55 protein-coding genes and 1 tRNA gene (2 of these 56 cut by a window edge) are annotated in these 55,787 nt (G+C 61.8%); 39 read left to right on the top strand and 17 right to left on the bottom strand.

Annotated elements, in window-relative coordinates:
- Nucleotides 1-596 carry the 5' portion of an HD domain-containing protein gene (locus DNK59_RS09175; RefSeq protein WP_110723162.1) on the bottom strand. Its footprint begins 46 nt before the window's first position, so the window shows 596 of its 642 coding nt (coding positions 1-596); it begins with the start codon at nt 594-596; the stop codon falls past the left edge of the window.
- Between the two features lie 128 nt (nt 597-724).
- Here DNK59_RS09175 and DNK59_RS09180 point away from each other — a divergent pair, with 128 nt between their 5' ends.
- On the top strand, nt 725-1,204 hold the full coding sequence (locus DNK59_RS09180) for a GNAT family N-acetyltransferase (protein ID WP_016964463.1): 480 nt from the start codon (nt 725-727) through the stop codon (nt 1,202-1,204).
- 106 nt (nt 1,205-1,310) lie between these two features.
- Here the strand turns inward: DNK59_RS09180 and DNK59_RS09185 are convergent, their stop codons facing one another.
- A complete protein-coding gene (locus DNK59_RS09185) occupies nt 1,311-2,363 on the bottom strand; it encodes an NAD(P)-dependent alcohol dehydrogenase (RefSeq protein WP_110723012.1) in 1,053 nt (350 codons plus the stop codon).
- Nucleotides 2,364-2,543: 180 nt separating this feature from the next.
- Between DNK59_RS09185 and DNK59_RS09190 the strand changes: the two genes are divergently transcribed.
- Nucleotides 2,544-3,434 (top strand): AraC family transcriptional regulator, encoded by an 891-nt coding sequence (locus tag DNK59_RS09190; protein ID WP_092316762.1) that lies wholly within the window; start codon nt 2,544-2,546, stop codon nt 3,432-3,434.
- 167 nt (nt 3,435-3,601) lie between these two features.
- Here DNK59_RS09190 and DNK59_RS09195 read toward each other — a convergent pair whose 3' ends face one another.
- Nucleotides 3,602-5,266, bottom strand: coding sequence for an electron transfer flavoprotein-ubiquinone oxidoreductase (locus DNK59_RS09195; RefSeq protein WP_110723013.1), 1,665 nt, complete (start codon nt 5,264-5,266; stop codon nt 3,602-3,604).
- 98 nt (nt 5,267-5,364) lie between these two features.
- Between DNK59_RS09195 and DNK59_RS09200 the strand changes: the two genes are divergently transcribed.
- From DNK59_RS09200 to DNK59_RS09255, 12 genes are all read left to right on the top strand, one after another.
- On the top strand, nt 5,365-5,556 hold the full coding sequence (locus tag DNK59_RS09200) for a hypothetical protein (protein ID WP_016964459.1): 192 nt from the start codon (nt 5,365-5,367) through the stop codon (nt 5,554-5,556).
- Between the two features lie 259 nt (nt 5,557-5,815).
- Complete coding sequence (locus tag DNK59_RS09205) at nt 5,816-6,565, top strand: electron transfer flavoprotein subunit beta/FixA family protein (RefSeq protein ID WP_110723014.1); 750 nt, start codon at nt 5,816-5,818, stop codon at nt 6,563-6,565.
- 2 nt (nt 6,566-6,567) lie between these two features.
- The gene (locus DNK59_RS09210; RefSeq protein ID WP_047302861.1) at nt 6,568-7,497 is read left to right on the top strand and encodes an electron transfer flavoprotein subunit alpha/FixB family protein; all 930 of its coding nucleotides are present in this window, start codon (nt 6,568-6,570) and stop codon (nt 7,495-7,497) included.
- Between the two features lie 81 nt (nt 7,498-7,578).
- On the top strand, nt 7,579-8,403 hold the full coding sequence (locus tag DNK59_RS09215; RefSeq protein ID WP_110723015.1) for an ABC transporter substrate-binding protein: 825 nt from the start codon (nt 7,579-7,581) through the stop codon (nt 8,401-8,403).
- Nucleotides 8,404-8,412: 9 nt separating this feature from the next.
- The gene (locus DNK59_RS09220) at nt 8,413-8,769 is read left to right on the top strand and encodes a DUF4398 domain-containing protein (RefSeq protein ID WP_016964456.1); all 357 of its coding nucleotides are present in this window, start codon (nt 8,413-8,415) and stop codon (nt 8,767-8,769) included.
- Complete coding sequence (locus DNK59_RS09225) at nt 8,766-9,578, top strand: OmpA family protein (RefSeq protein ID WP_092316756.1); 813 nt, start codon at nt 8,766-8,768, stop codon at nt 9,576-9,578. Before DNK59_RS09220 ends, DNK59_RS09225 begins: the two co-directional genes overlap by 4 nt.
- A gap of 203 nt (nt 9,579-9,781) precedes the next feature.
- Nucleotides 9,782-11,221, top strand: coding sequence for a PLP-dependent aminotransferase family protein (locus DNK59_RS09230; RefSeq protein ID WP_011060145.1), 1,440 nt, complete (start codon nt 9,782-9,784; stop codon nt 11,219-11,221).
- 76 nt (nt 11,222-11,297) lie between these two features.
- Nucleotides 11,298-11,798 carry a hypothetical protein gene (locus DNK59_RS09235; protein ID WP_016964985.1) on the top strand — a complete coding sequence of 167 codons (501 nt, stop codon included), beginning with the start codon at nt 11,298-11,300 and terminating at the stop codon, nt 11,796-11,798.
- Between the two features lie 168 nt (nt 11,799-11,966).
- Complete coding sequence (locus DNK59_RS09240; RefSeq protein ID WP_082729197.1) at nt 11,967-12,221, top strand: YkgJ family cysteine cluster protein; 255 nt, start codon at nt 11,967-11,969, stop codon at nt 12,219-12,221.
- A 43-nt stretch (nt 12,222-12,264) separates the two neighbouring features.
- Nucleotides 12,265-12,873 carry an START domain-containing protein gene (locus tag DNK59_RS09245; protein WP_110723016.1) on the top strand — a complete coding sequence of 203 codons (609 nt, stop codon included), beginning with the start codon at nt 12,265-12,267 and terminating at the stop codon, nt 12,871-12,873.
- Between the two features lie 143 nt (nt 12,874-13,016).
- Nucleotides 13,017-13,250: a hypothetical protein gene (locus DNK59_RS09250; protein ID WP_092316752.1), complete on the top strand. Its 234-nt coding sequence runs from the start codon at nt 13,017-13,019 to the stop codon at nt 13,248-13,250.
- Between the two features lie 214 nt (nt 13,251-13,464).
- Nucleotides 13,465-13,806 (top strand): ribonuclease E inhibitor RraB, encoded by a 342-nt coding sequence (locus DNK59_RS09255; RefSeq protein WP_016964989.1) that lies wholly within the window; start codon nt 13,465-13,467, stop codon nt 13,804-13,806.
- A gap of 300 nt (nt 13,807-14,106) precedes the next feature.
- On the opposite strand, the gene DNK59_RS09260 is transcribed toward DNK59_RS09255, so the two are convergent.
- Nucleotides 14,107-14,913 (bottom strand): cytochrome c, encoded by an 807-nt coding sequence (locus tag DNK59_RS09260; RefSeq protein WP_110723017.1) that lies wholly within the window; start codon nt 14,911-14,913, stop codon nt 14,107-14,109.
- Nucleotides 14,914-15,696: 783 nt separating this feature from the next.
- Here DNK59_RS09260 and DNK59_RS09265 point away from each other — a divergent pair.
- From DNK59_RS09265 to DNK59_RS09275, 3 genes are all read left to right on the top strand, one after another.
- Nucleotides 15,697-16,902, top strand: a complete 1,206-nt coding sequence (locus tag DNK59_RS09265; RefSeq protein WP_110723018.1) for an acetyl-CoA C-acetyltransferase — start codon at nt 15,697-15,699, stop codon at nt 16,900-16,902.
- A gap of 25 nt (nt 16,903-16,927) precedes the next feature.
- Nucleotides 16,928-19,072, top strand: a complete 2,145-nt coding sequence (locus DNK59_RS09270) for a 3-hydroxyacyl-CoA dehydrogenase NAD-binding domain-containing protein (protein ID WP_110723019.1) — start codon at nt 16,928-16,930, stop codon at nt 19,070-19,072.
- A 104-nt stretch (nt 19,073-19,176) separates the two neighbouring features.
- Nucleotides 19,177-19,899 carry an amidotransferase gene (locus tag DNK59_RS09275; RefSeq protein WP_110723020.1) on the top strand — a complete coding sequence of 241 codons (723 nt, stop codon included), beginning with the start codon at nt 19,177-19,179 and terminating at the stop codon, nt 19,897-19,899.
- Nucleotides 19,900-19,939: 40 nt separating this feature from the next.
- On the opposite strand, the gene DNK59_RS09280 is transcribed toward DNK59_RS09275, so the two are convergent.
- From DNK59_RS09280 to DNK59_RS09290, 3 genes are all read right to left on the bottom strand, one after another.
- Nucleotides 19,940-20,911: a magnesium and cobalt transport protein CorA gene (locus DNK59_RS09280; protein WP_110723021.1), complete on the bottom strand. Its 972-nt coding sequence runs from the start codon at nt 20,909-20,911 to the stop codon at nt 19,940-19,942.
- Between the two features lie 153 nt (nt 20,912-21,064).
- Nucleotides 21,065-21,787, bottom strand: coding sequence for a 1-acyl-sn-glycerol-3-phosphate acyltransferase (locus tag DNK59_RS09285; protein WP_060842876.1), 723 nt, complete (start codon nt 21,785-21,787; stop codon nt 21,065-21,067).
- Nucleotides 21,788-22,000: 213 nt separating this feature from the next.
- Nucleotides 22,001-22,690 (bottom strand): crotonase/enoyl-CoA hydratase family protein, encoded by a 690-nt coding sequence (locus DNK59_RS09290; RefSeq protein WP_060838269.1) that lies wholly within the window; start codon nt 22,688-22,690, stop codon nt 22,001-22,003.
- Nucleotides 22,691-23,008: 318 nt separating this feature from the next.
- Between DNK59_RS09290 and DNK59_RS09295 the strand changes: the two genes are divergently transcribed.
- The 6 genes from DNK59_RS09295 (at nt 23,009) to DNK59_RS09320 (ending at nt 26,433) form a co-directional block, all read left to right on the top strand.
- Nucleotides 23,009-23,098, top strand: a tRNA-Ser gene (locus tag DNK59_RS09295).
- Nucleotides 23,099-23,447: 349 nt separating this feature from the next.
- A complete protein-coding gene (locus DNK59_RS09300) occupies nt 23,448-23,639 on the top strand; it encodes a hypothetical protein (RefSeq protein WP_016964335.1) in 192 nt (63 codons plus the stop codon).
- Nucleotides 23,640-24,086: 447 nt separating this feature from the next.
- The gene (locus DNK59_RS09305; RefSeq protein WP_371920271.1) at nt 24,087-24,551 is read left to right on the top strand and encodes a hypothetical protein; all 465 of its coding nucleotides are present in this window, start codon (nt 24,087-24,089) and stop codon (nt 24,549-24,551) included.
- Nucleotides 24,552-24,949: 398 nt separating this feature from the next.
- Nucleotides 24,950-25,315, top strand: coding sequence for a bacteriocin (locus tag DNK59_RS09310; protein WP_110723022.1), 366 nt, complete (start codon nt 24,950-24,952; stop codon nt 25,313-25,315).
- A gap of 108 nt (nt 25,316-25,423) precedes the next feature.
- Nucleotides 25,424-25,585, top strand: a complete 162-nt coding sequence (locus DNK59_RS09315; RefSeq protein WP_177431224.1) for a hypothetical protein — start codon at nt 25,424-25,426, stop codon at nt 25,583-25,585.
- A gap of 152 nt (nt 25,586-25,737) precedes the next feature.
- Nucleotides 25,738-26,433 carry an HAD-IA family hydrolase gene (locus DNK59_RS09320; protein WP_092316736.1) on the top strand — a complete coding sequence of 232 codons (696 nt, stop codon included), beginning with the start codon at nt 25,738-25,740 and terminating at the stop codon, nt 26,431-26,433.
- Between the two features lie 121 nt (nt 26,434-26,554).
- Here the strand turns inward: DNK59_RS09320 and DNK59_RS09325 are convergent, their stop codons facing one another.
- A complete protein-coding gene (locus tag DNK59_RS09325) occupies nt 26,555-27,301 on the bottom strand; it encodes a 3-oxoacyl-ACP reductase family protein (protein ID WP_092316734.1) in 747 nt (248 codons plus the stop codon).
- 126 nt (nt 27,302-27,427) lie between these two features.
- On the opposite strand from DNK59_RS09325, the gene DNK59_RS09330 reads away from it, so the two are divergent.
- The gene (locus tag DNK59_RS09330; protein WP_110723023.1) at nt 27,428-28,351 is read left to right on the top strand and encodes a LysR family transcriptional regulator; all 924 of its coding nucleotides are present in this window, start codon (nt 27,428-27,430) and stop codon (nt 28,349-28,351) included.
- A gap of 36 nt (nt 28,352-28,387) precedes the next feature.
- On the opposite strand, the gene DNK59_RS09335 is transcribed toward DNK59_RS09330, so the two are convergent.
- The 3 genes from DNK59_RS09335 to DNK59_RS09345 all read right to left on the bottom strand — a co-directional run bounded on the left by DNK59_RS09335 (nt 28,388) and on the right by DNK59_RS09345 (nt 31,980).
- Nucleotides 28,388-29,116, bottom strand: coding sequence for an aspartate/glutamate racemase family protein (locus DNK59_RS09335; protein WP_092316730.1), 729 nt, complete (start codon nt 29,114-29,116; stop codon nt 28,388-28,390).
- Between the two features lie 55 nt (nt 29,117-29,171).
- Nucleotides 29,172-30,719, bottom strand: a complete 1,548-nt coding sequence (locus DNK59_RS09340) for an NCS1 family nucleobase:cation symporter-1 (protein WP_110723024.1) — start codon at nt 30,717-30,719, stop codon at nt 29,172-29,174.
- 523 nt (nt 30,720-31,242) lie between these two features.
- Nucleotides 31,243-31,980, bottom strand: coding sequence for a phosphoadenylyl-sulfate reductase (locus tag DNK59_RS09345; RefSeq protein ID WP_256596330.1), 738 nt, complete (start codon nt 31,978-31,980; stop codon nt 31,243-31,245).
- 172 nt (nt 31,981-32,152) lie between these two features.
- Here DNK59_RS09345 and thrH point away from each other — a divergent pair, with 172 nt between their 5' ends.
- Complete coding sequence (thrH, locus tag DNK59_RS09350; protein ID WP_110723025.1) at nt 32,153-32,770, top strand: bifunctional phosphoserine phosphatase/homoserine phosphotransferase ThrH; 618 nt, start codon at nt 32,153-32,155, stop codon at nt 32,768-32,770.
- Nucleotides 32,771-32,885: 115 nt separating this feature from the next.
- Here the strand turns inward: thrH and pabB are convergent, their stop codons facing one another.
- The 4 genes from pabB to DNK59_RS09370 form a co-directional block, all read right to left on the bottom strand.
- On the bottom strand, nt 32,886-34,229 hold the full coding sequence (gene pabB, locus DNK59_RS09355; RefSeq protein WP_110723164.1) for an aminodeoxychorismate synthase component I: 1,344 nt from the start codon (nt 34,227-34,229) through the stop codon (nt 32,886-32,888).
- Nucleotides 34,230-34,428: 199 nt separating this feature from the next.
- Nucleotides 34,429-35,415 carry an alpha-L-glutamate ligase-like protein gene (locus DNK59_RS09360; protein WP_092316722.1) on the bottom strand — a complete coding sequence of 329 codons (987 nt, stop codon included), beginning with the start codon at nt 35,413-35,415 and terminating at the stop codon, nt 34,429-34,431.
- The gene (locus DNK59_RS09365) at nt 35,415-36,947 is read right to left on the bottom strand and encodes an inactive transglutaminase family protein (protein WP_092316720.1); all 1,533 of its coding nucleotides are present in this window, start codon (nt 36,945-36,947) and stop codon (nt 35,415-35,417) included. The genes DNK59_RS09360 and DNK59_RS09365 overlap by 1 nt, the downstream gene beginning before the upstream one ends.
- Before the next feature lie 5 nt (nt 36,948-36,952).
- Entirely contained in the window at nt 36,953-37,489 is a 537-nt protein-coding gene (locus DNK59_RS09370) for an ATP-dependent zinc protease (RefSeq protein ID WP_092316718.1), read from the bottom strand.
- Nucleotides 37,490-37,756: 267 nt separating this feature from the next.
- Between DNK59_RS09370 and DNK59_RS09375 the strand changes: the two genes are divergently transcribed.
- From DNK59_RS09375 to prpF, 5 genes are all read left to right on the top strand, one after another.
- Entirely contained in the window at nt 37,757-38,479 is a 723-nt protein-coding gene (locus DNK59_RS09375; RefSeq protein ID WP_092316716.1) for a GntR family transcriptional regulator, read from the top strand.
- On the top strand, nt 38,476-39,369 hold the full coding sequence (gene prpB / locus DNK59_RS09380; RefSeq protein WP_011060181.1) for a methylisocitrate lyase: 894 nt from the start codon (nt 38,476-38,478) through the stop codon (nt 39,367-39,369). The genes DNK59_RS09375 and prpB overlap by 4 nt, the downstream gene beginning before the upstream one ends.
- A 151-nt stretch (nt 39,370-39,520) precedes the next feature.
- The gene (gene prpC / locus DNK59_RS09385) at nt 39,521-40,648 is read left to right on the top strand and encodes a 2-methylcitrate synthase (protein WP_110723026.1); all 1,128 of its coding nucleotides are present in this window, start codon (nt 39,521-39,523) and stop codon (nt 40,646-40,648) included.
- Between the two features lie 201 nt (nt 40,649-40,849).
- Complete coding sequence (acnD, locus tag DNK59_RS09390) at nt 40,850-43,444, top strand: Fe/S-dependent 2-methylisocitrate dehydratase AcnD (RefSeq protein ID WP_092316710.1); 2,595 nt, start codon at nt 40,850-40,852, stop codon at nt 43,442-43,444.
- A gap of 61 nt (nt 43,445-43,505) precedes the next feature.
- Complete coding sequence (gene prpF / locus DNK59_RS09395) at nt 43,506-44,696, top strand: 2-methylaconitate cis-trans isomerase PrpF (RefSeq protein ID WP_110723027.1); 1,191 nt, start codon at nt 43,506-43,508, stop codon at nt 44,694-44,696.
- Between the two features lie 168 nt (nt 44,697-44,864).
- Here prpF and DNK59_RS09400 read toward each other — a convergent pair whose 3' ends face one another.
- Nucleotides 44,865-45,827, bottom strand: coding sequence for a DMT family transporter (locus DNK59_RS09400; protein WP_256596321.1), 963 nt, complete (start codon nt 45,825-45,827; stop codon nt 44,865-44,867).
- A 93-nt stretch (nt 45,828-45,920) separates the two neighbouring features.
- Here DNK59_RS09400 and DNK59_RS09405 point away from each other — a divergent pair, with 93 nt between their 5' ends.
- On the top strand, nt 45,921-47,345 hold the full coding sequence (locus DNK59_RS09405; protein WP_110723028.1) for a PLP-dependent aminotransferase family protein: 1,425 nt from the start codon (nt 45,921-45,923) through the stop codon (nt 47,343-47,345).
- A 74-nt stretch (nt 47,346-47,419) separates the two neighbouring features.
- Here DNK59_RS09405 and DNK59_RS09410 read toward each other — a convergent pair whose 3' ends face one another.
- Complete coding sequence (locus DNK59_RS09410; protein WP_110723029.1) at nt 47,420-48,238, bottom strand: pyruvate, water dikinase regulatory protein; 819 nt, start codon at nt 48,236-48,238, stop codon at nt 47,420-47,422.
- 174 nt (nt 48,239-48,412) lie between these two features.
- On the opposite strand from DNK59_RS09410, the gene ppsA reads away from it, so the two are divergent.
- From ppsA to DNK59_RS09450, 8 genes are all read left to right on the top strand, one after another.
- Complete coding sequence (ppsA, locus tag DNK59_RS09415; RefSeq protein WP_110723030.1) at nt 48,413-50,788, top strand: phosphoenolpyruvate synthase; 2,376 nt, start codon at nt 48,413-48,415, stop codon at nt 50,786-50,788.
- 101 nt (nt 50,789-50,889) lie between these two features.
- Nucleotides 50,890-51,879 carry an alpha/beta fold hydrolase gene (locus DNK59_RS09420; RefSeq protein WP_110723031.1) on the top strand — a complete coding sequence of 330 codons (990 nt, stop codon included), beginning with the start codon at nt 50,890-50,892 and terminating at the stop codon, nt 51,877-51,879.
- A gap of 252 nt (nt 51,880-52,131) precedes the next feature.
- On the top strand, nt 52,132-52,623 hold the full coding sequence (gene rraA, locus DNK59_RS09425; RefSeq protein WP_009042919.1) for a ribonuclease E activity regulator RraA: 492 nt from the start codon (nt 52,132-52,134) through the stop codon (nt 52,621-52,623).
- A 25-nt stretch (nt 52,624-52,648) separates the two neighbouring features.
- Nucleotides 52,649-53,644 carry a zinc transporter ZntB gene (locus tag DNK59_RS09430; RefSeq protein ID WP_110723032.1) on the top strand — a complete coding sequence of 332 codons (996 nt, stop codon included), beginning with the start codon at nt 52,649-52,651 and terminating at the stop codon, nt 53,642-53,644.
- A gap of 63 nt (nt 53,645-53,707) precedes the next feature.
- On the top strand, nt 53,708-53,953 hold the full coding sequence (locus tag DNK59_RS09435) for a hypothetical protein (protein WP_011060193.1): 246 nt from the start codon (nt 53,708-53,710) through the stop codon (nt 53,951-53,953).
- A 2-nt stretch (nt 53,954-53,955) separates the two neighbouring features.
- A complete protein-coding gene (locus DNK59_RS09440; protein WP_016964357.1) occupies nt 53,956-54,780 on the top strand; it encodes a mechanosensitive ion channel domain-containing protein in 825 nt (274 codons plus the stop codon).
- Nucleotides 54,781-54,867: 87 nt separating this feature from the next.
- Nucleotides 54,868-55,458, top strand: a complete 591-nt coding sequence (gene sigX, locus DNK59_RS09445; RefSeq protein ID WP_011060195.1) for an RNA polymerase sigma factor SigX — start codon at nt 54,868-54,870, stop codon at nt 55,456-55,458.
- A 107-nt stretch (nt 55,459-55,565) separates the two neighbouring features.
- Nucleotides 55,566-55,787, top strand: the beginning of a protein-coding gene (locus DNK59_RS09450; protein WP_092316698.1) for an OmpA family protein. Its footprint extends 759 nt past the window's final position; 222 of the gene's 981 nt are visible here — the first part of the coding sequence; its start codon is at nt 55,566-55,568; the stop codon falls past the right edge of the window.

Genomic DNA, 55,787 nt, shown 5'->3' on the forward strand with positions numbered 1-55,787 from the left:
CGCGCATGGCGGATCTGCGCCAGGCGGGCGCCGCAGGACGTTTGGAAACCTTCGGCCAAATGCAGCAGCTTGGTCTGGAAGTGATCCAGGGTGAAGCGGGCATCATCGAGTTCGCGCTGCCGGGCCGTGGGATCGGCGGGGTCGTAGAGGGCCAGGCCCAGGCGGCCGGAAACGTAGAAGGTGCGCGCCACGCCCAGGGCGCCGAGGGCATCGAGGCGGTCGGCGTCCTGCAGGATCCTGGCTTCCAGGGTGGCCGGGGCGAGGGCGGCGGAAAAGCTGTGGGCGGCGATGGCGTGAGCGACCGCTTCGATCTCGGCGTCGCTCCAGCCCAGCTGGGCGAGAATTCCTCGGGCCTTGTCCGCCGACAAGCGTGAGGCCTGGGCGCGCAAGGGCGAGTTTTTTTTCACGCTCACGCAATCGTGGAGCAGGGTGGCGGCCAGCAGCACTCTGAGGTCGCCGCCTTCTTCGTCGACAATGCGTCGCACGTTGTGCCAGACCCGTTGCAGGTGGGACAGGTCATGGGAGCCGTCTTTGGCAGGTTCGAGGGCGTGGGGCAGCAAGGTTTCTGCCAGGTTGTGCAGGGGGGCAAAGTGCATTCGGCGGTCCAGTTTATCCAGTTCGGCGTGCTGCATGATCGGTGATTGGCCGATTCCCATAAATGCCCGTGCAAGTCTTTCGGCTGTCGTTCTAATATGGCCGCCTGATTCCGCCATGAGAACCGTCGATGTCCGTCGAAATCCGTCCTGCACTGCCCAGCGATGCCCCGCAGATTCTTGCCTTTATCACCGAGCTTGCCGACTACGAGCGAGCACGTCATGAGGTGATTGCCAGTGTTGCCGACATCGAGCGCAGCCTGTTCAGCGAGGGCGCCACGGCCCACGGCCTGATTTGCCTGCGGGACGGGCAGCCGATCGGCTTCGCGGTGTTTTTCTTCAGTTACTCGACATGGTTGGGCAGCAACTGCCTGTACCTGGAGGATCTCTACATCACTCCGGAACAGCGCGGCGGCGGCGCGGGCAAGCAACTGCTGCGGCACTTGGCGCAGATCGCCTGTGACAACGATTGCGGGCGCTTCGAATGGAGCGTGCTGGAGTGGAACGAACCGGCCATCCAGTTCTACAAGTCCCTGGGGGCCCAGCCCCAGGAAGAGTGGGTCAAGTACCGCATGGACGGTGAAGTACTGCGCGCCTTTGCCCGCGGCTGACACAGCCGCTGTTCGCGGATACCTGCGCGCAGGAGCCGGCTTGCCGGCCAAGGCCGCTCCATGGAGCGCCTGCCACCGCCAAGCCGGGTCTGCATGACGCCGGGATTCAGCTCTTCAGGCTCGCCATGTCGATCACGAAGCGGTACTTCACATCGCCCTTGATCATGCGCTCAAAGGCTTCATTGATCTGGCGGATGTCGAGCATTTCGATATCGCAGCTGATGCCGTGTTCGGCGCAGAAGTCCAGCACCTCCTGGGTTTCGGCGATGCCGCCGATCAGCGAGCCGGCCAGTACCCTGCGGCTCATCACCAGCTTGCCCGCGTGCAGCGCCGGGTCCACCGGCTCGATCAGGCCCACCAGAATGTGCACGCCATCAAAGCGCAGGGTATCGAGGTAGGGGTTGAGGTCGTGGGGCACCGGAATGGTGTCCAGCAGGAAGTCGAAATGCCCGGCCACCGACTGCATCTGCGCCGCGTCGGTGGACACGATCACGTGATCGGCGCCCTGGCGCCGCGCTTCTTCGGCCTTGCTCGCCGAGCGGGTGAACAGGGTCACTTCGGCGCCCAGGGCCTTGGCGAACTTGATGCCCATGTGGCCCAGGCCGCCCATGCCGAGAATTCCCACCTTGTCGCCGGGTTTGACCCCGTAGTGCTTGAGCGGCGAGTAGGTGGTGATGCCGGCGCAGAGAATCGGCGCGGCGCTGGCCAGGTCGAGTTTCTCGGGGATGCGCACGACAAAGTGCTCGCTGACCACGATGCTGTCGGAGTAGCCGCCCATGGTGTTGCTGCCGTCGACCCGGTCCGGGGTGGAGTAGGTCATGGTCGGGCCTTGCAGGCAGTACTGCTCCAGATCCGCGGCGCAGGCTTCGCAGTGGCGGCAGGAATCCACCATGCAGCCTACGCCCACCAGGTCGCCGACCTTGTGCTTGCTGACGTTGGCGCCGACCGCGGTGACCTTGCCGACGATCTCGTGGCCCGGCATCAGCGGGTACACGGCGATGCCCCATTCGTTGCGGGCCTGGTGGATGTCGGAGTGACAGACGCCGCAGTAGAGGATCTCGATGGCAACGTCGTCCGGGCGCGGGCTGCGGCGCTGGAAGCGCATGGGGGCGAGGGGAGTGGTGGCCGACTGGGCGGCATAACCGATGGCGGTGTACATGATGGACCTCGCGAAAACGCTGACGATTGAGGCGGGGCATTCTCGGCGTCGAGCCCGGGGCCAACCATGGCGATTCCTCGGCATGTCATGCCTATTCCTCCGTCGTTGGCGGTTTTCACGCGGCATTGGCGGACAGACCTGCGATGATGTTTTCATCCCTTTTTCCGTGAAGTTTTTCCCATGCTGCTGACCCGTCATCTGGACGCCAATGCCACCCTGGTTTCGCTGATCCGGCCTCTTGCCAGCCGAGATGGTTTCGTGGCTACCGACTTGCCTGGGGTCCAGGTGCTGAGGGCCAGCTGCGATGTGGCGCGCGGCCCGCAGATCTATGAGCCGAGCCTGATGATCATTGTCCAGGGCAGCAAACTGGCCTATCTGGGCACGCGGACCCTGGAGTACGGCGCCGGGCACTACCTGATCCAGGCCCTGTCGGTGCCCTTCGAGTGTGAAACCTTCGCTATGCCCGATGCGCCGCTGCTGGGCATTTCCATCGCCATCGACCGGGCGGTCCTCAGCGAGTTGGTGCTGGCCATGGGCATCACCGAAGGCCGGGCCGCTTCGGCGCAGACCCTGGAGTCCATGACCTCGGCGGTGCTCGATGACAGCATGCGTGGTTGTGTGGAACGGCTACTGCGCTGTCTGCACGATCCTCTGGAGTGCAAAGTCATGGGCGCGTCCAGAGTGCGCGAGCTGCTCTTTGCTGCCCTGCGTGGGCCCCAGGCCGATGCCCTGCGGGCGCTGGTGGAGCAGCAGGGGCATTTCGCCCGGGTCGCGGCATCGCTCAATCATCTGCACGAGCATTACACCGAGCCCCTGAGCGTCGAGACCCTGGCCCGTTGCGCCAATATGAGCACTTCGACCTTCCACGAGCATTTCAAGCGCAGCACCTTGCTGTCGCCGGTGCAGTACCTCAAGCGCCTGCGCCTGCTCAAGGCCCAGCAGTTGCTGCTGGGTGAAGGACTGGGCGTGGCCCAGGTAGCGCATCGGGTGGGCTACCAGAGCACCTCGCAGTTCAGTCGCGAGTACAAGCGCTACTTCGAACGCAACCCCGGCGAAGAGCGCGCGGCCTGAGTGCCAATCCCCTTGGCGCTAGCTTGGCAGCGACGGCGCCCGTGAGCCGTTACCAGGCTTGAGGGTGCGTTTTTGCCGGCAAGCCGGCTTTCACAGGCTGCAGGGTCGGCGAATGCCGGGCATGAAAAAGGCCCCCATATCGGGGGCCTCTTTCATGGCGTGGCGACTTACATGTTCGGGTAGGTCGGGCCGCCGGCACCTTCCGGCGTGACCCAGGTGATGTTCTGGGCCGGGTCCTTGATGTCGCAGGTCTTGCAGTGCACGCAGTTCTGCGCGTTGATCTGGAAGCGCTTCTCGCCATCTTCCTGTGTGATCACCTCATACACGCCGGCCGGGCAGTAGCGTTGGGCCGGTTCATCGTACAGCGGCAGGTTGCGGCCCAGCGGGATGCTCGGGTCGGTCAGCTTCAGGTGGCACGGCTGTTCTTCTTCATGGTTGGTACCGGAGATGAACACCGAGCTCAATTTGTCGAAGCTGAGTTTGCCGTCGGGTTTCGGGTAGTCGATCTTCGCGCAGTCCTTGGCCAGCTTCAGGCAGGCGTAGTCCGGCTTGGTGTCGTGCAGGGTGAAGGGCAGCTTGCCGCCAAAGAGGTTCTGGTCCATCCAGTTGAAGCCGGCACCGATGATCGGGCCGAACTTGTGCATGGCCGGGCCGAAGTTGCGGCTGGCGAACAGTTCTTCATACAGCCAGCTGGACTTGAACGAGTCGACGTAGCTCTTGAGCTCGTCGGCGCCTTCGGAGCCGGCGAACAGCGAGTCGGCCACGGCGTCGGCGGCGAGCATGCCGGACTTCATGGCGGTGTGGCTGCCCTTGATCTTGGCCACGTTCATGGTGCCCAGGTCGCAGCCGATCAGCGCACCGCCCTTGAACACCATCTTCGGCAGCGAATTGATGCCGCCCTTGGCCAGTGCGCGTGCGCCATAGCTGATGCGCTTGCCGCCTTCCAGGTACTGCTTGAGCACCGGGTGATGCTTGAGGCGCTGGAACTCGTCGAACGGCGACAGGTAGGTGTTGGCGTAGGACAGGTCGACGATCAGGCCCACCACCACCTGGTTGTTCTCCAGGTGATAGAGGAAGGAGCCGCCGGTGTTCTCGTTGCTCATGATGTCCAGCGGCCAGCCGGCGGTGTGCACCACCAGGCCTGGTTGGTGCTTGGCCGGATCGATTTCCCAGATTTCCTTGAGGCCGATGCCGTAGTGCTGGGCGTCGGCGTCGCTGTCCAGGTTGAAGCGCTTGATCAGCTGCTTGCCGATATGGCCGCGGCAGCCTTCGGCGAACAGGGTGTATTTGCCGCGCAGTTCCATGCCGGGGGTGTACATGCCGTCTTTTGGATGACCTTCACGGTCGACGCCCATGTCGCCGGTAAGAATCCCGCGGACCACGCCGTTTTCGTCGATCAGGGCTTCCTGGGCGGCGAAGCCCGGGTAGATTTCCACGCCCAGGTTCTCGGCTTGCTGGGCCAGCCAGCGGCACAGGTTGCCCAGGGAGATGATGTAGTTGCCTTCGTTGTGCATGGTCTTGGGCACAAAGAAGTCGGGAACCTTGGTGGAGGTTTCGCCGCTGCGCAGGACATAGATGTCGTCGCGGGTCACCGGAGTGTTGAGCGGAGCGCCCAGTTCCTTCCAGTCCGGGAACAGTTCATTCAGGGCCCGTGGTTCGAACACGGCACCGGAAAGGATGTGAGCACCGACTTCGGAGCCTTTCTCGACCACGCAGACGCTGATTTCCTTGCCGGCTTCAGCGGCCTTCTGCTTAAGGCGGCAAGCGGCGGACAAGCCTGCGGGGCCGGCACCGACGATGACCACGTCGAATTCCATGTATTCGCGTTCCACTAGGCTATCTCCTACTCAAGGCTCAACGGTTTTTTCTAATTGGAGGTTTGGCATTGCATCCGCGCTTTCTCCCGTCGCAAATGGCGGGAGGAGAGGGGATGGCCGACCTTTCTCTCTGGGCGGCGCATTATATCTACACCACTCTCAGCGTCCAATACAAACGTTTGTTTGAAATTGCTGCAGCCCAGATAAATCAAAGAAGCGCGGCTTATAAACGGCTATTTTGCCGTATTGACCAGAAAAGGCGTTCCGGTCAAGATACGGTCGGTTTTGCGCTCGCCGTAGGCTGACTGTTGGTTTCAAGAGCACCTCTAAAGACAGGGCAAAGGCAGTAAAGGTGATGCGCCGCGCAGCTTGAAAGTGCGCAGTTTACACGCCGCGATAATGAATGACTCGCCGGTCACCACTGACCAACGGTCATCACTCCCGTGAGCAAGGTCATCCTTTATCTACGCCAGCGTTTTTGGAGGTGCCCTTGTGCCGATGAGCATCAACCGCCAGGTTCTCGCCTAGGCGACTTTCTTTTCACCGGAGAGTAACGAGGAATCCATGAAGGTTCTTGTAGCTGTCAAACGAGTGGTCGACTATAACGTCAAGGTTCGCGTCAAAGCGGACAACTCCGGCGTCGACCTCGCCAACGTCAAGATGTCGATGAACCCTTTCTGCGAAATCGCAGTGGAAGAAGCGGTACGCCTGAAAGAGAAAGGTGTAGCGACTGAAATCGTCGTCGTCTCCATCGGTCCTGCTACTGCTCAAGAGCAACTGCGTACCGCCCTGGCACTGGGTGCCGATCGCGCAATCCTCGTCGAGTCCGCTGAAGAGTTGAACTCCCTGGCCGTGGCCAAGCTGCTCAAGGCGGTGGTCGACAAGGAACAGCCACAGCTGGTGATCCTTGGCAAACAGGCCATCGATAGCGACAACAACCAGACCGGCCAGATGCTGGCGGCCCTGAGCGGTTACGCTCAAGGCACCTTCGCCTCCAAGGTCGAAGTGTCCGGCGACAAGGTCGATGTCACTCGCGAAATCGATGGCGGCCTGCAGACCGTTGCACTGAACCTGCCAGCCATCGTCACCACCGACCTGCGTCTGAACGAGCCGCGCTACGCGTCTCTGCCAAACATCATGAAAGCCAAGAAGAAGCCGCTTGAAACGCTGACTCCTGATGCTTTGGGCGTTTCCACCGCCTCCACCAACAAGACCCTGAAAGTCGAAGCGCCGGCTGCACGCAGCGCGGGTATCAAGGTCAAGTCGGTGGCTGAACTGGTCGAGAAACTGAAAAACGAAGCGAAGGTAATCTGATCATGACTATCTTGGTAATCGCCGAACACGATAACAAGGCGCTGGCTCCGGCCACCCTGAACACCGTTGCCGCCGCCGCCAAAATCGGTGGTGACATTCATGTGCTGGTTGCCGGTCAGGGCGTTGGCGCTGTGGCTGAAGCCGCCGCCAAAGTCGCTGGCGTGGCCAAAGTGCTGGTGGCCGACAATGCCGCCTACGCTCACCAACTGCCGGAAAACGTTGCGCCGCTGGTCGCCGAACTGGGCGCTGGCTACAGCCACATCCTGGCTGCCGCGACCTCCAACGGCAAAAACATCCTGCCGCGGGTTGCCGCCCAGCTGGACGTTGACCAGATCTCCGAGATCATCTCGGTCGAAAGCGCCGATACTTTCAAGCGTCCGATCTATGCCGGTAACGCCATCGCCACTGTGCAGTCCTCGGCTGCGGTGAAAGTCATCACCGTGCGTGCCACCGGCTTCGACGCCGTTGCCGCTGAAGGTGGTTCGGCTGCTGTCGAAGCCGTTGGCGCCGCTCACGATGCAGGCAAGTCGAGCTTCGTTGGCGAAGAGCTGGCCAAGTCCGATCGCCCTGAGCTGACCGCTGCCAAGATCGTCGTTTCCGGCGGTCGCGGCATGCAGAACGGCGACAACTTCAAGCACCTGTACGCCCTGGCTGACAAGCTGGGTGCTGCTGTCGGCGCTTCCCGCGCGGCAGTGGACGCAGGCTTCGTGCCGAACGACATGCAGGTCGGCCAGACCGGCAAGATCGTTGCGCCACAGCTGTACATCGCGGTCGGTATCTCCGGTGCGATCCAGCACCTGGCCGGCATGAAAGACTCCAAAGTGATCGTTGCGATCAACAAGGACGAAGAAGCGCCGATCTTCCAGGTGGCCGATTACGGCCTGGTGGCGGACTTGTTCGAAGCCGTTCCTGAGTTGGAGAAGCTGGTCTAATCCGGCGTCTTCACTTATAAAGAGCCCGGCCTTTTGGCCGGGTTTTTTTATGGGTGTTTTTTGTCGGGGGAGGGTATCGCCATGGATCTGCACCGCATGGGGGGCTGGGCAGCGCTGTTGAGCCTGGCGTTGTTGCCAGCGCTGTCACTGGCGGCAGGCAAGTGCGAGCGTCTGGTGGTGACCGGCAGCCCGGACGCACCGCCGTACCTGTGGCAAGACCCGCAGAACCCCAAGCACCTGATGGGGGCCAGTGCCGACCTGCTGCAGCAAGTGGCGGGGGAGCTGGGGCTCAAGGTCGAGTTGTTGTACGCCGGCAAACGTTCCGAAGCCCTGGATGAAGTTCGCAGCGGGCGCATGGACCTGCTGGCCGATGCGCCACTGACCTTCAATGAGCTGGAGTCGCTGGACTACATCCACCCGGCGCTGGTGCAGAACGACTATCTGGTGTGGACGCGCAAGGACTCGACCCTGAGCTACTCCCAGGTGGCGGACCTGGCCGGCCATCCGGGCGCGGTTTCGGAAAAGGCCCGCTTGACCCAGCCCTTTCAGGTCGTGGCCAAGGAGCACTTGCAACTCAAGCGCCTGCCGAACCTGACCCAGGTCTTCCAGACCTTGCTGCTGGGGGAAGTGGACTATGTCCTGGCACCGCGCTATGCGGGCATGGCCATGGCCCAGTCCCTGGGGATGGCGGCGGATCTGCAGGCGTTTCCCCAGGCCATCGACAAACCGGGACTGTTTCTCGCGCTGTCCCACAACTCCGCCTGCAATGACCCATGGTTGCGCGGACAGCTGGCAAAAAAGATGACAGAATTGCCCGCGTCCGGTCTGACGGAGGCCTTGCTGCAGCGCAATCTGGAGCGCTGGAAGGCCCAGTTGCAGCAACCCGTCAGCAGCCCAAAACCGTAGGAATCACGTGTGACTATTCGACCTCTTTTCCCTGCCCTGGCCCTGTTGGCCATGGCGGGTTGTGCAACCGATCCGGCGCCCACCGAGCAAATGCGCCTCACTGCCCAGGCACTGGAGCAAGCCAAGGCCGTGGGGGCCTCGGCCGAGGCGATGCCTGAGTTGAAACTGGCCGAAGACAAGTTCTCCCGGGCTCAGGGCAATATGCAGGATGAGTCCTACAAGAAGGCGCGGATGCGTGCCGAACAGGCAGAACTGGATGCTCGGCTGGCCGAGGCCAAGGTCCTGACCCAGAAGAGCCAGGAACAGGTGAACGAGCTCAACACCCGCATCACCCGCCTGCGCAAGCAACTGGGAGATGCCCAATGAGCCTTTCGACCCGGATCTTCGGTGGCGCGTTGCTGTTGGCCTGCGCCGGTCTCTATGGTTGTGCCGGCCAGCACAGCGAGGAAGCCCTGCAGCAAGCCGGTGCCGACTTCCAGAAGGTCAAGGAGGACTCCAATGTGTTGCGGATCGCGCCCAAGGACGTGATACGCGCCGGAGAATCCCTGGCCCGTGCCGATCGGCTGTCGACCTACTGGGGCAGCGGTGCCGATGTGGAGCACTATGCCTACCTGAGTCGTCGTTACAGCGAGATTGCCCGGGAGCACACGGATCAGGCGTTGAACCAGGAGCGCGCCGCCAAGCTCGAACTGGAACGACAACGCCTGCAACTGGCCCTGCGTGAGGCCAAACTGTTGAGCGTGCAACAGCAGGGCAAGTGGCTGGAGGAGCAGATCATCAGCCTGGCGACCACCCAGACCGACCGTGGCCTGGTGATGACACTGGGCGACGTGCTGTTTGACACCGGCGAGGCCGAATTGAAGAACTCGGCCAATCGCACTGTGCTTAAGGTGGTGCAGTTTCTGCAACTGAACCCCAAGCGTGTCGTGCGCATTGAGGGCTACACCGACAACACCGGTGAACGTCAGAACAATCTGCAGCTGTCGCGCGATCGAGCCCAGGCCGTGGCAGACGTGCTGGTGGATCTGGGGATCGACGAGAAGCGGATCCAGGTCGAAGGATACGGTGACGACTACCCGGTGGAAGCCAATGCCTCCGAGCGTGGCCGGGCGCAGAACCGGCGGGTGGAAATCGTCTTCTCCGACGAAAAGGGCCAGCTGGGCGCCGCTCGCTGAAACGCCTCTTGTCCCCGAAAAACCCGACGTCCGCTAGGCGTCGGGTTTTTTTATGTCTGCCAAGGTGCTCACAAAAACCCTACAGTTCTACTTTTCACTGCCCGGTGTCCTCGACTATTGTAGGAACTGTCCCAGTACACTTCTAAACTGTGCCGGTATTGTTTCACACAAGAATAAAACGCCGTGAAATCGAGTGCTGTGCCATGACCAATCTCTTGCTCTATCAACGTATCGCTCAGCAGCTGGCTGAGGATATTCGCCGTGGTGTCTACCAGCCGGGGGAGCGCGTGCCGTCGGTACGCAAGATGAGCTCGCAGCTCAACGTCAGCCACGCCACGGTGCTCCAGGCCTATGCCAACCTCGAGGACCAGGGGCTGATCCGCGCGCGTCCCCAGTCCGGTTACTACGTGCACCAGACGCCGGCGCTGACTGCGCCTACGCCGGACATTGCCCGGGTCGAGCGTCCGGGGCTGGTGACCCGCAGCAGCATTATTCAGCAGGTGTTGGTGGAGTCCCGTCGCGAAGGGGTCTTTCCTCTGGGGGCGGCAGTGCCCAGCGTCGACTACCTGCCGGTGCGGGCATTGCACCAGCAATTGGCCAAGGTCACGCGGTTTCACAGCCCACGGGCGTTCAGCTACATGTTCAGTCCGGGCTTCGAGCCACTGCGACGCCAGGTGGCGATTCGCATGCGTGATGCCGGTGTGGTGGTCGACCCTTCGGAAGTGGTGATCACTCACGGTTGTGTCGATGCCCTGCAGATGTCGCTGCGGGTCCTGACCCGGCCAGGCGATCTGATTGCCGCGGAATCGCCGACCTATTACGGATTGCTGCAACTGGCGGATTTGCTGGGGCTCAAGGTCATCGAGATTCCCAGCGATCCTTCCACCGGGATGAGCCTCGAAGCGCTGCAACTGGCGGCCAACCAGTGGTCGATCAAGGCCCTGGTCCTGACGACGCGTCTGAGCAACCCCCTGGGCGGCACCATGCCGGAGGAGCGGCAGAAGCAGTTGCTGCGTCTGGCATCGGACTTCGATATCCAGGTGGTCGAGGACGATATCTACGGCGAGTTGATGTTCGAGGTAGGGCGCACCAAGGCCCTCAAGGCCTATGACCGCCTGGACCGGGTGATCTACTGCTCGAGTTTCTCCAAGACCCTGTCACCGGGGGTGCGCATCGGCTGGATGATCGCCGGCAAGTACCAGCAGGAGATCCAGCGCCTGCAGACCTTCAGTACTCATTCGGCGTGCAGCGTGACCCAGATGGGCGTTGCGGCGTACCTGGAGAACGGCGGCTATGACCGGCATTTACGCTACATCCGCCAGGAATACCGCAAGAACCTCAGCGCCTTTCAACTGGCGGTGCAGCAGTACTTTCCGGAAGGCACGCAGATTACTCGGCCCAATGGCGGTTTCATTCTCTGGGTCAGCCTGCCTGGGCGGGTCAACACCCAGGAACTGCATGTGCGGGCCCTGCAGCAGGGCATCAGCATTGCCCCGGGGTTGATCTTCAGTAACACCGAGCAGTTCAACCACTGCGTGCGGCTCAATTGCGGCACCCCCTGGAATCGTGAGGCCGAGCGGGCCTTGATGACCCTGGGCATGCTCGCCAGCCAGTTGTGCCAGGAGGCAGCCGGCGGTTTTTAAACAATGCGGCCCTGTGCTTGTCATGGGGCTTGCAACAAGCGAGCATAGGAAACCTTTTGTCGATCTACCTGCCTTTATGAATGCCTTTTTTCCTGCCATCTGGTTATCTGCCTGTCTGTTGGGAGTTGTCGCTGTCACGCCTGTCCAGGCAGCCTCGGCCACCGATAAACCGGCTGCCAGCAGCACCCACCCGAGCAAGCCAGCTACCGCCAAGCAGACCTCGGCGAGCAAGGCCAAAGCCCAGGCCAGCGCTGGCAAGAGCAAGCCGGCAAGCAAGAAGGCAGCAGCCAAGCCCAAATCCAAGTGGGCCTATCAAGACATCAAGACGCCGTTGAAGAGCCCCAAGCTGGACCTGAGCCTACCGCCGGAAATGGTCAAGCATCTGCAACCTGTCGGCAGTGTGCCATTGCCCAAGCGCGAACCTTTGCTGCCGCAGATGTTTGGCGAGAAGCCCAAGGAAAGCAGTCCGTTCCAACTCAATGGTCGCTTGCTGAGCAACGAAATGCAGTTGCAGTTGCGCAATGAGGAGCGTCGTGAAATCGAAGGCGCGGCCCTGGATTTCGAATTCAAGCAGTAAATTCTTCAACCTGTTTGTGACTGGCTGCAGCGACGTTTTGTCGGAGACTGATCAGTCACGCACGGTTGTGCGTCAAATCCGTTCTTTGAGTAATTTTAAACGGCTGTTTTAGCGGTTACTCTTGTCCGGCGTCATTCAACACTATGCTTGTCGCGAGGAGCTTTCGTCATGAAATGCCGTGAAGGTTGTGGCGCCTGCTGCATTGCCCCTTCCATCAGCTCACCGATCCCCGGAATGCCCAATGGCAAGCCGGCGGGAGAACGTTGCCTGCACCTGTCTGTCGAACACCTGTGTGGCTTGTTCGGTAGGCCGGAGCGGCCAGCGGTGTGCGGCGCGTTTCAGGCAGATCCCGAGGTGTGCGGCGAAAGCCGGGAAGATGCCATCCGCTTGCTCGGATGGTGGGAACAAGTGACAGCGGCTTAGAGTGTTCTTAATGAACGGAACTTCAACAATAAGGAATAAGACAATGGGTTCGCTGTATCGAATGGCTGTGCTCTGTGGCTTCACCGTGCTGTTGTCGGCAACGGCCCACGCCGAAGACTGGCAAACGGCGAAGGACGAAGACGGCATCAAGATTTCCTTGAGTGAAGTGGCCGGCTCCAAATACAAGGCATACCGTGGTGTCACCACCATGAAGACCTCCATCGCCAAGCTGCGTGCATTGCAGGAAGACGTGGTGGGTGCCTGCGCCTGGATCCATGAGTGCAAGACCCAGAAACTGCTCAAGCACGAAGGCGATCAAACCTGGACCTACACCCAGTTCAACACGCCTTGGCCGGTCACTGCGCGTGACTCGGTGCTGCACATCACTACCAGCGAAGCCGCAGACGGCAGTCTGACCCGCAAGCTGGAAGGTGTGCCGACCTACATCCCGGAAGAGAAAGGTTTCGTGCGCGTATCCCAGGTCGAGGGTTACTGGAAGTTCGTGCCCAAAGGTGCCGATCAGGTCGAAGTGACCTATCAGGTGCACACCGAGCCTGGTGGCAGCGTGCCGTCCTGGTTGGCCAACAAGTTCGTGGTGGACGCCCCTTTCAACACCCTGAAGGCGCTCAAGACCCGTGCCGAAAAGCCGTGACCGGCTGACGGTCCAAGGGTTCGATCAAGGCCGCCTCCGAGCGGCCTTTTTCTTGGCTGGCCTGCCCTTGTCGCGGAACGTTTGCCTCTGGCTCAAGGTCGAGATGCTGTAGGCCCACTGACAGGGCTATCGAGGAGGCGCTGATGCAAAAGTGGCAAGTCACTTTCGTGGATGATCATGGTGTCCAGTCCGTCGAGGACTTCGATTGCGAGCAGGAGCCGACGCTGGAGCGGGCCGCGCAGTTGGTCAGGGCCAAGTTGCTGCCGGTCAGTGCCGAACTGGATCTGAATGATCTGGACGGACGTATCGAAGCCCCCACTCTCAAGAGCCTGAAAGAGCAGAACAGCATTCAGATTCTACGCATCACGCCGATCTAGAGACGACAGAGATTGCTTGCGCAGCTATTTCTGGCGGCGCCCAGACGTTGGCGCTAATCTGCAAACGAGATCAGCAAATTCTTCGCCTAGCTCTGATCTTGTCAGCTCCATGCTTGTTTCCTGACGGCCCGCCCCCGGGTCGTGATGCCGGTCACTGTGGTCGGCGAGTCGGGAAGCGCGGAAAGTCTATCCATCGGTTTGAGGAGGACGTTTCATGAGCACAGCCGTTCAAGAAGACCTCAGCAGCAGTGTGCTGCGCCGCATGAAAGAAGGCGGTTTTGATTTTTCACGATTCCATCCCATCGAGTTCTACGCCATTTTTCCGGACGAGGAGCGGGCGCGCAGGGCGGCAGGACAGTTTCGCGGTGAATCCTTGAACGCCCAGGTCAGCGTGCGTGATGACGGCGCCTGGTATCTGGAACTGAGCAAGGTGATGTACGCCACCCATGGCGGCATCGGGGATTTTGAGCAGGACTTCGAGGCCGTGGTCGAGCCTCTGGGCGGCATCATTGAAGGATGGGGGGTGAAGCAGGAGATTCGCGGGCGCCTGGTATAACCCGGCGTCATTGGCATCAAGATCGACAATTGGCTGGCCCTCGGGTCGGCCAATTGCGTTTCAAGGGCGCTCAAAGTTAAAAAAAGCCACCCGAGAGGGTGGCTAAAAGGGAAGACCGGTCAGGAGAGGGAACCGGTCGGGAGAGCCCGGACCCGGTTGTCATCGGCGTCATCAAGGTTGCAGCAGCGACTTCATCAGGCTTGGCGAAGTGTTTGCTCGATGGACGCGATTATCCGCCCGCCTGAGCCGACCGGGAAATCAACTCTGGCTATCCAGGCGATAGACAACGCCCGAATCAGCTCAAGGCAGCTGCTTGCGCCCCGCCATGTGCCGCAGATAGCCCAGCAACAACTCCAGCTCTTGATCCGGCAACACGCTGCTGTCGAACCCGGGCATCTTGGCCTGGGGCCAGCGCCTCAGGCTCTGCGGATCGCGGATGTAGCGCTTGAGAAAGTCGCCACTGAAATACTCGGTAGGGCTGTAGGGAATGTTCAAGTCCGGCCCGAACTGCGAGTCACCGGCGGCATTCAGGCGGTGGCAGGCTAGGCAGTTCTTCTGGAACAGGCGAAAGCCCTGGTTGACCGGATCATTGCTTGCCAGCTTCGGGTCCGGAGCCAGGGCCGGAAAACGCTCCGCCACCGGCGCCAGGCGCTGGATGCGCGCCACCTGGAATGGCCATTGCTCGGGGCTGATATGCCCGGCTTGCGGGTCCGTCCACACCAGGTAGAAAGGCCCGGCGCCGGGTTTGTCCGCGGCGAGTCGAGGCCAGGGTTTGTCCGGGTCTTCGATGGCCAGCCAGGCCTGGGAGCCCTGGGTGTCGAGCAGAGGCGCGGCGTTCAGTTCGGCGGCGAAGCCGTCCAGGGCCACGGCCTGCACATGGTCATCGGCCTTGAGTCCCTTGAGCAGGGCCGCCATGGGCACGGCCCGGTATTGCATGTCGCGGTGGTAGGACACATCGTCCTTGATCTTGATGGTCTGCGCTGCGGGGTGCTTGAGCAGTTCTTCGGTCTGCCAGGTGCGGCTGCCGGAGCCCAGGTCGATCAGCAGTTGGGCGGCGTACAGCGGGCTGCTGGTCAGGAGGGCAGCGCAAAGGAGGAGAGCTTTCAATGGATGGCCGTCGGATCTTCGTCAGTGGGGGAGGCTTCACCGGGCTGCAGGTCTTAGGGTGGCGACACTGGGTCGACCAAGCGTCCCGGAGTTCTTCGTGTTTGGCGTGGTTCAAGATACCGAAATAGTCGCGCTTGGCTAGCGGGTCTTGGCCCTCCCGCACGAGCGGGTCGGTGGCGACATGAATCCTCCTCCTTGCCGTGGCTCAGCAATATGGGCAGACGACAGCGTGCCCCCGGCGAGAACCGGGGGCTGGGTGCTGGTCGGTTGGTCGAGCAACCACGTATCAGCCGATCACTCTGGTGAGGTTCGGCAAGATCAACAGCAATGTGGTTGCGAAGAGGATGAGCCCCGCCTGACGTACTTTCGAATGTTTGAACATGGCTGAATGCCTTTTGTTGTTATTCCTGAGCATCAATGCATGCCGGTCCTGAAGATGATTGTGGGCCGGTTATGTGTCCTTTTTTTGACCTGTCCCGATGCAGAGTCCGTCCGGAACTTCCTACAGTTTCTACCTTAGGGGCCTTGAATCCTCTGGCTTAGATCCAATTCGTATGAAGTTATAGCTGCAATCCCTGAAAACGCTATAAATCCACTGACATACAGGGTGGTCGCCCTTTGGCTAGACAGCTCGCGACCCTTTATCGGGCGATCGCTTAGCTGCCTACCGTTCGTCTGAGCGTCAGCGTCAAGGCGGCTGAGCGCATCGGTCATTGAATCCACGGCTGTCGCGCCTAAGGTGAGGGCTCGACATTTTCCCCTGCACAGCGGTTCGAGGACGTCATGACCCAAGCGTTGATATTCGATGCATTACGCACGCCCCGTGGTAAAGGCAAGGCCGATGGCGCCTTGCACAGCGTGAAACCGGTGAACCTGGTGGGCGGCCTGTTGCGGGCGCTGCAACAGCGTTGCGAACTGGACACCAGCCAGGTGGACGACGTGGTCCTGGGTTGCGTGACGCCCATCGGCGATCAAGGGGCCGATATCGCCAAGACCGCCGTTCAGGCCGCGGATTGGGATGTGAGCGTGGCCGGCGTGCAGATCAATCGCTTCTGCGCCTCGGGGTTGGAGGCGGTCAACCTCGGTGCGATGAAGGTGCGCTCGGGGTTCGAGGAACTGGTGGTGGTCGGTGGCGTCGAGTCCATGTCCCGGGTGCCCATGGGCAGCGATGGTGGGGCCTGGGTGCTGGACCCGGAAACCAATATGCACAGCCATTTCACCCCCCAGGGCATTGGCGCGGACCTGATCGCGACCCTAGAGGGCTTCTCCCGCGAGGAGGTCGACCGCTTCGCCCTGCAATCCCAGCAGAAGGCGGCCCGGGCCCGGGCCAGCGGTGCCTTCGCCAAGTCCCTGGTGCCGGTGCAGGACCAGAACGGCATCGTCTTGCTGGAGCATGACGAGTTCATCCGCGCCGACTCGACCCTGGAAGGCCTGGGCAGCCTCAAGCCGAGTTTCGAAATGATCGGGCAGATGGGCTTCGACGCCACCGCGCTACGGGTCTACAGCCATGTCGAACGCATCCACCACGTGCACACCCCGGGCAACAGTTCGGGCATCGTCGACGGTTCGGCGCTGATGCTCATCGGTTCAGAGGCCAAGGGCCGGGAGCTGGGGCTCAAGCCCCGGGCGCGGATCGTGGCCACGGCGGTCACCAGCACCGACCCCACCATCATGCTCACCGGTCCGGCGCCGGCCACCCGCAAGGCCTTGGCTAAGGCCGGGCTACGAGTCGAGGACATCGATCTGTTCGAGGTCAACGAAGCCTTTGCCTCGGTGGTGCTCAAGTTCATCAAGGACATGGCCATCGATCCGGCCAGGGTCAACGTCAACGGTGGCGCCATTGCCCTGGGCCATCCGCTGGGGGCCACCGGCTGCGCGATCCTCGGCACCTTGCTCGACGAACTGGAAAGCCGGCGCCAGCGCTACGGCCTGGCGACCCTCTGTGTCGGCGGCGGCATGGGTATCGCCACCATCATCGAACGCCTCTGAGCCCCGTCTTCAAGGAATCATCTTCATGACCGATGCCATCCGTTACGAAAAGGGCCAGGACCAGATCGTCGTCCTGACTATCGATATGCCGGGCCAGAGCGCCAACACCATGAACGAGCTGTACCGCGAGGCCATGGCCGGCGTCGTGGCGCGCCTGCAGGCCGAGCAGCAATCGATTGCCGGGGTGATCATCACCTCGGCGAAAAAGACCTTCTTTGCCGGCGGCGACCTCAATGAACTGATCAAGGTCGGCAAGCCGCAAGCCAAGGCCTTCTATGACATGGTGTTGACCCTCAAGGGCCAGTTGCGCGCGCTGGAAACCCTGGGTAAGCCGGTGGTCGCGGCTATCAATGGTGCTGCCCTGGGCGGCGGCTGGGAAATTTGCCTGGCCTGCCATCATCGGGTGGCCCTGAACGATCAATCGCTACAGATCGGCCTGCCGGAAGTCACCCTGGGCCTGTTGCCCGGTGGCGGCGGGGTGGTGCGCATGGTGCGCCTGCTCGGCCTGGAAAAGGCGTTGCCGTATCTGCTGGAAGGCAAGAAAGTGCGCCCGCAGCAGGCGCTGCAAGCTGGCCTGATCGACGCCTTGGCGACGGATCGCGATGAGCTGCTGGCCAAGGCTCGGGCCTGGATCCTCGCCAACCCGGCGGCCCAGCAGCCCTGGGATGCGCGCGGTTATCAGATCCCCGGCGGCACGCCGGCCAACCCGAAAGTGGCGCAGATGCTGGCCATTGCCCCGTCGATTCTGCGGGCCAAGACCCAGGGCTGCTTCCCCGCGCCGGAAAAGATCCTGTGCGCCGCGGTCGAAGGCGCCCAGGTGGATTTCGCTACCGCGCAACTGATCGAGACGCGCTACTTCACCGAGCTGACCACCGGCCAGGTGGCGAAGAACATGATCGGCACCTTCTGGTTCCAGCTCAATGAAATCAATGCCGGTGGCTCGCGCCCTCAGGGCATCGCGCCGCAGACCACGAAAAAACTCGGGGTGTTGGGGGCCGGGATGATGGGGGCGGGGATTGCCTACGTCAGCGCGGTGGCGGGCATCGAGGTGGTGCTCAAGGACATCAGCGTCGAGGCGGCCGAGAAGGGCAAGGCCCACTCGGCGGCGCTGCTGGAGAAAAAGCTGGCGCGCGGGCAACTGAGTCGCGAGCAGCGTGACGCGATCCTGGCACGAATCCGTACCACCGCCGAGGACGCCGACCTGGCCGGTTGCGACCTGATCATCGAGGCGGTGTTCGAGGATCGCGAGCTCAAGGCCAAGGTGTCCCGGGCCGCGCAGCAGGTGGTCGGCGGTGAAGCGGTGATCGCCTCCAACACCTCAACCCTGCCCATCACCGGGTTGGCCACGGCGGTGCCGAATCCGGATAAGTTCATCGGCCTGCACTTCTTCAGCCCGGTGGACAAGATGCCCCTGGTGGAAATCATCAAGGGCGCGCAGACCAGCGCTGCGACCCTGGCCCGTGGGTTCGACTTCGTGTTGCAGATCAACAAGACCCCGATCGTGGTCAACGACAGTCGCGGATTCTTCACCTCCCGGGTGTTCGGCACCTTCACCAATGAAGGCATCGCCATGCTCGGCGAAGGCGTTTCGGCGCCGATGATCGAAACCGAGGCGCGCAAGGCCGGGATGCCGGTAGGGCCGCTGGCGATTTCCGATGAAGTCTCCCTAAGCCTGATGAGTCACATCCGTCAGCAGACCGCCAAGGACCTGCAGGCTGAAGGCAAGCCGCCGATCAAGCATCCGGCGTTTGCTGTGATCGACCAGTTGCTCAATGACGACAAGCGTGCGGGCAAGGCCGCTGGCGGCGGTTTCTACGACTACCCGGCCGGCGGCCAGAAGCACTTGTGGCCAGAGTTGCACACGCGCTTCTATCGCGCCGATGGACAGATCTCGCCCCAGGACGTGCGCGACCGCCTGCTGTTCATCCAGGCCATCGAAACCGTGCGTTGCCTGGAGGAGGGGGTGTTGCAGTCCACGGCGGACGCCAATATCGGCTCGATCTTCGGCATCGGTTTCGCTGCCTGGAGCGGCGGCGCCCTGCAGTTCATCAATCAGTACGGGGTGAAGGATTTCGTCGCCCGTGCGCAGTACCTGGCGCAGCAATACGGAGAACGATTCGCCCCGCCGACCCTGCTCCTGGAGAAGGCTCGCCAGGGCCAGTGGTTCTGAGGTTGACGGACGCTCAATGAGTGGCCCGGGGCTTGCCTTGCCGTGGTATTTCAAGGCAGGCTCTGGGCTGTTCATTATTGCCATCACCTTGTCAGGAATTTTTTATGTCGCTACGCATCTGCATTCTTGAAACCGATATCCTGCGTCCCGAGTTGGTCGATCAATATCAGGGTTACGGGCAGATGTTCCAGCGCCTGTTTTCCCAGCAACCCATTGCCGCCCAGTTCAGCGTCTACAACGTGGTCCAGGGCGATTATCCCAGCGACGATCTGGAGTTCGACGCTTACCTGGTGACCGGCAGCAAGGCCGACTCCTTTGGCACCGATCCCTGGATTCAAACCCTCAAGACCTACCTGCTGGGCCGCTACGAGCGCGGCGACAAGCTGCTGGGCATCTGCTTCGGCCATCAGTTGCTGGCGTTGCTGCTGGGGGGCAAGAGCGAGCGGGCGACTCAAGGCTGGGGCGTTGGCACCCATAGCTACAAGCTGGCCGCCAAGGCGCCGTGGATGAGCCCGGTGGTGGAGGAACTGACACTGTTGATCAGCCACCAGGATCAGGTCACCGCGCTACCGGAAAACGCCACAGTGATCGCCTCCAGCGATTTCTGCCCTTATGCTGCGTATCACATCAATGACCAGGTCCTGTGTTTCCAGGGGCACCCTGAGTTCATCCACGACTACTCCCGGGCGCTGCTGGATCTGCGCCAGGAGTTTCTCGGCGAGAGGATCTACCAGAAGGGCTTGGCCAGTCTCGAACACGAGCACCACGGCACCACCGTTGCGGAGTGGATGATGCGTTTCGTCGCCCACAAACCCGAGGTCGCATGACCTGCATGGGCCCAGGCGTCCGCGCCCGGGGCCCATTCCCTCAGAGCCAGCCGGAACGCTTGAAGCTGGCCCACAGGCTGACACAGCCGACACTGATAAAACCCAAGACACCGAAGTAGCCGTAGTGCCAGCTCAGCTCCGGCATGTTCTGGAAGTTCATCCCGTAGATCCCCGCCACAGCGGTGGGAAACGCCAGAATCGCCGCCCAGGCGGCGAACTTGCGCTGCACGATGCTTTGCCGTGAAGCCTCCAGCAGCACACCGATCTCGATGGTCTGGCTGGCGATATCGCGCAGGGTCGACAAATCCTCCATCTGCCTGGTGACGTGAATCTGCACGTCACGGAAATACGGCCGCATGTTCTTGTCGATGAACGGAAAGCTGAGTTTCTGCAGCTCCTCGCTGATTTCCACCATGGGCGCTACATAGCGGCGCAGGCGCAGCACGTCTCGGCGCAGGCCGTGGAGGTTCTGGATGTCCCGCTCGTTCAGCGAATTGCACAGGACGTTGCGTTCCAGTTCGTCGATTTCGCCATGGATGGCCTCACTGACCGGCTGGTAGTTCTCGGTGACGAAATCCAGCAGCGCATAAAGGACGAAGTCCTCGCCGTGCTCCAGCAGCAGGGGGCGCGCCTCGCAACGCTGGCGTACATAGCCATAGGAGGCCGAGTGACCGTTGCGTGCGGTGATGATGTAGCCGTTGCCGGCAAAGATGTGGGTTTCGATGAACTCCAGCTTGCCCTCGGTGCGCACCGGTGAATAAGTGACGATGAACAAGGCGTCGCCGAAGGTTTCCAGCTTGGGGCGGCTGTGCTTTTCCAGGGCGTCTTCAATGGCCAGTTCATGCAGGTTGAACTGGCGTTGCAGATTGGCCAGTTCGTGGGCATTGGGTTCCTCCAGGCCGATCCACACGAAGTGGCCGGGTTTCGCGGCCCAGGCAGCCCCTTCGTCAAGGCTGATATCGGTGACTTTCTTTCCGCCGCTGTACACGGCGGCAGCAACAACTCTACCCATGGCTCTGCTTCACTTCTTCTTATCAATGGGGCGGTTACAAATCAGCAGCTTAGCCTGCAATGCAGCATCAGAGTCACTGCCGGAGCTGGAGTTCGCAGACAAATTAAAGCCCGCACGGAGCGGGCTTGCAGGCAGTGGGGGCGGGCTCGCGGTTCAGGCGGCTTGCAGTTGGCGATCCATGTGGGCGATGCATTCGCGCATCTGCTCGCGACACTGGGCGATCAACCGCGGCATGTCGTCCATGGTCAGCCCGGCGGTGGGAATTGCCGGCAGCGAACGGATCAGGATCTTGCCGCTGTTCCAGCGGTTCAGGCGCATGTGCTTGATGTAGCTGCTGACACACACCGGCACGATCGGCACGCCGGCGGCGATGGCCATCTGGAACGCGCCCTTCTTGAACGGCAGCAGATCCTCGCCGAGGTTGCGGGTGCCTTCGGGGAAGACCCAGATCGAGGTGTCCTTGTGTTGCAGCGTATGGGTGGTGGTGAGCATGGAGCGCCGCGCCTTGTGCGGGTTGCCGCGATCGATAAGGACATTGCCCGCCAGCCAGAACAGCTGCCCGAACAGCGGCACCCATTTCAGGCTCTTCTTGCCGATGCACACCGTGCGCCGCGGCACTACATTGCCGAACACGAACAAATCGTAATTGGACTGGTGGTTGGCGATGATCACGCAGCTTTCAGGCTTGTCCATCAGCGGCCCGACTTCGGCCTTGACCCGCAGGCGCAGGATGCACATCGCCGGCCAGGCGTAGAGGCGGGCGCACAGGCGACTGTTGTCCGGGTTGAATGGACGACACAGTCCAAGCAGCAGCCCCAGGCTTCCGGCAAGGATAAAGTGCAGGCCCATCAGCGACATACGAAACAGATACAGCATCTAAACGGCCCACCGGGGACAAAAGGTGGCGCAGTGTACGGATGTGCACTGTTTTCGGCAATTGCCGCTCTCAGCCGGGAGATGGGCGATGTTTAAGTACATGTTTCCGCTAACCGGTGTCAGCGGCGCTCTAGAGGCTTTTGTCTGTGCATTTCGGCCAGGCAAGAAAAAGCCCGACACGCAGGTCGGGCCGATTCATTCCACACGGGCGACTCAGCCCATGTGTTCCTGGTCGAGGATGATGGCGTTGTCTAGGGTGTCCAGCAGGGCCTTGCGCACCTTCAGCTTGGTGTTCTTGTGGGCCAGCATATTGATCTTCTTCAGCTGGCGTGCGGCGGCCAGGGCCGTGCCTTGCAATTCCTCGGCGCTCACCACCTTGTCGAGGAAGCCGGCATCCACCGCGCCTTGCGGGTCGAACATCTCGCCATTGATCACCGAACGATGGAAGGCCGAACGTCGCAGGCGGTCGCGGGCCAGCTCGATGCCGGCATGGTGCATGGTCATGCCGATCTGCACTTCGTTAAGACCGATGCTGAAGGGGCCGTCGACGCCGATACGGTAATCCGCCGACAACAGCAGGAAGGCACCCTTGGCCACCGCGTGACCCGGGCAGGCGACGATCACCGGGAAAGGGTGGGACAGCAGGCGGCGCGCCAGGGTCGAGCCTTGGGTTACCAGCGCCACGGCCTCTTTGGGACCAGCGGTCATCACCTTGAGGTCGTAACCGCCGGAGAGAATGCCCGGCTGACCGGTGATGATCACCACGGCGCGATCGGCGGTGGCCTGATCCAGCGCGGCGTTGAAAGCGGCGATCACGTCCGGGGAGATGGCATTGACCTTGCCATTGCTCAAGGTCAGGGTCGCGATACCGTCTTCGAGATGGTAGGAAATCAACTCACTCATGACGCAATTCCTTGTATTGAAGTGCAGCAGAAGTTACTCACCACGACCGATCTGGTAAAGCGCCGTGGCTGACTGATGAGTCAGGTGCAAGGCCGGGCATTGGCCTGCGCGGCGCCGCCGGCCGTGCCTGCTTTCTTCTATATGGCCAGAGGCAAGGCTGAAGAATGGCCGGTTTGCCTTGTTGCTGCAGGGCCCGAGTCCCCTGCAACGACGGATCGATCTTAAGCGCATGAAAATTCTGAAAAAAAAGTTTGCCATCTGAAAAGCTATCGACTACATTAGCGCGCCTCGACAGACTGAATCGGTTTGACGAGATACGGTGAAGTGTCCGAGTGGCTTAAGGAGCACGCCTGGAAAGTGTGTATACAGGAAACTGTATCGAGAGTTCGAATCTCTCCTTCACCGCCACATTCGATGTACAGAAAACCCCTGGCTTCCGCGAGAAGCCAGGGGTTTTTTGCATTCTGGCCCTGTCCGTTGCACATGTTGCGGCCCGTGCGTGCAGGCTTGCTCTGGTCCTGTGGCCGTTGACGATTTTTGTGAGTCTGGTCGACCGGCTCTGCCACCGCCCCGGTTGAGTGCGAAAGATTGTCCTGGATCAGCTTTGCTTCTGGTGCCTTGGCCGCTCGTCGGTGTCCGGCGATTTTGAACGGCAGGTCGGTAAATGACTGTCTAGTCTGATCTGCCGTGACGGTCAGTATTTTCCAGGCAATCAGGAGCTTGCCGGTACTGATCGGTTGTTGGAGGGAGCTGGGAAATGAGGAGTCTTGCCTATATCGAAGACAACGGGGATGAGTTCCCAATCAACAACTTGGTGCGTTGCGGTCAGGCCGCATTTGAAGTGGAAGATCAATCTCGGGTCAGCGTGAGTAACAGGAAAAAAACTGCACCGCTGCCGGTCGCCAGTAATACGATGTTTTTCCCCAAGGCATTGCCGAAGAGAAAGTAAAGTTCAGTTATAAGAGCCCCGCCAGATGCGGGGTTTTTTATTGTCCGCGAATTATCGATGACAGATGTTGAAAGACCTGACGTTTCAATGGAGGCGTGTGGAGGGTGTGTTCAGGGTGCGACGTTGGCAAGGGCGGGGCGGATAAGCTTTTTACCGGAGTCGGGAGGCGTTTCCCAGGCGCTGCGGTGCCGTGGGTAAGAGCCGTCAACAGGTCGGGTTCAACGGTGTTGCAGGTCAGGAGCATGCTTCAGTGGCAGGGTAGTTTGTGTATTAAATTTTTTATTGAGTTTGAGTAGCCGTATTAATTGTTTATCGCCAGTGCGAAGAGGTCGGTAAAGAAGGTTCTGTTGTGATTTGGGAATCCTCTTATCTCAATTGGCTATAACTGGCGATATGTTCCTTATCCCGATCAAAGCGGGGCTGTGCATCCAGCGATGATGCCTATAAATGAAAAGCGATAAGGAAATAAACGTGAAAGCTATTTTCAAACTCTTCGCCCTGTCCGCCCTCGTAGCCGCCGCCACCGGCTGCACCAGCTACAACATCAGCCAACCATCGGCGCCTATCGACAGTCAGGTCAAGGCTGACCTGAAGGCGGACGTGGCAGTGGGCGAGGCGATCTCGGGTCAGTCGTCGGTGAACATTCTGTTTGGCTTCCTGCAGTTTGGCGGCGATAGCCAGTTCGCTGACGGTGTCGCTTACGGCGGTGATGGTGGTGGTGCGTTGGGTGGCCTGGGTCTGGACCCGGTCAGCTCGGTCAAGTCCGCAGCGGCCTACAAGGCCGTCAAATCGTCGGGTGCCGACCTGATCGTTGCTCCGCGTTATGAAGTGAACGAAGAAAACTACTTTGTCTTCAAGAAAGTCTCGGTCACCGTCAAAGGCAACAAAGGCAACATCCGCAGCATTCATTGATTCGCGCTGCGCATGAGCGTCTTGGGTGGAGGTCGGATCGTTGCAGCAGCAGTCTTCCAAGGGGCTGTCCGTCGCCGATCTGGCCTGAACATCTTCAGTCAGGTGAGCTGAAGTTGCCGCGGGATCTGTGAGTTGAAGGAACTGTCGGTGTCGCTCCCAGCGGTAGTGTCTTTTCACAGAATCTTCACATCTGCCTGAGTACGCTCAGACCATCCGTTAAACGCAATACCCCTAGCCCGTTCCCCAGCGGGCTTTTTTTTGCGCGCTGATAAAACTCTTTTAAAATCAGCTGTCCAAGCCACCGGAAAGCAACCCGGTGTTGCTGTGACGCCGCCGCTGGAGCGGCGCAGCGCTGGTCTTACAAGTCGGTTCTATAGTCTTATTTTGAGGTTCAAGTCATGCGTTCAACTTTACCTGCCCTGGTTGTGGGACTTCTGCTGGCTCAAGGCGCAATGGCCGGCGATGGCACCGCAGCCATCGGTGGCGGCCTCGGCGGTGCGCTGGGCAACGTGGTCGGCCAGCAGCTCGGTGGCAGTACCGGGGCAGCCATTGGTGCGGGTGTGGCCGGGGCGGCCGGCAGTGCGGCAGGCGCGCGCAAGGGTAGCCGGGCCAAAGCGGCGATTGGCGGTGGCCTGGGGTCGGCAGGGGGGGCGCTGATCGGCAACCGGCTGGGCGGCAGCACCGGGTCCACCGGGGGGGCCGGTATCGGCGGCGCGGCGGGCGGCGCCCTGGGTAGCAGCATGGGTCACAAGAAGCGTCATTGATCGTCGCGTTGTGCAAAGAAACCCGGCCCTGTGCCGGGTTTTTTGTGCGCGCAGGTCCAGGCTTCACCATACTCAACGGTGCCAACCGCGATATTCCAGGAGACGATCATGTCCCGCGAGACTCCAGGCACAACCCAGCCACCCAGCGCAGAACCGCAGGTGATCAATGACCCGGGCAACGAAGATCCGGGCTCCTTGATGGACGATGCGCAAGTGCCGTTGCTAGAGGCGCCACCAGCGCAGGAGGACGACTCTTCGGACGATGCCTGATGCCATTCCCTCAACCTTGGCCGTGCTCCTTGGTTGCTCCTGACCCAGCCCCGCCGCTATGCTGCTGAACCCTTTAATTGACGCGTTGCCAAGAACACGGGCCGTATCTGAGCCGCTCCCTGGAATGTACCTTTGCTAACGGATCCGATGTGATGAATGCACAGTTGAATGATTTGGGGCCGATCAAGGCGGTGATTTTCGACATGGATGGCCTGCTTCTCGACACCGAGGGCATCTACACCGAGATCACCCAGATGATCGCCGAGCGTTATGGCCGCACCTACGACTGGACCATCAAGCAGAACATCATCGGTCGCGGGGCCGCTGATCTGGCGCGCTACGTGGTGCAGGCCCTGGACTTGCCCATCAGTGCCGAGGAGTTCCTGGTCATGCGCGAGCCGTTGATGCGTGAGCGCTTTCCCCGCGCCGAAGCCATGCCGGGTGCCCAGCAACTGGTGCGCCACTTGAAGGATCACCGGATCCCCATTGCCGTGGGCACCAGTTCGTCGCAGATGTCCTTTGGCGAGAAAACCACCCGTCATGGCGACTGGTTCGCCCTGTTCGACACCATCGTCACCGCCGATGATCCGGAAGTCACGGCGGCCAAGCCGGCGCCGGACATTTTCCTCACCGCCGCCCGACGCCTGGGCGTGGCGCCCCAGGAATGCCTGGTCTTCGAGGATTCGCCGTTTGGCGTGACCGCTGCCCGGGCTGCGGGCATGAGCGTGATCGCGGTCCCCGATCCGGCCATGGCCGATGCCAAGTTTGCTCATGCCGACAGGATTCTGCGTTCGCTCAAGGGTTTTGAACCTGTGACCTGCGGTTTGCCCCATCTGATCTGGGACTGAGCGGGCGAGAGTGGCACTCGTGCGTTGGAAGTCGGGCATTGCCGGGCTTCTTCCAGCCGCAAGCCACTAGGGAGCCGGGCCACCTGAGATGGGTGGCCCGGCTTTTTTTTGCCCGCGGCCTTCAGGCGCTGAAACCACCGTCGATGGTCAAGCTGGCACCGGTGATGTAGGCCGCTTCGGGGCCGGCCAGGTAGGCCACGAAACCGGCGATCTCTTCGGCACGGCCGTAGCGACGCACAGCCATGAGATCCAGCAGGCTTTCGGCAAAGTCGCTGTTGGCCGGGTTCATGTCGGTGTCCACCGGGCCGGGCTGGACGTTGTTGATGGTGATGCCCCGTGGCCCCAGGTCCCGCGCCAGGCCTTTGGTCAGGCCTACCAGCGCGGCCTTGCTCATGGCGTAGGGGCCACCACCGGCGAAGGGCATGCGCTCGGCGTTGGTGCTGCCGATATTGATGATGCGTCCGCCTTCGCCCATGTGCCGCGCGGCCTCCTGGGTGGCGATGAACACGCTGCGTATGTTGATGGCCAGGGTCTGGTCAAAGTCTTCCAGCTTGAACTCGTCCAGCGGGGCGATTGCCAGCACGCCGGCATTGTTGACCAGGATGTCGAGGCGGCCGAAGGCCTGGACGGTACGTTGCACGGCCTCCCGAATGGCTTCGGCATCGGCGCTGTCGGCCTGGATCGCCAGCGCCTTGCCACCCTTGGCGAGGATGCCGTCCTGCAGGGCCTGGGCCTTGCTCGCGGAACTGACGTAGGTGAAGGCGACGCTGGCGCCTTCGGCGGCCAGGCGCTCGACGATGGCGGCGCCGATACCGCGAGAACCGCCTTGGATCAAGGCCACTTTGCCGCTGAGGTTGTGCTTGCTCATGTGTTTCTCCAGAGATTCAAGGCCGGGTTGCCTTGTGCTTGGTGTCGAGTATCGACCGCGGATTGGCCGCTGTGTAGCGGGTAATTCCTATACTCTGTGTAAACCAGAAGTTTAGAGTGACGAGGTATGGAAGCTTTCAGCAGTATCGAATGTTTTGTCCGCAGCGCTGAAGTCGGCAGCTTTGCCGAGGCGGCGCGGCGCCTCGGATTGACTCCGGCAGCGGTGGGCAAGAGTGTCGCCAAGCTAGAAACCCGGGTGGGTGTTCGGCTGTTCCAGCGCAGCACCCGGCGTTTGACCCTGACCGAGGCTGGACGCTTGTTCCTGGCAGAGGTCAGCGACAGCCTGCAGACCATTCAGAACGCCGTGAGCAGCTTGTCCACCGTCCAGGGGCGCCCGGCAGGCACGCTCAAGGTCAGCATGGGAACGCTGTTCGGCTGTCTGTACATCGTGCCGATGCTGGGAGCGTTCCTGCAGCGCTACCCGGACATCCAGCCAGACTGGCATTTTGATAATCGCCAAGTGGACCTGATCGGTCAGGGCTTCGATGCTGCCATCGGCGGCGGTTTCGAGCTGCCTCAGGGGGTGGTCGCCCGCCGCCTGTCACCGGCCCATCGGGTGTTGGTGGCCAGCCCGAGCTATCTTGCAGCCCAGCCGCCGATTCGCGATCCGGAGGATCTGCAGCGTTGCCGGGGGATTCTGATCCGCTCCCCGCAGACCGGGCGCATCCGCTCCTGGCAATTGACTGGCCGTACAGGTGGCGTGCGTCCGCTGGAACTCAAGGCCAGCATGACCATGAGCGATTCCGAGGCGGCCTGCATTGCTGCCACCCAGGACCTGGGGCTGGCCCTGGTGAGCATGCCGTTTGCCGTCAACTACCTGCGTTCCGGCGCGCTGCAACGGGTCCTGCCGGATTGGTACGTCGATGATGGCTACACCTCGATCTACTACGCCGAGCACAAGATGCTCCCGGGCAAGACCCGGGCATTCGTCGACTTCGTCATCGAGCAATTCGCCGAGCAAGGCCTGGCGCAAACCTTCAGTGCCCTGTAGGAGCCTGCTTGTCGGCGAACCCGAGCACCGCCGGCCTCAACGTCCCAGGTGCAGCGGCCAGCCAACCACCCGTTTCGGCCGCGGCGTCGCGTAGGTCCGCACCTTCGAGGTGGACAGCCCCAGGCGCACCAGGGACTCGGCAACGGTCACCGCCGCCGTGACCCCATCCACCACCGGCACCCCGGTACGCTGGCGAATCTGTTCATCCAGCCCGGCCATGCCGCCACAGCCCAGGCAGATCACCTCGGCCTTGTCCTCGGTCACCGCCCGTTCGGCCTGGCGCACGATGGCTTCCACCGCCCGCAGCGGGTCTTCCTCCAGCTCCAGCACCGCCAGGCCGCTGGCTCGCACCGAAGCGCAGCGCTCATAGAGACCGGACAGCTTGAGCCGGTCCTCGATCAGCGGCACGGTGCGATCCAGGGTGGTCACCACCGAGTAGGCGTGGCCGAGAAACATCGCCGTGCTGGCGGCGGCGTCGGTGATGTCCACCACCGGGACATTCAGCAACTCCTGCAGGCCTTCGCGGCCGTGCTCGCCATAGCCGGCCTGGATCACTGCGTCATAGGGCTGGTCGTAGGCCAGCACTCGATCCATCACGGCGATGGCCGCCAGGTAGCTTTCGAAGTTGCCTTCCACCGATTCGGCGCCGAAGTAGGGGGTCAAACCGACGATTTCCGTTCCCGGCGCCGCCACGCTTTGCGCCTGGCGGGCGATGGCCTGGGTGATGGAGTCGGTGGTGTTGACGTTGACCACGAGAATACGCATGGGGGTTCCTTGCAGGTTGGGCAGTTCAAGGCCCGGCGCACCGGGCCGTTCAGGTTCAATGGCTGGCGTTGTCCACGGCGATGGATTCGCCGCTGACGTCGGCGTAGCCGGGCTGGCGCTTGGCGATGATCAGGTACAGCAAGCCGGCGATACCGGCGCCGATCAGCCAGGAAAACGGCGAGACGCTGGCAAAACCCGGCACCAGGGCCAGCACGATGGCGATCAGCGCCGCCGGCACGAAGGCCGCCAGCGCGCGCAGATTGACTCCGCGGCTGTAGAAGTACGCGCCTTGCGGGTCTTCGCTGTACAGCTGCGGTACATGGATCCGGGCTTTGCGCAGGATCCAGTAGTCCACCATGATCACCCCGTACAGCGGGCCGAGCAGGGCGCCGAGGCCGGAGAGGAAGTACACGATCACCAGCGGGCTGTTGTACAGGTTCCACGGCAGGATCAGCACCGCCAGCGCCGCACTGATCAGCCCGGCGCGGCGGAAGGTCAGGTACTTGGGCGCCAGGTTGCTGAGGACGAAGGCCGGGGCGACGAAGTTGGCCATGATGTTCACCGCCACGGTGACGATCAGGAATGCCAGGCAGCCCAGCACCAGGAACAGCGTGTTGGGGATCGAAGCAATGATCTGGGTCGGGCTTTCGATGACCTGGCCGTTGATCTGGAACTGCGCGCCGCACAGCAGCACGGTGATGCTGGCGAACACCAGGATATTCACCGGCAGGCCCCAGAAGTTGCCGACCTTGATGGTCTTGCGGCACGGCGAGGAGCGGGCGAAGTCGCAGAAGTTGAGAATCAGCGTGCCGTAGATCGCCAGCCACAATGCGCCGCCGGCGAAGATCTGCCGCCACATTTCGCCGCCGGTCAAAGGTTCGCGGATCGACCAGGCAATCTGCCCGTCGGCCTGGGTGTACATCCACCCGGCGAGGCAGGCCACGGTCAGCAGAATGATCGGCCCGGCGAAGGCTTCGTAGCGGCGGATCATCTCCATGCCGTAGGCGAGGATGACCAATTGCACCAGCCAGATCACCACGAAACAGGCCCAGCCCAGGCTCGACAGGCCGAGGATTGAGTCGTGGTCGTAGTCGGCGAACCCCGGATGAATGGCCGTGAGCAGTACGCGAAATACCACCGAGGCCAGGTAGGTCTGGATGCCGAACCAGGCGATGGCGATCACCGCGCGGATCAGCGCCGGTATCTGCGCGCCGTGGATGCCGAAGCTGATACGGCTGATCACCGGGAACGGCACCCCGGTCTTCTGCCCCATGTAGCCGGACAGGTTCATGAAGCAGTACACCAGCGCCGCGCCGATCCCTAGCGACAGCAGGATCTGCCAGCCGCCCAGGCCCAGGGCGTAGAGGCCGATGGCGAAGGAGTAGTTGGCAATGTTGTGCACATCGTTGGTCCACAGGGCGAAGATGCTGTAGCCGCCCCAGCGGCGGCCTTCGACCTTGGTCGGGGCCAGATCCCGGTTGTGCAGGCGTGGGCTGAGGAGGATGCGCTCCGGATCGGTTGCGGTGATGGGCTGTTGCAGGTTGTGCGAGTGCGGCGAGGAGGGCAGATCCAGTGCGATGTTGTTGGAAGGGCTGGTGTGCATTCCGGCGGCTCCTGATTCCGGCCCCGGATGACTGTGCTTGAGCGCAGGCTCGACAGTCTTCGTCGCAGGGGAGGAATCACTGGGTTCGGGGCATCTGCAGCTTGAGTCATGGATCAGGCGTGCGGACGGTTAGTGTATGTATGTTTTGCTATTTTTGTATACAAAACATAGATCGACTAAAGCCACTTCTGTGCCAATTCCGGAGCTATGAAATTGGCTGCTGATTTCGTTTTGTTATGAGTTGTCCCTAACTGTATGAAACAGCGGGATTAAAAATTGACCGTTTGAACAGGTATTTATTTTTCGGCGCGCGCAATCGGCTGCCGCATGAATATTGACCGCAGAAAGGGCTGTCACTTTTTGGGGCGAAGGGCGATTAAAGTGCACACAAAAATGGCACCGTTGGTGACATTCGTGTGTACACATTTTGCGGGGCGGGTGGCGTTCCGTTTGCCGGCGAAGGCGTCCTCGGGGGCGAGGGCTCATTCGCCGGCAAGCTGGCTCCTACGGAAGAAGGAAGGGCTCAGGCTTTGCTGATGATGTTGCCGGCGTGCAGGCCGCATTCCTTCTGGGTGGCTTCTTCCCACCACCAGCGGCCTTCGCGCTCGTGCTGGTTGGGCAGTACCGGACGGGTGCAAGGCTCGCAGCCGATGCTGATGAAACCGCGCTCATGCAGGCTGTTGTACGGCAGTTCGAGCATGCGGATGTAGCCCCAGATCTCCTCGCTGCTCATCTGTGCCAGCGGGTTGAACTTGTACAGGGGGCGCTCCGGGGTGGAGAAGGCGCTGTCGATTTCCAGCACCGCCACCTGGCTGCGGGTGCCCGGGCTCTGGTCGCGGCGCTGGCCGGTGGCCCAGGCGCTGACGGTGGACAGTTTGCGGCGCAGCGGCTCGATCTTGCGGATGCCGCAGCATTCGCCGTGGCCGTCCTTGTAGAAGCTGAACAGGCCCTTTTCCTTGACGAAGGGTTCGAGCTTGCTGTGGTCCGGCGAGATCAGTTCGATGGCGATCTTGTAGTGTTCGCGCACCTGATCGATGAAGCGGTAGGTTTCCGGGTGCAGGCGCCCGGTGTCGAGGCTGAACACCTTGACGTTCTTGTTCAGCTTCCAGGCCATGTCCACCAGCACCACATCCTCGGCGCCGCTGAAGGAGATCCACAGGTCGTCACCGAACTGGGCGAAGGCCAGCTTGAGAATGTCCTGGGCGGATTTGTTGGCATAGGTCGCGGCGAGTTCAGCGACGTCGAACGATGGGTTCATCAGGGCGGTTTCCTGCAGGTCGGTGGCGCTGTGCGCTCTGTAGGGGGGCGATCTTAACAAAATCCGCCCGGCCCTGGCGCGCTCCTCTGCGTTGCGCCTGCCGGGACGAGTCGCTAGAGTTCGGCAGTCCTTTTGCTCGCTCAACGTCAATAATCAGAACCAATGGGAGTGTCTTGTGGAAATTGCCTGTCTCGATCTGGAAGGTGTGCTGGTCCCGGAAATCTGGATCGCCTTTGCCGAAAAAACCGGGATTGAATCCCTCAAGGCAACCACCCGGGATATTCCCGACTACGACGTATTGATGAAGCTGCGCCTGCGGATTCTCGACGAGCACGGCCTGAAGCTGTCGGACATCCAGGAAGTGATCGCCACCCTCAAGCCCCTGGACGGCGCGGTGGAGTTCGTCGAGTGGCTGCGCGAGCGCTTCCAGGTGGTGATCCTGTCCGACACCTTCTATGAGTTTTCCCAGCCACTGATGCGCCAGCTGGGCTTCCCGACGCTGCTGTGTCACCGCCTGATCACCGATGACGGCGGTCGGGTCACCGGTTATCAACTGCGTCAGAAAGACCCCAAGCGCCAGTCGGTGCTGGCCTTCAAGAGCCTGTACTACCGGGTGATCGCCGCGGGGGATTCCTACAACGACACGACCATGCTCGGCGAGGCTGATGCCGGCATTCTGTTCCATGCCCCGGACAACGTGATCCGCGAGTTCCCGCAGTTCCCCGCGGTGCACAGCTTCGCCGAGCTGAAGCAGGAATTCATCAAGGCTTCCAACCGCACCCTGAGCCTGTAAAGCGGTTCGCCGGCGAAGGGGGTCTTTGGATTTTGCGCAAATCCTGCCGACGCCTTCGCTGGCAAGCCAGCTCCTACGGGTGAGAGAACGACGTACGCTTGCCGGCGAAGACGCCCTAAAGCCCCTGCAACGTCTCCAGCAACACCCGCACCTTGGTGATGGATTCCTGGTACTCCGCCTGCCAGTCCGAATCCGCGACTATCCCGCCGCCGCCCCAGCAACAGATCTGCCCGTCCTTGGCCAGCAGGCTGCGGATGGCGATCGAGCTGTCCATTTCCCCGCGCACGTCCAGGTACAGCAGCGAGCCGCAGTACAGGGCCCGTCGCGTGGGCTCCAGTTCGTCGATGATCTGCATCGAGCGGATCTTCGGCGCGCCGGTGATCGAGCCGCCAGGGAAGCTGCCGGCAATCAGGTCCAGGGCGTCCTTGCCGGGGGCCAGTTCGCCGGTGACGCTGCTCACCAGGTGGTGCACGTTGGGGTAGCTTTCCAGGCTGAACAGCTCCGGCACGCGCACCGAGCCGGTGCGGCAGGTGCGCCCCAGGTCGTTGCGCAGCAGGTCGACGATCATCAGGTTTTCCGCGCGGTCCTTGGGGCTGGACAGCAGATCGGCGGCGTTGGCCGCGTCTGTGGTCGCGTCCCGATCGCGGGGGCGGGTGCCCTTGATCGGCCGGGTTTCCACTCGGCCCTGGCTGACGTGGACGAAGCGCTCCGGCGACAGGCTGAGCACCGCAGCGCCGTCCGGCAGGCGCTGAAAGCCGGAGAAGGGCGTTGGACACGCCGCGCGCAACGCGCAGTAGGCGATCCATGGATCGCCCTGGTACTGGCCGCGAAAGCGCTGGGCGAAGTTCACCTGGTAGCAGTCGCCGGCCTGGATGTACTGCTGGATACGCTGGAATGCCTGGCGGTAATCCTCGGCACTCAGGTCGGCCTGCATGGGCCGGCTGAGTTTGAACGAGCCTGCTGCCACGGCAGGTGGTTGGCTGAACAGCTGGATCAGGCGCCGCCGCTCTGCCTCTTCCAGGCTGGGGTGGAACAGCAGCAGGCTGGTGCCCACCTGGTGGTCATTGATCAGCGCCCAGGCGTACAGGCCAAAGCGCGCCTCCGGCAGGTGCAGGTCATCCCGGGCCAGGCTCGGCAGGCGCTCCAGATGGCGGCCGAAATCGTAGCTGAGGTAGCCGATCAGACCGCCGGCGAAGGGCAGCTCATGGGGCGCCGGGACCTGGGCCGGGCCCAGTTGCTGCAGGTTGTGCCGCAGACGCTGGAGGAAGTCGCCGCCGCTTTCCTCGGCGGCCACCGTCAGTTCGGCCAGCGGCCAGGCGCTGAGCAGGTCGTAGCGACCGCGCTCGGCAGTGGGCCGGCCGCTGTCCAGCAGCACGGCGCCGGGGGCGTGTTCGATTGCCGCGAAATACTCGGCGGGGTTGGCGCGATAGGGGAGCGGGTGTACGGAACAGGTCAACATGCGGGGCAGATCAGCCATCGGAGCGCGGTTGGCGATTGTATGCCTGTGCAGGAGTTGCTCCTAGAGGGGATGTCGGCGATTGCCCGATTCACGGCGCATTCAGCGACCGGTAGTTGCTGGCGCAGGCGGCGAACAGCTTTCAGTCGGGGCGGATCCGCGCGCAGGTCGCGTGGATCCGCCCGTCCGGCGGCAATCGCTATCAGCCTTCCACCGGGGGGATGTGACCGAACAGCTCCTGGGCGAAGCGTACCCGCTCTTCGACGCTTTCCACGATGCCCCGGGCCTTGAGTGTCTCAAGGTGGGCTTCAATGGCGTGGGTGCGCTGGGTCAGGCCGCAGTCGTTGGCGATCTGGATGTTCAATCCGGGCCGGGCGTTGAGTTCGAGAATCAGCGGGCCCTTGTCCTGGTCCAGGACCATGTCCACGCCGATGTAGCCCAGGCCGCAGAGCTCGTGGCAGCCGGCCGCCAGCTTCATGAAGCCGTCCCAGTAGGGCAGTTGCACGCCATCCACGGCGTTGGTGGTATCCGGGTGCTTGGCGATGATGTTGTTCAGCCAGGTGCCGCGCAGGGTCAGGCCGGTGGCCAGGTCGACGCCGACGCCGATGGCGCCCTGGTGCAGGTTGGCCTTGCCCCCGGACTGGCGAGTCGGCAGGCGCAGCATGGCCATCACCGGGTAGCCCATGAGCACGATGATGCGGATGTCCGGCACGCCTTCGTAGCTGATGCTCTTGAAGATCTGGTCCGGGGTCACCCGGTACTCGATCAGCGCCCGGTCGCGGTGGCCGCCCAGGGAGTACAGGCCGGTGAGGATGCTGGAAATATGGTGCTCGAGTTCCTCGTGGCTGATGATCTTGCCCGACACCGTGCGATAGCGGCCCTCGAAGCGGTCGGCGATGACGATGATGCCGTCACCGCCGGCGCCCTGGGCCGGCTTGATCACGAAGTCGTTGCGCTCGCCGATGATCGCGTCGAGCTTGTCGATTTCCTTCTCGGTGGAAATTACCCCATACAGTTCCGGCACATGGATGCCGGCCTTGATCGCCCGTTCCTTGGTGATGATCTTGTCATCGACGATGGGGTACAGGCTGCGCTTGTTGTACTTGAGCACGTAGTCGGCGTTACGCCGGTTGATGCCCATGATTCCCCGCGCTTCCAGGGCTTTCCAGGTCTTCCACAGGCCGAACATCAGGAGTCGGCCTTGACGAAGGCTTTGAAACGCACCAGCTCGGTCAGGCGGTAGCCGCGATAGCGTCCCATCGCCAGCATGAAGCCCACCAGGATCAGCAGCATCGCCGGGAAGGTGAAGACGAAGTACGTCAGCTCCGGCACGCTCATGATCAGGTGCGCCAGGGAGGCGGCGAACAGGGTGCCGATGGCGACTTTCATCGCATGGCCGCCGCCACGCTCTTCCCAGGTGATGGACAGGCGTTCGATGGTCATGGTCAGGATCACCATCGGGAACAGCGCCACCGACAGGCCGCGTTCCAGGCCCAGCTTGTGGCTGAACAGGCTGATGGTGGCGATCAGCACCACGACGAAGGTCAGCACCACCGACAGCCGCGGCAGCATCTGCAGCTTCAGGTGTTCCAGGTAGGAGCGCAGCGACAGCCCGAGCGCGGTGATCACCGTGAACAGCACGATGCCGAAGCCCAGCTGGGTTTCGCGGAAGGCCAGGGCGATCAGTACCGGGGTGAAGGTGCCCAGGGTCTGCAGGCCGATCAGGTTGCGCAGTACCAGGATCACCAGCACGCCGATGGGGATCATCACCATGATCATGAAGGTCTGCTGGGTCTGCAGCGGCAGGCCGTAGAGCGAGTATTCGAGGAAGTTGGCGTCGGTGTTCTCGTCGGTCAGCTTGGCCAGGCGAATGGCGTTCATCTCGCTGTTGTTCATGCTGAAGGTGACGTTGGCTTTCTTGCCGCCATCGACGGTGATCAGGTTGTCGTCACCGGTCCACCACAGCAGGCGGTCGCTGGGCATGCCCTGCTCGCCGGTTTCCGGGTTGAAGTACAGCCAGTCGGTGCCGTTGAAGCTGCGCAGCCAGAGCTCCGGGGTCTGCGGCTGGTCGGCCACCAGGCGGATGGTGTGGACCTTCTCCATCGGCACGTGGGCGATGGACAGCAGCAGCTCGACGATCTTGGCCTTGTTGGCGCTGGACGAGTCGCCGGCCAGCAGCAGCTTGGCGTTGTCGTCATTGGCGTTGTTGACGCGCTTGATGGCCTCGCTGATGAAGGTTTCGACGTCCGCCGAATGCTGGCGGATCGGCGCCAGCAAGGCGTCGGCGGCGATTTTTTCCGGGCCTTCCACGGCCATGCTGTCGCGGAAGGTCGGGCCCTTGACCTTGGATTTCTCGGCGCTGTAGCGCTTGGTCAGTACCAGGCGGTAGTACAGGGTCTGGTTGCCCTTGGCCCGGCGCGCCGACCAGGTGACCTTGCGGTTGCCGTCGACGCGGTTCACCGCCACGCCGTAGTTGTTGGAAATGAAGCTCTCGTTGAGGCTCACGTAGTCGCGGCTCAGGGGTGGCACGAACATCTGGATCTTGATCGGGTCCTTGCCGTTGGCGACGAATTCGACCTTGGCATCGATGTTCCACAGATCGTCAGTGGCGTCTTCGGTCACCGGAATGCCCAGCACGAAGATCTGATAGGCCGTGATCGAAATGCCCAGCACCACCAGGATGGCGATCAGGACTTTCAGATGAAGGGTAAGAGAGCGCATTGGAATTACTCTGCGGTATGAGCGTCGGTGGCGCAGGCGGGTTTGCCAGCAGCGTATTTAAGACTGGGGTCGACCAGCGCATCGAAGCGTTTCAGGGCTTCGGAGCCAATCAGCAGCGGGTATTGGAAGGTGCTGCGGTCGGTCAAGTTCACTTCGATGCTGCGCAAGGCGCTGCCCATGCACACCGCCAGGGCGATGACCGGCCGGGCGGTGTAGTTCTTGTCTTCATCGGGGTCATAGTCGCCGGCGCGGCGCTTGATCTTGCTGACCCGGGCCAGAGGCCGCTCGATGGGGTGGCTGTGGGCGGTGTCGATGGCCAGGTAGAAGCGCACCCAGGACTCGCCGTTGCGCTTGAAGCGCTTGATGTCGCGAGCACTCAGGGACGCGGTCTTGGCGCCGGTGTCGAGCTTGGCCGCGACTTCCAGGTCAATGTCCGACAAGCGTGCATATTCATTCAAACCGTAGACAGTCTTGCCAGCGGCGGCGCTGATGCCCGGCAGGGCTAACAGGCAGAGGAGGAGGGGGAGGGCCTTGAGTCTCATAGATCCTGATGGGCATGGGTTCTTCAATTCAAGGCGACCGGCATTGCTGCGCAAGCTCCCTCGTGTGCGTGCCATAAAAAGATGACAGGCCAATGCGGGCGGCATTCTAGCATGCTGGTTTTATGGCGCCAGCGCCGGGGCGGGGCCTTTTGTCTCGTTTTGGTGCAAGGGGTTATTAGACGATTGTCGACAATCTCTATTTTTCCTTTGACTGATCTCGTCGTATTGGCTAGTTTTTGCCTCAATGATTTTAAAGGTGTCGACAATATGCTGGAGCAACTCGAACACCCAATACCTGCGCAGGACGATTCTGAAACCCTGTCCGAAAACGTCTTCCGGCGTATCCAGGCGGCCATCGTCAAGGGCGAGATCGCCCCGGGCAGCAAGATCTCCGAGCCTGAGCTGGCGCGCACCTACGGCATCAGCCGTGGCCCGTTGCGCGAGGCCATTCACCGTCTGGAAGGCCAGCGCCTGCTGGTGCGGGTGCCCCATGTCGGCGCCCGGGTGGTGTCCCTGAGCCACGCCGAGCTGATCGAACTCTATGAAATCCGCGAATCCCTGGAGGGCATGGCCTGTCGCCTGGCAGCTGAGCGCATGACCACCGAGGAGATCGACGAACTGCGCCGGGTGCTCGATACCCACGAGCGCGATGCGGCGTTCCAGGCCGGGGTCGGCTATTACCAGCAGGAAGGGGATTTCGACTTCCATTACCGGATCATCCAGGGCGCGGGCAACCGCACCCTGACACAGATGCTTTGCGGCGAGCTGTATCAACTGGTGCGCATGTACCGCATCCAGTTTTCCGCGACCCCCAATCGCCCGCACCAGGCCTTTGCCGAACACCACCGGATTCTCGATGCCATTGCCGATCGCGACGGCGAACTGGCCGAGTTGTTGATGCGCCGCCACATTGGCGCCTCGAAACGCAATATTGCGCGTCACTACCAGGACAGCGCCCATCAGACAGCCACTCCACGAGGTGAGTCATGAGTTCCAACAAGAGCACTCCAGGCCAGCGTTTCCGCGATGCGGTCGCCAGCGAACAGCCGTTGCAAGTGGTCGGCGCGATCAATGCCAACCACGCCCTGCTGGCCAAGCGCGCCGGTTTCAAGGCCATTTACCTGTCCGGTGGCGGGGTCGCCGCAGGCTCCCTCGGCGTGCCTGATCTGGGCATCACCGGCCTCGATGACGTCCTCACCGACGTGCGCCGCATCACCGATGTCTGCGACCTGCCGCTGCTGGTGGACGTGGACACCGGTTTCGGATCCTCGGCCTTCAACGTGGCGCGCACCGTCAAGTCGATGATCAAGTTCGGCGCCGCGGCGATCCATATCGAAGACCAGGTCGGCGCCAAGCGCTGCGGTCACCGCCCCAATAAAGAGATCGTCTCCCAGCAGGAAATGGTCGACCGCATCAAGGCCGCGGTGGATGCCCGTACCGACGACAGCTTCGTGATCATGGCGCGCACCGATGCCCTGGCGGTGGAAGGCCTGGAGTCGGCCCTGGAACGCGCTGCGGCGTGCATCGAGGCCGGCGCCGACATGGTGTTTCCGGAAGCCATCACCGAGCTTGAGATGTACAAGATCTTCGCCGATCGGGTGAAGGCGCCGATCCTGGCCAACATCACCGAATTCGGCGCGACCCCGCTGTACACCACCGAACAGTTGAAATCCGTGGATGTTTCCCTGGTGCTGTACCCGCTGTCGGCGTTCCGTGCCATGAACAAGGCGGCGGAAAACGTTTACACCGCGATCCGTCGCGACGGCACCCAGCAGAACGTGATCGACACCATGCAGACCCGCATGGAGCTCTACGAGCGCATCGACTACCACAGCTTCGAGCAGAAGCTCGACGCACTGTTCGCGCAGAAGAAAGGCTGAATCAATCCTTGTGGGAGCGAGCTTGCTCGCGATGGCCGTCGACGCTAACGGGCGAGCCTGGATCGCGAGCAAGCTCGCTCCTACAGTGGCGGGGTGAGTCCCGACCAATGAAGTTGCCAAGTCCCTAACAAATTCAAGATTGGAGAGAGCAATGGCCGAAGCAAAAGTATTGAGTGGTGCAGGTCTGCGCGGTCAGGTCGCCGGGCAAACCGCGCTGTCCACCGTGGGCCAGGCCGGTGCCGGATTGACCTACCGTGGCTACGACGTGCGCGAACTGGCGGCCGATGCACAGTTCGAGGAAGTCGCCTACCTGCTGCTGTACGGCGACCTGCCGACCAAGGAGCAACTGGCCGCCTACAGCGCCAAGCTGAGCAAGCTGCGTGACCTGCCCCAGGCGCTGAAGGAAGTACTGGAGCGGATTCCGGCCCAGGCCCATCCGATGGATGTGATGCGTACCGGCTGCTCGTTCCTTGGCAACATCGAGCCGGAGCAGGATTTCTCCCAGCAGCACGACGTCACCGACCGCCTGCTGGCGGCCTTCCCGGCGATCATGTGTTACTGGTACCGCTTCAGCCATGAAGGCGTGCGCATCAACTGCGTCAGCGACGAGCAGACCATCGGTGGTCACTTCCTGCACCTGTTGCATGGCAAGAAGCCCAGCGACTTGCACGTCAAGGTGATGAACGTCTCGCTGATCCTCTACGCCGAGCACGAATTCAACGCTTCGACCTTCACCGCCCGGGTCTGCGCCTCGACCCTGTCGGACCTGTATTCGTGCGTCACCGCGGCCATCGGCTCGCTGCGCGGGCCGCTGCACGGCGGCGCCAACGAGGCGGCCATGGAACTGATCGAGCGCTTCCTCAGCCCTGAAGAGGCGACCGCCGAGTTGCTGCGGATGCTGGAACGCAAGGACAAGATCATGGGCTTTGGCCATGCGATCTACAAAGACAGCGACCCGCGCAACGAGGTGATCAAGGGCTGGTCGAAGAAGCTGGCCGACGAAGTCGGTGACAAGGTGCTGTTCCCGGTGTCCGAAGCCATCGACAAGACCATGTGGGAGCAGAAGAAGCTGTTCCCCAACGCCGACTTCTACCACGCCTCTGCGTACCACTTCATGGGCATCCCGACCAAGCTGTTCACCCCGATCTTCGTCTGCTCGCGCCTGACCGGCTGGGCCGCCCACGTGTTCGAGCAGCGCGGCAACAATCGCATCATCCGTCCAAGCGCCGAGTACATCGGCGTTGAACAGCGCAAGTTCGTGCCAATCGAACGCCGCTGACCGGGAGGGCGCCGGCACCGTGGCTTGAATGCACCACGAACCTGTAGGAGCGAGCTTGCTCGCGATCGCGATGGACCAGCCGACGGCGATGTCGGGCCTGCTTCAGTCTTCGCGAGCAAGCTCGCTCCTACCAGGGCAGGTGCCCATTCAACCTGGAGCCGGACGCTCCCTTTGAAACTACCGTGATCGAGTCCCCTGACCATGAACACTGAATTTCGCAAGACGCTGCCCGGCAGCCAGCTGGACTATTTCGACGCCCGCGCGGCGGTCGATGCGCTGCAACCCGGGGCCTACGACAGCCTGCCCTACACCTCCCGCGTACTGGCGGAAAACCTGGTGCGGCGCTGTGATCCGGCGACCCTCAACGCCTCCCTCGGGCAACTGATCGAACGCCGCGACGACCTGGACTTTCCTTGGTTCCCGGCCCGCGTGGTGTGCCACGACATCCTCGGCCAGACCGCGCTGGTGGACCTGGCCGGCCTGCGCGACGCCATCGCCGACCAGGGCGGTGACCCGGCCCTGGTCAACCCGGTGGTGCCGACCCAACTGATCGTCGACCACTCCCTGGCCGTGGAGTGCGGCGGCTTCGACCCGGACGCCTTCGACAAGAACCGCGCCATCGAAGACCGGCGCAACGAAGACCGTTTCCACTTCATCAACTGGACCAAGAAGGCCTTCAAGAACGTCGACGTGATCCCGCCCGGCAACGGCATCATGCACCAGATCAACCTGGAGAAAATGTCCCCGGTGATCCAGGTGCGCGACGGTGTGGCCTTCCCCGATACCTGTGTCGGCACCGACAGCCACACCCCGCACGTCGATGCCCTGGGGGTGATCGCCATCGGCGTGGGCGGCCTGGAAGCCGAGAACGTCATGCTCGGCCGCGCTTCGTGGATGCGCCTGCCGGAAATCATCGGCGTCGAGCTCACCGGCAAGCTGCAACCCGGGATCACCGCCACTGACATGGTGCTGGCGCTGACCGAGTTCCTGCGCAAGCAGAAAGTGGTAGGGGCCTGGCTGGAGTTCTTCGGCGCAGGCGCTGCGGCACTGACCCTGGGCGACCGCGCCACCATCTCCAACATGGCCCCGGAATACGGCGCCACCGCGGCGATGTTCTACATCGACCAGCAGACCATCGACTACCTCAAGCTCACCGGTCGTGAAGACCAGCAGGTGCGTCTGGTCGAAAGCTACGCCAGGCACACCGGCCTGTGGGCCGACAGCCTGAAGAGCGCGCGCTACGAGCGCGGCTTGCAGTTCGACCTGTCGTCGGTGGTGCGCAACATGGCCGGGCCGAGCAACCCCCACGCCCGGGTCGCCACCAGCGACCTGGCGGCCAAGGGCATTGCCGGGCAGTGGTCCGAAGTGCCGGGGCAGATGCCCGACGGCGCGGTGATCATCGCCGCCATCACCAGTTGCACCAACACCAGCAACCCGCGCAACGTGATCGCCGCCGGCCTGCTGGCGCGCAATGCCAACAAGCTGGGGCTGACCCGCAAGCCGTGGGTCAAGTCGTCCCTGGCCCCGGGTTCGAAAACCGTGGCCATGTACCTGGAAGAAGCCGGCCTGGGCCATGAACTGGAGCAACTGGGCTTTGGCGTGGTGGCCTTTGCCTGCACCACCTGCAACGGCATGTCCGGCGCGCTGGACCCGGTGATCCAGAAAGAGATCATCGACCGCGACCTGTACGCCACCGCCGTGCTCTCGGGCAACCGCAACTTTGACGGGCGCATCCACCCTTATGCCAAGCAGGCCTTCCTGGCTTCGCCGCCGCTGGTGGTGGCCTACGCGATTGCCGGTACCATCCGTTTCGATATCGAGAAGGACGTGCTGGGCCTGGACGCCAACGGCCGGGAAATCCGCCTCAAGGACATCTGGCCGAGCGACGAAGAGATCGACGCCGTGGTCAAGGCTGCGGTCAAGCCCGAGCAGTTCCGCAAGGTCTACATCCCGATGTTCGCCATCCACGAAGACACCGGGCCGAAAGTCGAGCCGCTGTACGACTGGCGTCCGCAGAGCACCTACATCCGCCGTCCGCCTTACTGGGAAGGGGCCTTGGCCGGGGAACGCAGCCTCAAGGGCATGCGCCCGCTGGCGGTGCTGCCGGACAACATCACCACCGACCACCTGTCGCCGTCCAACGCCATCATGCTGGACAGCGCGGCCGGCGAGTACCTGGCAAAAATGGGCCTGCCGGAAGAGGACTTCAACTCCTACGCGACCCACCGTGGCGACCACCTGACCGCCCAGCGCGCGACCTTCGCCAACCCGAAACTGTTCAACGAAATGGTCCAGGAGAACGGCAAGGTCAAGCAGGGCTCCCTGGCGCGGATCGAGCCGGAAGGCAAAGTCACGCGGATGTGGGAAGCCATCGAAACCTACATGCAGCGCAAGCAGCCGCTGATCATCATTGCCGGCGCCGACTATGGCCAGGGCTCGTCCCGCGACTGGGCGGCCAAGGGCGTGCGCCTGGCGGGTGTGGAAGCGATCGTCGCCGAAGGCTTCGAGCGCATCCACCGCACCAACCTGGTGGGCATGGGCGTGCTGCCCCTGGAATTCCTTGCCGGCACCGACCGCAAGACCCTGGGCATCGACGGCACTGAAACCTACGACGTGATCGGCGAACGCACGCCACGGGCGCAGTTGACCCTGGTGATCCATCGTCGCGACGGCGAGCGGTTGGAGGTGCCAGTGACCTGTCGCCTCGACACCGCCGAAGAGGTGTCGATCTACGAGGCGGGCGGGGTGCTGCAACGCTTCGCCCAGGACTTCCTGGAATCGGCCGTAGCCAGCTAAGCAACGTACCGGGGGCGGGCTGCAAGGCACCGCCCCCGGTCATTATCGGGACCTGAAATTCATGGCATTCGTAGCGCAAATCAAGATTCCCGCCACCTACATGCGTGGCGGCACCAGCAAGGGTGTGTTCTTCAACCTCAAGGACCTGCCCGAGGCCGCGCAGCTGCCGGGCGCGGCCCGCGATGCCCTGCTGTTGCGGGTGATCGGCAGCCCCGATCCCTATGACAAGCAGATCGATGGAATGGGTGGCGCCACCTCCAGCACCAGCAAGACGGTGATCCTGTCCAAGAGCATCAAGGCCGATCACGACGTCGACTACCTGTTCGGTCAGGTGGCCATCGACAAGGCCTTCGTCGACTGGAGCGGCAACTGCGGCAACCTCTCGGCGGCGGTCGGCTCGTTTGCCATCAGCAGCGGCCTGGTGGACCCGGCGCGCGTTCCGCAGAACGGCGTGGCGGTGGTGCGTATCTGGCAGGCCAATATCGGCAAGAGCATCATCGCCCACGTGCCGATCACCAACGGCGAGGTTCAGGAAACCGGTGATTTCGAGCTGGACGGCGTGACCTTCCCGGCGGCCGAAGTGCAGCTGGAGTTCCTCGATCCGGCGGCCGAGGAAGAGGGCGCCGGCGGTTCGATGTTCCCCACCGGCAACCTGGTGGACGATCTGCAAGTGCCCGGTGTCGGGACCTTCAAGGCGACCCTGATCAATGCCGGGATTCCCACCATCTTCATCAACGCGGCGGACATCGGTTATCGCGGCACCGAGCTGCAGGGCGACATCAATGGCGACCCCAAGGCCCTGGCGATGTTCGAAACCATCCGCGCCCACGGCGCCCTGCGCATGGGCCTGATCCAGCACCTGGACCAAGCCGCCCAGCGCCAGCACACGCCGAAAGTGGCCTTTGTCGCGCCCCCTGCGGATTACCAGGCTTCCAGTGGCAAGGCGATCAAGGCCGGGGATGTCGACCTGCTGGTGCGCGCCCTGTCCATGGGCAAGCTGCACCACGCGATGATGGGCACCGCGGCGGTCGCCATCGGCACCGCGGCGGCGATTCCCGGGACCCTGGTCAATCTGGCGGCCGGTGGCGGTGCGCGCAGCGCGGTACGTTTCGGCCACCCTTCGGGTACCTTGCGCGTCGGCGCCGAAGCCACTCAAAGCGGCGGTGACTGGACCGTGGTCAAGGCCATCATGAGCCGCAGCGCGCGGGTGCTGATGGAAGGCTGGGTGCGCGTGCCCGGTGACTGCTTCTAAGCAGCAAGCGCTGGCGGTGGTAGGGCTTGCCACCACCGCTGGCGTGACCTTGTCATCCAATCGCTGAGCAACGCCCCTTGCAGGAGCGAGCTTGCTCGCGATGAACCTCAACGCGGACTCGCTGATCAGGCGCGGCATCCTTGGATGCCTTCGCGAGCAAGCTCGCTCCTACAGAATTTCTTTACCCGTCTTTCTGGACAGCCATTTATCCAGCGGCAATTTGGTGATGGCGAAGCCGCCGAGCAGGGTCGAGGCATACAGCAGCAGGTCGCTGGACAGGCTCAGGCCTTCGTACCAGGCACCGATGATCACCGCGAACACCGGGAAGATGATGAAGACGAAGGACAGGATCACCGGATTCAGGCGCTTGAGCAGGAAGAAGTAGACGATAAAACCGCCCACCGAGGCGACCAGTCCCAGGTACAGCAGGGCGCCCCAGGAGCGCGGGCTGATGGCCGAGAAATCCGGGGTTTCCATCCACAGGCCGGCCAGGCACAGCAGCAGGCCGGCGATGCCGATCGGCAGGGCGTTGTAGGTGATGACGCTGATGGCGTTCCCGTGTTTCTTGGTGACGACGTAGCACAAGGCATGCAGCAGCGCCGCGCCGAGAATCGCCAGCACTCCCGAGAGTTCGTTGTGATCGTTGAGCAGGCCCTGGCCGCGAATGATCTGGAACAGGCTGGCAAAGCCGACGGCGATGCCGAGTATCTGCGCCAGGTGGATTTTTTCCCGCAGCAGCAGGGCGGAAAAGATCAGGATGAACACCGGCATGCAGCTGAACAGCAGGGCGGTCAGCCCCGAGGAGACGTGCACCTCACCGTAGTTGAGCAAGGTATAGGGCAGGCTGAAGTAGCACAGGGTGACGAACAGCAGGAAACCGCGGCTGCCCTTGGGAAACATCAGCGGTTCGCGGCGCAGCCAGGCGAAGCAGGCAAACAGCGGAAAGGCGATCAAAAAGCGCAGTCCGGCTGCGGTCAGGGGCGGCGTGCTGGCCACGGCCACCTTGATCCCCAGCCAGGTAGTGCCCCAGCTCAGGCAGACAATCAGGAACAGGGTGCAGGTCACCAGCGTGGCGAGCCAGGGGTGCGAAGGCGCTTGGGTGATAGGTGCTGCCGTGGTGCTTGTGGTCACGCTGACACTCCTTTCGTGATCGGTAATTGACCCCTATATTGAGCGAGTCATTTCCGGTGATTGAATCTGTAAAGCACGTTATTGGGGTAAGTGATGGCTGTCAAAGTAAGTATTGACATGGTGTCAATGTTGCATTCCGCCTTGCGCGAAGGGGCGGGGCCCAAGTACAAGCGCCTGGCCGACGCACTGGATCAGGGCATTGAGCAAGGGCTGCTGGCCCCTGGCAGCAAGCTGTTTCCCCATCGGCAACTGGCCGACCAACTGGGGGTGACCATTGGCACCATCAGTCGCGCCTATGCCGAGCTGGAGCGCGTGGGGCAGGTGGTGGCGCGGGTCGGTGATGGCACCTACGTGCGTCAGGACGACTTGCAGCGCCCGCGCGACGTGGGGTTTCGCCACGTCGGGGAAGAGTCGCCCGCGCTGTTCGACATGAGCCGCAATACGCATATCCCCGGGCCGGAGAGCCGTTTCATCGCTCAGGGCCTACGGGCGCTGGCGGACGATCCCCAGGGGTTGCTGGAGGTGGCGCGCTACAGCCCGGAGGCCGGGCTGGAGCGCTATCGCGAGGCCGGTGCGCGCTGGTTGACCCAGGAAGGGTTGCAGGTCGATGCCTCGCAGGTGATTTGCGTCAACGGCGCCCAGCATGGCTTGCATGTTGCCCTGCTGGCGCTGCTCAAGGCCGGGGATACGCTGGCCACCGAGCACCTGACCTATCCGGGCCTGATCAGTACCGCCCGGATGCAGGGAATCAAGTTGCTGGGCCTGCCCATGGATGAGCAGGGGCTGCTGCCCGAAGCGCTGGAGGAGGCGTGCCGGCACCACCGGCTGGCGGCCCTGTATTGCACGCCGACCTTGCAGAACCCCAGCACTGCGGTGCAGTCCGTGGCGCGCCGGGAGGCGATCGCCGAAATCTGTCGGCGGCACAACCTGTTGATTCTGGAGGATGAAACCCACGCGGTGCTGATGGCCCGGCGGCCGGCGCCGTTGGCGCATTTTGCCCCTGAGCGCACGGTGCTGATCAGCAGCCTGAGCAAGGCCGTGGCGGCGGGGTTGCGGGTCGGCTTCCTGTGCGGGCCGCCGCCGCTGGTGGGGCGATTGGCCGCAGCGCTGCGGGCGACCTGCTGGATGGCCACACCGTTAACCCTGCAATTGGCTGCCGGTTGGATCGACAACGGTATTGCCGAGCGCCTGCGTCAGCAGCAAATGCTCGAGATCACCCGGCGCAAGGGGCTGGTGGCGGGGCTGTTGCACGGGTTGCAGTGGCGCAGTCCAGAGACTTGCCCGCATTTCTGGATCCGTGTTCCCGAACCCTGGCGGGCCTCGGAGATCGAGGCGCACTTGAAGCAACAGCACTACCTGGTGGCCACTGCCGAGACCTTTGCCGTGGGCCAGGCGGCGGTACCGCAGTTCATTCGTGCCAGTGTCTGCAACACCACGGCCGATGATCGGAAGCTGACCGAGGGCTTTGCTGCCCTGGCCACTGCGTTGCGCCAGGAGCGCGGATTGCCGGGATGGTGACGGGGTGATGAGGGCAAGCCTCGTGGCAGGGATGACTCCTTGCCACGTCGGGCTGCTTGAAGTTGTGGCGCGGCCTACTTGAAGCGGCGCTCCACGCCTTTTTCCACGAGAATCTTGGCCGAGATCTCTTCCACCGAGAAATGCGTGGAATTGATATGGGGAATGTTCTCGCGGCGGAACAGGTTTTCCACTTCGCGTACTTCGAATTCGCACTGGGCGTAGCTGGAGTAGCGGCTGTTGGGCTTGCGCTCGTTGCGGATCGCGGTGAGGCGGTCGGGGTCGATGGTCAGGCCGAACAGCTTGTGCTTGTGGGCGCGCAGGGCATTGGGCAGTTGCAGGCGTTCCATGTCTTCTTCGGTCAACGGGTAGTTGGCCGCGCGGATGCCGAATTGCATGGCCATGTACAGGCAGGTCGGGGTCTTGCCGCAGCGCGACACGCCCACCAGGATCAGGTCGGCCTTGTCGTAGTAGTGGGTGCGGGCGCCGTCGTCGTTGTCCAGGGCGAAGTTTACCGCCTCGATCCGCTCCATGTAGTTGGAGTTGTGGCCAATGGAGTGGGATTTGCCGACGGAGTAGGAAGAATGCTCGCTGAGTTCCTGTTCCAGGGGCGCGAGGAAGGTCGAGAAGATGTCGATCATGAAACCATTGGAGGTGGCGAGAATCTCACGAATCTCCTGATTGACGATGGTGTCGAAAATGATCGGGCGATAGCCGTCTTTTTCGGCGGCCATATTGATTTGCTGTACCATGGCCCGCGCTTTTTCCATGCTGTCGATGTACGGCCGCGTGATTTTGCTGAAGGTAATGTTTTCGAACTGCGCCAACAGGCTCTGGCCGAGGGTTTCCGCTGTGATACCGGTACCATCGGAAATAAAGAAAGCAGATCGTTTCATTTGCGGCTTGGGCCTTAAGCTAGTGACGATTCTTGGATATGATAGGCGCGATTTGTCGGCCGGGAATGGCCCGCATTCTCACTTATTTTCCAGGTCCAGGCCATATAGCGGGCAATCGCTCCCCCGAGCAGCCGGCTTCTGAGCTTTTCCAACACAGTTAGTGGAGAGATCACCTTGGTAGAGTACGTAGTTTCCCTCGATAAGCTCGGCAAACACGATGTTGAGCATGTGGGGGGCAAGAACGCATCCCTGGGCGAGATGATCAGCAACCTCGCAGGTGCGGGCGTATCGGTCCCTGGTGGCTTCGCCACGACAGCTCAGGCTTATCGTGATTTTCTTGAGTTGAGTGGCCTGAACGACCAGATCCACGCGGCGCTCGATGCGCTGGATGTCGATGACGTCAACGCCCTGGCCAAGACCGGCGCGCAGATCCGTCAATGGATCATGGAGGCCGAGTTCCCCGAGCGCCTCAACACCGAGATCCGCAGCGCATTCGCCGCCTTGTCGGCAGGCAACCCGGACATCGCCGTAGCCGTGCGTTCCTCGGCCACCGCCGAAGACTTGCCGGATGCCTCCTTTGCCGGCCAGCAGGAAACCTTCCTCAACATCCGTGGCGTGGACAACGTGATCCGCGCGGCCAAGGAAGTGTTTGCCTCGCTGTTCAACGATCGCGCCATTTCCTACCGCGTACACCAGGGTTTCGACCACAAACTGGTGGCCCTGTCTGCCGGTGTGCAGCGCATGGTGCGCTCGGAAACCGGCACCGCCGGCGTGATGTTCACCCTCGACACCGAATCGGGCTTCCGTGACGTGGTCTTCATTACCGGTGCCTACGGCCTGGGTGAAACCGTGGTCCAGGGCGCGGTCAACCCGGACGAATTCTACGTCCACAAGAACACCCTTGAAGCCGGCCGTCCGGCCATCCTGCGCCGCAACCTGGGCAGCAAGGCGATCAAGATGATCTACGGCGACGAGGCCAAGGCCGGTCGCTCGGTGAAGACCGTGGACGTGGACGCGGCCGATCGCGCACGTTTCTGCCTCACCGACGCCGAAGTCAGCGAGCTGGCCAAGCAGGCGATGATCATCGAGAAGCACTACCAGTGCCCGATGGACATCGAGTGGGCCAAGGATGGCGACGACGGCAAGCTGTACATCGTTCAGGCCCGTCCGGAAACCGTGAAGAGCCGTACCCAGGCCAACGTCATGGAGCGTTACCTGCTCAAGGAAACCGGCACCGTGCTGGTGGAAGGTCGCGCCATCGGCCAGCGCATCGGCGCCGGCAAGGTGCGGATCATCAAGGACGTGTCCGAGATGGACAAAGTCCAGGCCGGTGACGTGCTGGTTTCCGACATGACCGACCCGGACTGGGAACCGGTGATGAAGCGCGCCAGCGCCATCGTCACCAACCGTGGCGGTCGTACCTGCCACGCGGCGATCATCGCTCGTGAATTGGGCATTCCCGCCGTGGTGGGTTGCGGCAACGCCACCGAGCTGTTGAAGGATGGCCAGGGTGTGACCGTTTCCTGCGCCGAAGGCGACACCGGTCTGATCTTCGAGGGCGAACTGGGCTTCGACGTCAAGCAGAACTCGGTAGACGCCATGCCGGAACTGCCGTTCAAGATCATGATGAACGTCGGCAACCCGGACCGCGCCTTCGACTTCGCTCAACTGCCGAACGCCGGCGTGGGCCTGGCCCGCCTGGAATTCATCATCAACCGCATGATCGGCGTGCACCCCAAGGCGCTGCTGAACTACGCCGGGCTGCCGCAAGAGATCAAGGATAGCGTCGACAAGCGTATTGCCGGCTACCACGATCCTGTGGACTTCTACGTCGACAAGCTGGTTGAAGGCATCAGCACCCTGGCCGCGGCGTTCACGCCGAAGAAGGTCATCGTGCGTCTGTCGGACTTCAAGTCCAACGAATACGCCAACCTGATCGGCGGCAAGCTCTACGAGCCGGAAGAAGAGAACCCGATGCTGGGCTTCCGTGGCGCCTCGCGCTACATCAGCGAATCCTTCCGTGACTGCTTCGAGCTCGAATGCCGCGCGCTGAAACGCGTGCGCAACGAGATGGGCCTGACCAACGTCGAAATCATGGTGCCGTTCGTGCGTACCTTGGGCGAAGCCAGCCAAGTGGTTGATCTGCTGGCTGAAAATGGCCTCAAGCGCGGCGAAAACGGTCTGCGCGTGATCATGATGTGCGAACTGCCTTCCAACGCCATCCTGGCCGAGGAGTTCCTCGAGTACTTCGATGGTTTCTCCATCGGCTCCAACGACCTGACCCAGCTGACCCTGGGCCTGGACCGTGACTCGGGGATCATCGCCCACCTGTTCGACGAGCGTAATCCTGCGGTCAAGAAGCTGCTGGCCAATGCCATCGCCGCCTGCAACAAGGCCGGCAAGTACATCGGCATCTGCGGCCAGGGCCCTTCGGACCACCCGGACCTGGCCAAGTGGCTGATGGAGCAGGGCATTGAAAGCGTCTCGTTGAATCCGGACTCGGTGCTGGAAACCTGGTTCTTCCTGGCCGAAGGTCAGGGCGCGGCGTAATCGGTGAACGAAGAGCCGGTTGCGCCTGGGCGGACCGGCTCTTGAAGATTCAAGCAGGGCGTGCTTCTTCTGGATGCCGCCCTTTTTTGTGCAAGAAGAATATGCAAAGCAGCAGCAACCTATTTCCCGTCGCCTTGATCAGTGCCGAGCGTCGAGGCGACCTCAGCGAAGATGTCTATCGCTTGAAACCCGGCAACAGTCCGGACCCTTCGGTCGAACTGGCCGTGACTCGCCTGGGGTTGGCCGATGAGCCAGAAGCCCGGGGCGTGCCTGTGGTTCTGCTCCACGGCAGCTTTTCCAACCGGCGCTTCTGGTATTCGCCCAAGGGCGTGGGCCTTGGTGCCTACCTGGCTCGTGCCGGTTTCGATGTATGGATTCCCGAGATGCGCGGCCATGGCTTGTCGCGCCGTAATGCCGACTACCGCAAGAACCGGGTGGCCGATTACGCGCGCTATGATCTGCCGGCGATTGCCGCCTTTGTCCGTGAGCAAAGCGCTCAGATTCCTCACTGGATCGGTCATTCCCTGGGGGGCACGACCTTGGCGGCGGCGCTGGGCGGGCAGTACCTGGGGGAGGCCGGAGTAGCTTCGGCGGCGTTTTTCGGAACCCAGATCAGTCGTACCTACTGGCCGTTGAAAATCCCCATGGTGGAATGGGGCGGGCGCCTGCTCATCAAGCGCTTTGCCCAGTTGTCCGGTTCGCGGCTCAAGCGCGGCCCGGAGGACGAGCCCATTGGCCTGGCCCTGGAAAGCATGCGCTGGCATGGTCTGTTCGGTCGCTTTGGCGATGCCGACAAGGACTGGTGGGCCGGGTTGGCGGAAGTCAGGGTGCCGGTACTGGCGGTCAGCGCCGCGGGGGGTCATCAGGATCCGACCTGGGCCTGTCGCAAGCTGTTCGATCAACTGGCCAGTGAGCAGAAACAATTTGTCTGCCTGGGGCGTGAGCTAGGGTTCAGCAGCAATTTTGGCCATGTCGAGATGCTGGTGAGCAAGCCCGCGCAAGCCGAGGTCTGGCCACTGGTGGCGCGCTGGCTCCAGGATCAGCACACGCCGTTGCTGGCATCCGCTGCCGAGCAGGTGGCTGAGGTTTGAGGCGAGGGCTCTGACAAGGGCATTTCGTTGGATAGCGCTTGCGGCTAAGATATGACGCGTTGCGCTGTTCTGGTCACATTCGGTTATTGAGTCGACTTTCCGTTCAGGTGACATGGCTGCAGATGCGCGTCAGGCCGGTCTGCTCCTTGGAGGGGCAGGTTAAACCTCGGCCTGCCAGACTCGTATGCCCAGAATGGCCCCTGAAATGGCCGATACCTTCGATCGTGTTCTTTCTGCTACAGGAGTTTCTCGATGAACCATTACCTCACTCCCGACCTGTGCGATGCCTATCCGGACCTGGTGCAGGTGGTTGAACCCATGTTCAGCAATTTCGGCGGTCGCGATTCCTTTGGTGGTGAAATCGTCACCATCAAGTGCTTCGAGGACAACTCGCTGGTCAAGGAGCAAGTGGAGCTCAAGGGACACGGCAAGGTGCTGGTGGTCGACGGTGGCGGCTCTCTGCGCCGTGCGCTACTGGGGGACATGCTGGCCGAGAAGGCAGCAAAAAATGGCTGGGAAGGCCTGGTGATCTACGGCTGCATCCGTGATGTGGATGTCATCGCCCAGACCGATCTCGGGGTTCAGGCCCTGGCCAGTCATCCGATGAAGACCGACAAGCGCGGCATCGGCGATCTCAATGTGGCAGTGACCTTTGCCGGTGTGACTTTCCGTCCGGGTGAGTATGTCTACGCCGACAACAATGGCGTGATCGTGTCGCCAAGCCCACTGAAGATGCCTGAATAAGCCATTGGCCTGACAAGGGATGAGGATGTTCGAGGAAGACAACGCGCAATGGGGGCTGGTGCATGCCCTGGTGCTGGATGGTCAAGGTGGTGCGCGTTCGATAGCCCGGACTGAGCTCGACGATCTGCAGCTGCAGGCCCATGAAAGCCTGTGGCTGCACTGGGATCGCAGTCATCCGCAAACCCAGACCTGGCTGCGCCGTTCCAGCGGCCTGAGCGAGTTCAGCTGTGATCTGCTGCTGGAGGAAAATACTCGGCCGCGCCTGCTGTCCTTGCCGGATTCGGAGCTGCTGCTGTTCTTGCGCGGCATCAACCTCAATCCGGGGGCCGAGCCTGAGGATATGGTGTCGGTGCGGATCTTCGCGTCTTCTCAGCGGGTGATTTCCCTGCGTCTGCGGCCTTTGCGCGCCACTGATGAGCTTTTGCTGCAACTGACTGAAGGCAAGGGGCCGAAAACCGCTGCCGAACTGCTTCTTTATATGGCCGAGTATCTGACGCATAAGGTGCAGCATTCGGTCAGCGACCTGTCTGAAGTGGTCGATATCGAAGAAGAAAAACTGGATGCCGACGAACGGTATACCCCGGAGCACGGGAGCATTTTGCAGATCCGCCGTCGGGCTGCCGGGTTGAAGCGGTTCCTGGCTCCACAACGGGATATTTTTGCCCAGTTGAGTCGGATAAAGCTGCCCTGGTTCGCCGTCGACGATGGCGACTACTGGAATGAGTTGCACAACAGCCTGACCCGTTACCTGGAAGAGCTGGAACTGGCCCGAGAGCGCGTGGGGCTTGTGCTGGAGGCCGAAGACCGCCGCTTGAGCGTGCGCATGAACCGCACCATGTACCGCTTCGGGATCATCACCGGGATCTTCCTGCCCATGAGTTTTCTCACCGGTCTTCTGGGGATCAACGTCGGCGGGATTCCATTCTCTGCGAGCCCCTACGGATTCATCATCGCCTGCCTGCTGCTGGTGGCGGTGGCCCTCGGGCAATGGTGGTTGTTCCGCCGTTTGCGCTGGGTGTGATGATGCGTCATGTGACCCGAATAAATCTGACCGCGTCTTTTCCAGACATCACCAGAGGTGCGTATGCACGATCCGTTTGAACAGTCTTTGCGTGACATGCTCAAAGCCTCGCCATCGAGCCGCGATGATGACGCTTGCCTGGGCCGCGTACTGAAAACCGCCAACCGCCAGGTTGGGGCGGGAGATCTGTTCAGCCTGCTGGGCCGCTGGCTGCCGGCGCTGATGATCGCCTTGAATAATGGATCGGCCCATATCGCGCCGGTATCCCGTCGTAAATCTTCTGCTCGCACTGCTGATAAGGCTGATTGAATATGGAACTTGATCTCTGGACGCAGAGCCTCGTCACGGCAATGACAGCCTTGTGGACCAAGGTGGCGAACTTCATTCCGAACCTGTTCGGCGCGCTGGTGGTGCTGTTGCTGGGCTTCGTGGTGGCCAAGCTGCTGGACACCCTGTTGTCAAAATTGCTGGCCAAGCTGGGCCTTGACCGTCTGATGGGCGGTACTGGCTTGACCAAGTTGCTGTCCCGCGCGGGCCTGCAAGTGCCGATCTCGACCTTGATCGGCAAGATTGTCTACTGGTTTGTCCTGCTTATATTTCTGGTTTCTGCTGCTGAATCCCTGGGTCTTGAGCGAGTGTCAGCTACGCTCGACATGCTTGCGCTGTATTTGCCGAAGGTTTTTGGTGCTGCGCTGGTGCTGTTGGTGGGGGTTCTGCTGGCGCAACTGGCCAATGGCCTGGTGCGTGGAGCGGCTGAAGGCGTAGGTCTGGATTACGCCAGTGGCCTGGGGCGCATTGCCCAGGGGCTGGTGATCATCATCAGTATTTCCGTGGCGATCAGTCAGTTGGAGGTCAAAACCGACCTGCTCAACCATGTGATCGTGATCGTATTGATTACCGTTGGTCTGGCCGTTGCGCTAGCCATGGGTTTGGGAAGCCGGGAAATTGCCGGGCAGATTCTTGCGGGAATCTATGTGCGTGAGTTGTACCAGGTTGGGCAACAAGTACGTGTTGGTGAGGTCGAAGGCCAGATCGAAGAGATCGGCACGGTTAAAACTACATTGCTGACCGAGGAGGGTGAGCTAGTCTCTCTGTCCAATCGGATCCTGCTGGAGCAGCATGTAAGTAGCCGCTAACCCGGCAAACCCTGCTAATGTATGCCGCCGCAAAATGCCCTCACCGGGCAGCGGCGGACATTGACCTGACTGTCGGCACGACTCGTTTTGAATAAAACCCAATCGTTATCCACGCGCTATGACCCCCGTGAGCTCTCTGATGAGGAGTTGGTTGCGCGCTCACATACGGAGCTGTTTCACGTAACACGCGCCTATGAAGAGTTGATGCGACGCTATCAGAGGACCCTATTTAATGTTTGCGCACGTTATCTAGGGAACGATCGGGATGCGGATGATGTCTGTCAGGAAGTGATGTTGAAGGTGCTGTATGGCCTTAAGAACTTTGAGGGTAAATCGAAGTTCAAGACGTGGCTATATAGCATCACGTACAACGAGTGCATCACGCAGTATCGCAAGGAGCGGCGCAAGCGTCGGTTGATGGACGCTTTAAGTCTTGACCCCCTCGAGGAGGCCTCTGAAGAGAAGGCACCAAAACCAGAGGAAAAGGGCGGACTTGACCGCTGGTTGGTGCATGTGAACCCGATTGACCGGGAAATTCTGGTGCTACGATTTGTCGCAGAGCTGGAGTTCCAGGAGATCGCAGACATCATGCACATGGGGTTGAGTGCTACGAAAATGCGTTACAAACGTGCTCTTGATAAATTGCGTGAGAAATTTGCAGGCATTGCTGAAACTTAGTTCGGCGCAAATATCTCTTACGTCTAGGTGAGTTCTGATAGACTTACCGCCGAGTTGTCCCCCGGTATGTGGGACTGCTTTACAATCACCAGATGGGGATTTAACGGATGAAACTGAAAAACACCTTGGGCATTGCCATTGGTTCTATTGTTGCCGTGACTTCGTTCGGCGTTCTGGCGCAAGGCCAAGGCGCGGTCGAGGGTGAACTGTTTTACAAAAAACAGTACAACGACAGCGTTAATCACGTTGAAGACGGCTTCAACCCAGGCGCATCGATCGGTTACTTCCTGACCGACGACCTGTCGTTGAACGCTACCTACGACAAGACC

The sequence above is a fragment of the Pseudomonas sp. TKO26 genome (assembly GCF_003225665.1).
Classification (GTDB): Bacteria; Pseudomonadota; Gammaproteobacteria; order Pseudomonadales; family Pseudomonadaceae; genus Aquipseudomonas; species Aquipseudomonas saponiphila.

Coding starts and splice junctions, on each gene's coding strand:
- DNK59_RS09180 (WP_016964463.1), top strand. CDS start 725: ATGTCCGTCGAAATCCGTCCTGCACTGCCCAGCGATGCCCCGCAGATT.
- DNK59_RS09185 (WP_110723012.1), bottom strand. CDS start 2,363: ATGTACACCGCCATCGGTTATGCCGCCCAGTCGGCCACCACTCCCCTC.
- DNK59_RS09190 (WP_092316762.1), top strand. CDS start 2,544: ATGCTGCTGACCCGTCATCTGGACGCCAATGCCACCCTGGTTTCGCTG.
- DNK59_RS09200 (WP_016964459.1), top strand. CDS start 5,365: ATGGCCGACCTTTCTCTCTGGGCGGCGCATTATATCTACACCACTCTC.
- DNK59_RS09205 (WP_110723014.1), top strand. CDS start 5,816: ATGAAGGTTCTTGTAGCTGTCAAACGAGTGGTCGACTATAACGTCAAG.
- DNK59_RS09210 (WP_047302861.1), top strand. CDS start 6,568: ATGACTATCTTGGTAATCGCCGAACACGATAACAAGGCGCTGGCTCCG.
- DNK59_RS09215 (WP_110723015.1), top strand. CDS start 7,579: ATGGATCTGCACCGCATGGGGGGCTGGGCAGCGCTGTTGAGCCTGGCG.
- DNK59_RS09225 (WP_092316756.1), top strand. CDS start 8,766: ATGAGCCTTTCGACCCGGATCTTCGGTGGCGCGTTGCTGTTGGCCTGC.
- DNK59_RS09230 (WP_011060145.1), top strand. CDS start 9,782: ATGACCAATCTCTTGCTCTATCAACGTATCGCTCAGCAGCTGGCTGAG.
- DNK59_RS09235 (WP_016964985.1), top strand. CDS start 11,298: ATGAATGCCTTTTTTCCTGCCATCTGGTTATCTGCCTGTCTGTTGGGA.
- DNK59_RS09240 (WP_082729197.1), top strand. CDS start 11,967: ATGAAATGCCGTGAAGGTTGTGGCGCCTGCTGCATTGCCCCTTCCATC.
- DNK59_RS09245 (WP_110723016.1), top strand. CDS start 12,265: ATGGGTTCGCTGTATCGAATGGCTGTGCTCTGTGGCTTCACCGTGCTG.
- DNK59_RS09250 (WP_092316752.1), top strand. CDS start 13,017: ATGCAAAAGTGGCAAGTCACTTTCGTGGATGATCATGGTGTCCAGTCC.
- DNK59_RS09255 (WP_016964989.1), top strand. CDS start 13,465: ATGAGCACAGCCGTTCAAGAAGACCTCAGCAGCAGTGTGCTGCGCCGC.
- DNK59_RS09265 (WP_110723018.1), top strand. CDS start 15,697: ATGACCCAAGCGTTGATATTCGATGCATTACGCACGCCCCGTGGTAAA.
- DNK59_RS09270 (WP_110723019.1), top strand. CDS start 16,928: ATGACCGATGCCATCCGTTACGAAAAGGGCCAGGACCAGATCGTCGTC.
- DNK59_RS09275 (WP_110723020.1), top strand. CDS start 19,177: ATGTCGCTACGCATCTGCATTCTTGAAACCGATATCCTGCGTCCCGAG.
- DNK59_RS09280 (WP_110723021.1), bottom strand. CDS start 20,911: ATGGGTAGAGTTGTTGCTGCCGCCGTGTACAGCGGCGGAAAGAAAGTC.
- DNK59_RS09285 (WP_060842876.1), bottom strand. CDS start 21,787: ATGCTGTATCTGTTTCGTATGTCGCTGATGGGCCTGCACTTTATCCTT.
- DNK59_RS09290 (WP_060838269.1), bottom strand. CDS start 22,690: ATGAGTGAGTTGATTTCCTACCATCTCGAAGACGGTATCGCGACCCTG.
- DNK59_RS09300 (WP_016964335.1), top strand. CDS start 23,448: ATGAGGAGTCTTGCCTATATCGAAGACAACGGGGATGAGTTCCCAATC.
- DNK59_RS09305 (WP_371920271.1), top strand. CDS start 24,087: ATGAAAAGCGATAAGGAAATAAACGTGAAAGCTATTTTCAAACTCTTC.
- DNK59_RS09310 (WP_110723022.1), top strand. CDS start 24,950: ATGCGTTCAACTTTACCTGCCCTGGTTGTGGGACTTCTGCTGGCTCAA.
- DNK59_RS09315 (WP_177431224.1), top strand. CDS start 25,424: ATGTCCCGCGAGACTCCAGGCACAACCCAGCCACCCAGCGCAGAACCG.
- DNK59_RS09320 (WP_092316736.1), top strand. CDS start 25,738: ATGAATGCACAGTTGAATGATTTGGGGCCGATCAAGGCGGTGATTTTC.
- DNK59_RS09325 (WP_092316734.1), bottom strand. CDS start 27,301: ATGAGCAAGCACAACCTCAGCGGCAAAGTGGCCTTGATCCAAGGCGGT.
- DNK59_RS09330 (WP_110723023.1), top strand. CDS start 27,428: ATGGAAGCTTTCAGCAGTATCGAATGTTTTGTCCGCAGCGCTGAAGTC.
- DNK59_RS09335 (WP_092316730.1), bottom strand. CDS start 29,116: ATGCGTATTCTCGTGGTCAACGTCAACACCACCGACTCCATCACCCAG.
- DNK59_RS09340 (WP_110723024.1), bottom strand. CDS start 30,719: ATGCACACCAGCCCTTCCAACAACATCGCACTGGATCTGCCCTCCTCG.
- pabB (WP_110723164.1), bottom strand. CDS start 34,229: ATGTTGACCTGTTCCGTACACCCGCTCCCCTATCGCGCCAACCCCGCC.
- DNK59_RS09360 (WP_092316722.1), bottom strand. CDS start 35,415: ATGTTCGGCCTGTGGAAGACCTGGAAAGCCCTGGAAGCGCGGGGAATC.
- DNK59_RS09365 (WP_092316720.1), bottom strand. CDS start 36,947: ATGCGCTCTCTTACCCTTCATCTGAAAGTCCTGATCGCCATCCTGGTG.
- DNK59_RS09370 (WP_092316718.1), bottom strand. CDS start 37,489: ATGAGACTCAAGGCCCTCCCCCTCCTCCTCTGCCTGTTAGCCCTGCCG.
- DNK59_RS09375 (WP_092316716.1), top strand. CDS start 37,757: ATGCTGGAGCAACTCGAACACCCAATACCTGCGCAGGACGATTCTGAA.
- prpB (WP_011060181.1), top strand. CDS start 38,476: ATGAGTTCCAACAAGAGCACTCCAGGCCAGCGTTTCCGCGATGCGGTC.
- prpC (WP_110723026.1), top strand. CDS start 39,521: ATGGCCGAAGCAAAAGTATTGAGTGGTGCAGGTCTGCGCGGTCAGGTC.
- acnD (WP_092316710.1), top strand. CDS start 40,850: ATGAACACTGAATTTCGCAAGACGCTGCCCGGCAGCCAGCTGGACTAT.
- prpF (WP_110723027.1), top strand. CDS start 43,506: ATGGCATTCGTAGCGCAAATCAAGATTCCCGCCACCTACATGCGTGGC.
- DNK59_RS09405 (WP_110723028.1), top strand. CDS start 45,921: ATGGCTGTCAAAGTAAGTATTGACATGGTGTCAATGTTGCATTCCGCC.
- DNK59_RS09410 (WP_110723029.1), bottom strand. CDS start 48,238: ATGAAACGATCTGCTTTCTTTATTTCCGATGGTACCGGTATCACAGCG.
- DNK59_RS09420 (WP_110723031.1), top strand. CDS start 50,890: ATGCAAAGCAGCAGCAACCTATTTCCCGTCGCCTTGATCAGTGCCGAG.
- rraA (WP_009042919.1), top strand. CDS start 52,132: ATGAACCATTACCTCACTCCCGACCTGTGCGATGCCTATCCGGACCTG.
- DNK59_RS09430 (WP_110723032.1), top strand. CDS start 52,649: ATGTTCGAGGAAGACAACGCGCAATGGGGGCTGGTGCATGCCCTGGTG.
- DNK59_RS09435 (WP_011060193.1), top strand. CDS start 53,708: ATGCACGATCCGTTTGAACAGTCTTTGCGTGACATGCTCAAAGCCTCG.
- DNK59_RS09440 (WP_016964357.1), top strand. CDS start 53,956: ATGGAACTTGATCTCTGGACGCAGAGCCTCGTCACGGCAATGACAGCC.